General features: G+C 61.0%; 37 protein-coding genes and 1 tRNA gene (2 of these 38 cut by a window edge). 26 read left to right on the top strand and 12 right to left on the bottom strand.

The window, feature by feature from the left end; translation table 11 throughout:
* Positions 1-20, top strand: the 3' end of a protein-coding gene (locus PLH32_10785) for a M24 family metallopeptidase (protein HQJ65085.1). The gene continues 1,165 nt to the left of window position 1, outside the view; the window shows 20 of its 1,185 coding nt (coding positions 1,166-1,185); the start codon falls outside the window, past its left edge; it ends in the stop codon at positions 18-20.
* A gap of 176 nt (positions 21-196) precedes the next feature.
* Positions 197-1,147 (top strand): bifunctional methionine sulfoxide reductase B/A protein, encoded by a 951-nt coding sequence (locus tag PLH32_10780; protein HQJ65084.1) that lies wholly within the window; start codon positions 197-199, stop codon positions 1,145-1,147.
* 98 nt (positions 1,148-1,245) lie between these two features.
* Here PLH32_10780 and PLH32_10775 read toward each other — a convergent pair whose 3' ends face one another.
* The 3 genes from PLH32_10775 to rfbB are packed head-to-tail and all read right to left on the bottom strand — an operon-like array spanning position 1,246 to position 5,093.
* On the bottom strand, positions 1,246-2,961 hold the full coding sequence (locus PLH32_10775) for an SLBB domain-containing protein (protein ID HQJ65083.1): 1,716 nt from the start codon (positions 2,959-2,961) through the stop codon (positions 1,246-1,248).
* A 15-nt stretch (positions 2,962-2,976) separates the two neighbouring features.
* Positions 2,977-4,065, bottom strand: coding sequence for a UDP-N-acetylglucosamine 2-epimerase (non-hydrolyzing) (wecB, locus tag PLH32_10770; GenBank protein ID HQJ65082.1), 1,089 nt, complete (start codon positions 4,063-4,065; stop codon positions 2,977-2,979).
* Positions 4,066-4,085: 20 nt separating this feature from the next.
* Complete coding sequence (gene rfbB, locus PLH32_10765; protein HQJ65081.1) at positions 4,086-5,093, bottom strand: dTDP-glucose 4,6-dehydratase; 1,008 nt, start codon at positions 5,091-5,093, stop codon at positions 4,086-4,088.
* A gap of 169 nt (positions 5,094-5,262) precedes the next feature.
* Between rfbB and PLH32_10760 the strand changes: the two genes are divergently transcribed.
* Positions 5,263-7,005 (top strand): NAD+ synthase, encoded by a 1,743-nt coding sequence (locus PLH32_10760; GenBank protein ID HQJ65080.1) that lies wholly within the window; start codon positions 5,263-5,265, stop codon positions 7,003-7,005.
* On the opposite strand, the gene PLH32_10755 is transcribed toward PLH32_10760, so the two are convergent.
* Entirely contained in the window at positions 6,990-7,895 is a 906-nt protein-coding gene (locus tag PLH32_10755) for a glycosyltransferase (protein ID HQJ65079.1), read from the bottom strand. The genes PLH32_10760 and PLH32_10755 overlap by 16 nt on opposite strands.
* Before the next feature lie 64 nt (positions 7,896-7,959).
* Positions 7,960-8,032, bottom strand: a tRNA-Lys gene (locus PLH32_10750).
* A gap of 118 nt (positions 8,033-8,150) precedes the next feature.
* On the opposite strand from PLH32_10750, the gene PLH32_10745 reads away from it, so the two are divergent.
* The 3 genes from PLH32_10745 to PLH32_10735 all read left to right on the top strand — a co-directional run bounded on the left by PLH32_10745 (position 8,151) and on the right by PLH32_10735 (position 10,637).
* The gene (locus PLH32_10745; protein ID HQJ65078.1) at positions 8,151-8,708 is read left to right on the top strand and encodes a nitroreductase family protein; all 558 of its coding nucleotides are present in this window, start codon (positions 8,151-8,153) and stop codon (positions 8,706-8,708) included.
* Positions 8,705-9,868, top strand: a complete 1,164-nt coding sequence (mutY, locus tag PLH32_10740; protein ID HQJ65077.1) for an A/G-specific adenine glycosylase — start codon at positions 8,705-8,707, stop codon at positions 9,866-9,868. The genes PLH32_10745 and mutY overlap by 4 nt, the downstream gene beginning before the upstream one ends.
* Before the next feature lie 97 nt (positions 9,869-9,965).
* Positions 9,966-10,637, top strand: coding sequence for a hypothetical protein (locus PLH32_10735; protein HQJ65076.1), 672 nt, complete (start codon positions 9,966-9,968; stop codon positions 10,635-10,637).
* 16 nt (positions 10,638-10,653) lie between these two features.
* Here the strand turns inward: PLH32_10735 and PLH32_10730 are convergent, their stop codons facing one another.
* Both PLH32_10730 and PLH32_10725 read right to left on the bottom strand, forming a co-directional pair.
* Entirely contained in the window at positions 10,654-11,730 is a 1,077-nt protein-coding gene (locus PLH32_10730) for an LptF/LptG family permease (protein ID HQJ65075.1), read from the bottom strand.
* Between the two features lie 25 nt (positions 11,731-11,755).
* Positions 11,756-13,168, bottom strand: coding sequence for an LptF/LptG family permease (locus PLH32_10725; protein HQJ65074.1), 1,413 nt, complete (start codon positions 13,166-13,168; stop codon positions 11,756-11,758).
* Positions 13,169-13,503: 335 nt separating this feature from the next.
* Here PLH32_10725 and sprA point away from each other — a divergent pair, with 335 nt between their 5' ends.
* The 5 genes from sprA to PLH32_10700 all read left to right on the top strand — a co-directional run bounded on the left by sprA (position 13,504) and on the right by PLH32_10700 (position 26,322).
* The gene (gene sprA, locus PLH32_10720) at positions 13,504-19,701 is read left to right on the top strand and encodes a cell surface protein SprA (protein ID HQJ65073.1); all 6,198 of its coding nucleotides are present in this window, start codon (positions 13,504-13,506) and stop codon (positions 19,699-19,701) included.
* A gap of 23 nt (positions 19,702-19,724) precedes the next feature.
* Positions 19,725-20,633, top strand: a complete 909-nt coding sequence (locus PLH32_10715; GenBank protein ID HQJ65072.1) for a M28 family peptidase — start codon at positions 19,725-19,727, stop codon at positions 20,631-20,633.
* Positions 20,634-20,682: 49 nt separating this feature from the next.
* Entirely contained in the window at positions 20,683-21,537 is an 855-nt protein-coding gene (prmA, locus tag PLH32_10710) for a 50S ribosomal protein L11 methyltransferase (protein ID HQJ65071.1), read from the top strand.
* 232 nt (positions 21,538-21,769) lie between these two features.
* Positions 21,770-25,012 (top strand): FlgD immunoglobulin-like domain containing protein, encoded by a 3,243-nt coding sequence (locus PLH32_10705; protein HQJ65070.1) that lies wholly within the window; start codon positions 21,770-21,772, stop codon positions 25,010-25,012.
* 320 nt (positions 25,013-25,332) lie between these two features.
* On the top strand, positions 25,333-26,322 hold the full coding sequence (locus PLH32_10700) for a DUF1028 domain-containing protein (GenBank protein ID HQJ65069.1): 990 nt from the start codon (positions 25,333-25,335) through the stop codon (positions 26,320-26,322).
* 68 nt (positions 26,323-26,390) lie between these two features.
* Here PLH32_10700 and PLH32_10695 read toward each other — a convergent pair whose 3' ends face one another.
* From PLH32_10695 to PLH32_10685, 3 genes are read right to left on the bottom strand one after another with little or no spacing between them, the layout of a single operon-like run.
* Complete coding sequence (locus tag PLH32_10695) at positions 26,391-29,021, bottom strand: glycoside hydrolase family 3 C-terminal domain-containing protein (GenBank protein ID HQJ65068.1); 2,631 nt, start codon at positions 29,019-29,021, stop codon at positions 26,391-26,393.
* Between the two features lie 52 nt (positions 29,022-29,073).
* Complete coding sequence (locus PLH32_10690) at positions 29,074-29,943, bottom strand: metallophosphoesterase family protein (GenBank protein HQJ65067.1); 870 nt, start codon at positions 29,941-29,943, stop codon at positions 29,074-29,076.
* A gap of 34 nt (positions 29,944-29,977) precedes the next feature.
* Positions 29,978-30,394, bottom strand: a complete 417-nt coding sequence (locus tag PLH32_10685) for a hypothetical protein (GenBank protein HQJ65066.1) — start codon at positions 30,392-30,394, stop codon at positions 29,978-29,980.
* A gap of 271 nt (positions 30,395-30,665) precedes the next feature.
* On the opposite strand from PLH32_10685, the gene PLH32_10680 reads away from it, so the two are divergent.
* The 3 genes from PLH32_10680 to PLH32_10670 are packed head-to-tail and all read left to right on the top strand — an operon-like array spanning position 30,666 to position 35,143.
* Entirely contained in the window at positions 30,666-32,039 is a 1,374-nt protein-coding gene (locus PLH32_10680) for a hypothetical protein (GenBank protein HQJ65065.1), read from the top strand.
* A 6-nt stretch (positions 32,040-32,045) separates the two neighbouring features.
* On the top strand, positions 32,046-32,783 hold the full coding sequence (locus PLH32_10675) for an ABC transporter ATP-binding protein (protein HQJ65064.1): 738 nt from the start codon (positions 32,046-32,048) through the stop codon (positions 32,781-32,783).
* A gap of 47 nt (positions 32,784-32,830) precedes the next feature.
* Positions 32,831-35,143, top strand: a complete 2,313-nt coding sequence (locus tag PLH32_10670) for a M28 family metallopeptidase (GenBank protein ID HQJ65063.1) — start codon at positions 32,831-32,833, stop codon at positions 35,141-35,143.
* A gap of 37 nt (positions 35,144-35,180) precedes the next feature.
* On the opposite strand, the gene PLH32_10665 is transcribed toward PLH32_10670, so the two are convergent.
* Entirely contained in the window at positions 35,181-35,453 is a 273-nt protein-coding gene (locus PLH32_10665; GenBank protein ID HQJ65062.1) for a hypothetical protein, read from the bottom strand.
* Between the two features lie 45 nt (positions 35,454-35,498).
* On the opposite strand from PLH32_10665, the gene PLH32_10660 reads away from it, so the two are divergent.
* The 4 genes from PLH32_10660 to PLH32_10645 are packed head-to-tail and all read left to right on the top strand — an operon-like array spanning position 35,499 to position 43,056.
* Positions 35,499-40,088, top strand: coding sequence for a C25 family cysteine peptidase (locus tag PLH32_10660; protein ID HQJ65061.1), 4,590 nt, complete (start codon positions 35,499-35,501; stop codon positions 40,086-40,088).
* A complete protein-coding gene (locus PLH32_10655; protein ID HQJ65060.1) occupies positions 40,085-41,125 on the top strand; it encodes a hypothetical protein in 1,041 nt (346 codons plus the stop codon). Before PLH32_10660 ends, PLH32_10655 begins: the two co-directional genes overlap by 4 nt.
* 20 nt (positions 41,126-41,145) lie before the next feature.
* Complete coding sequence (locus tag PLH32_10650) at positions 41,146-41,841, top strand: hypothetical protein (GenBank protein ID HQJ65059.1); 696 nt, start codon at positions 41,146-41,148, stop codon at positions 41,839-41,841.
* 18 nt (positions 41,842-41,859) lie between these two features.
* Positions 41,860-43,056, top strand: coding sequence for a hypothetical protein (locus PLH32_10645; protein HQJ65058.1), 1,197 nt, complete (start codon positions 41,860-41,862; stop codon positions 43,054-43,056).
* A 262-nt stretch (positions 43,057-43,318) separates the two neighbouring features.
* On the opposite strand, the gene PLH32_10640 is transcribed toward PLH32_10645, so the two are convergent.
* Positions 43,319-50,830, bottom strand: coding sequence for an Ig-like domain-containing protein (locus tag PLH32_10640; GenBank protein ID HQJ65057.1), 7,512 nt, complete (start codon positions 50,828-50,830; stop codon positions 43,319-43,321).
* A 262-nt stretch (positions 50,831-51,092) separates the two neighbouring features.
* Here PLH32_10640 and folB point away from each other — a divergent pair, with 262 nt between their 5' ends.
* The 8 genes from folB to PLH32_10600 form a co-directional block, all read left to right on the top strand.
* Positions 51,093-51,485, top strand: coding sequence for a dihydroneopterin aldolase (gene folB, locus PLH32_10635; GenBank protein HQJ65056.1), 393 nt, complete (start codon positions 51,093-51,095; stop codon positions 51,483-51,485).
* Positions 51,433-52,002: a 2-amino-4-hydroxy-6-hydroxymethyldihydropteridine diphosphokinase gene (folK, locus tag PLH32_10630; protein ID HQJ65055.1), complete on the top strand. Its 570-nt coding sequence runs from the start codon at positions 51,433-51,435 to the stop codon at positions 52,000-52,002. Before folB ends, folK begins: the two co-directional genes overlap by 53 nt.
* A complete protein-coding gene (locus PLH32_10625; protein HQJ65054.1) occupies positions 51,999-52,634 on the top strand; it encodes a deoxynucleoside kinase in 636 nt (211 codons plus the stop codon). Before folK ends, PLH32_10625 begins: the two co-directional genes overlap by 4 nt.
* Positions 52,635-52,676: 42 nt before the next feature.
* Positions 52,677-52,865 (top strand): hypothetical protein, encoded by a 189-nt coding sequence (locus PLH32_10620; GenBank protein ID HQJ65053.1) that lies wholly within the window; start codon positions 52,677-52,679, stop codon positions 52,863-52,865.
* A 70-nt stretch (positions 52,866-52,935) separates the two neighbouring features.
* On the top strand, positions 52,936-54,834 hold the full coding sequence (locus PLH32_10615) for an ABC transporter ATP-binding protein (protein ID HQJ65052.1): 1,899 nt from the start codon (positions 52,936-52,938) through the stop codon (positions 54,832-54,834).
* Complete coding sequence (locus PLH32_10610; protein ID HQJ65051.1) at positions 54,831-55,991, top strand: O-antigen ligase family protein; 1,161 nt, start codon at positions 54,831-54,833, stop codon at positions 55,989-55,991. The genes PLH32_10615 and PLH32_10610 overlap by 4 nt, the downstream gene beginning before the upstream one ends.
* Complete coding sequence (locus PLH32_10605; GenBank protein HQJ65050.1) at positions 55,984-57,291, top strand: GAF domain-containing protein; 1,308 nt, start codon at positions 55,984-55,986, stop codon at positions 57,289-57,291. Before PLH32_10610 ends, PLH32_10605 begins: the two co-directional genes overlap by 8 nt.
* A 1-nt stretch (position 57,292) precedes the next feature.
* Positions 57,293-57,671, top strand: partial view of a RidA family protein gene (locus tag PLH32_10600; GenBank protein HQJ65049.1) — the 5' portion only. The gene runs 14 nt beyond the window's last position; only the first 379 of its 393 coding nucleotides appear in the window; its start codon is at positions 57,293-57,295; its stop codon lies off the right edge, out of view.

Here is a 57,671-nt window from a genome sequence, read left to right as displayed (position 1 = left end):
TCGTGCCGATCCTAGCCTGAGACCCGTTCATTCTCCTACCACCGATTCAGGCGTGCGCGGGCAGCTGCGCACGCTTTTTTCTTTTATACAGCTGCAATCCGGTGGGAATAGCCGTTTGCTATTCTGACGTTATGAGTATACACTTTTCAGGACAGGCGGGAGATACTTTATGGTTTCACAGAGAATTCTGATCATAATGCTGGCGGGCGGGCTTGCCATCAGCGCCTGCCAGGCGCAAACCGGAGAAATTAAGTATATGAAATACAATAAATTGACACCAGAAGAGGAGCGGATTATTTTGCACAAGGGGACCGAGCGCCCTTTCACCGGCTCCTACACGGATCTTGAAGCCGAAGGCACCTATCTGTGCAAACGCTGCAACGCTCCACTCTACCGCTCCACAGACAAATTTCATTCCGGCTGCGGTTGGCCGAGCTTTGACGACGAGATCGCGGATGCGGTCAAGCGCATCCCCGATAAGGACGGCCGGAGGACCGAGATCGTCTGCGCCAACTGCGGCGCTCATCTAGGTCATGTCTTCACCGGTGAGGGCTTTACGGAGAAAAACACCCGTCACTGCGTCAACTCCCTTTCGATGACCTTCGTGCCGGCGGGAGAGAAGCTGCCTGAGCCCATCATCGGGGAGCGGAGCCTGCCGGCCGGATCGCTGGCGAAAGCCTGGTTTGCCGGTGGCTGCTTCTGGGGCGTGGAGTACTATTTCGAACAAGCCAAGGGCGTGAAATCGGCGGTATCAGGCTTTATGGGCGGCCACGTCGACCATCCCACCTACCAGCAGGTCTGCAGCGGCACCACCGGCCATTACGAGACCGTCGAGGTGAGCTACGATCCAGCGCAAACCCGCTATGATACTTTGGCGCGGCTTTTTTTCGAGATCCATGATCCCACCCAGGCGGACGGCCAGGGACCGGATCTTGGCCAGCAGTATCATTCGGTGATCTTTTATTCCAACCCGGCCGAGAAGGCGACGGCCGAAAAGCTGATCGGCCTCCTCAAGGAGAAAGGCTACAAGGTGGTCACGGAGGTCAAACCGGCTGCGACCTTTTGGCCGGCCGAAGGCTACCATCAGGACTATTACGCTCACAAGGGCACGACCCCCTACTGCCACTTTTATACGCCGCGCTTCTGATCCCGCATCCCCGGCGTTCAGGGAATAAAAAACGGCGGACAGGTCCAATCCTGTCCGCCGTTCGCTTTTCCGATCTGCTCGGGAGGAGCCCCCCGCGATCAATTCCGCTGCGCGTTGTAGATGACCGAATAGATCATCGCCATCTGGGCGATGACGGTGATCAGGCTGCGCGCCTGTTCCCAGTAGTCGCGCTCCGGCTTTTCTGGGACGAAGACGGTGTCGCCGATTTCGACGATGGTATCATCCTTGGGCTTGGTCCATTCCCCGGTCTGGCTGCGGATGATGCGCACCCTGCTTTTACGAGCGTTCCAGTTAAACCCTCCCGCTTCGTTGAGATAGTGTTTGAGGGTTTTCCCCGGCTGATAGGGATAGAGTCCGGGATTGACCACCTGTCCTGAAACCTTGACGGTCTGCTCCTTGGCAGGGATATTGATGAGATCGCGATCGCGCAGGAGGACGTCCTGCGATTTGTCGCCCCTCTCAAAGAGGGCGGAAAAATCGACACCCATGCCGCCCACGCGCTCGCGTGATTTGATCTTGAAATAGGTCTTTTCGTTTTCGGTCATCTCTGCAACAGTCATCTTTTTAAGGCGCTCGAATTCGGGATCGGCTAGATCCTCCTGGGCACGGCGCTGGATGAAGGCGTTCTTGAGGGAGGCCTCCTTGGTCAGGCCGCCGGCGCGCTGGATCAGATCGGTCAGATGGGTCTCTCCATCGCTGATGGCATAGATGCCGGGATAATAGACCTCACCGGTCACCTCGACATTACGGGTCTCATGGAATTTGGGTTGAAACCGGACATAGAGTCGGTCGTCGGGCTGGAGGGGATAGTTCAGGGTTTGGGCACGCGCGGCCGGGTCGTCCGGCGGCAAACTGAGAACCTCCTTGAAGGTGCTCGATCCTGCACCGCGGAAGCGTACCAGCTCGATGGCGCTCGAATCGGCATCGGTGGTGAAACCGTGCGCCATATCGATGAGGTCGCAGACGCGGTCGCCGGGCGCGAATTCGAAGGCATCGGGGCTTTTGAGGGCGCCGAAGATGGAGATCCGTCCGGCAGTGCTCTCCTCGTTGGGAACGATGATGACATCACCGTCGCGAAGGCAGGGATTGACGCCAAGATCGCCGGTGAGGGTGTATTTTTGCAGATCGACATGGACCAGTTCGCCATTCCGGCGCCGGATGCTGATGTTGCGTTTGGAGCCGGCGGTATACTCGATCTGGATCACAGGATTCATCCTCGAGGTTCGTACTGAACTTTCCTGGGTCGCTGGCGTCTGGATCATGACCTGTTCGGTCTTGGACTGCACCTTAAGGGGCTGGATCAGGCCTCCGGCGAGATCGATGGCTTCTGCGGCCCGGCTGGCGCCGGTCACCTCGACCAAGCCGGGATTCTGGACGGCGCCGGCGACGGAAACCTTGAAGCTGCGCGGCATGGTTAAATGGACGGTGATGCCCCGGCTGGTATACTTGGTGGCCAGGCGTTCGAGGATTGCGCTTTTAGCGTCGCGAAGTGACCGGTTCGCCACCGGGATGGCCCCGATGGCAGGAAGGATCAGGTCACCTTCCGGCGAAACCACCGCCTCGAGATTATCATTGCCCGTGCCGCCGACGAGGATGAGAAACTGGTCCCCGGGGCCGACGTAGTATTCAGCCGCATCAATCTCCTTTTCGAGGGCAACAGCCGGCGCCAGGACCGGCGAGGTGGTCTTCTGCATTCTCTCGCGCAGGGAGTTGCCCAGCATATTCTGCAGTGCATCCTGGGCCTGGGCGTTCTGCAGCAAGGCAATGATACCAAAGATCAACCATTTTTTCATACCCACTCCATCAGATCATGAAAGCAGAATATCGACGATGCGCTCACTGGCGCGGCCGTCCCACAGTGGCGGGACGCTTTTGCGCACCAGCCGGCCGGAGCGCGCGAGCGCCGCGTGCTCGAGGATTGCCCTGGCCTCCAGCGGGACAAGGCGGTTACTGCCGAGCGTCACCGTGATCGGCCGCTCCGTGCTTTCGCGAAGGGTCAGGCAGGGCACATTGAGCCAGGTGGTCTCTTCCTGGATGCCACCGGAATCGGTGAGCACATAAGCCGCCGCGCTCATCAGCCGCAGAAAGGCGAGATAGCCGAGGGGTTCAACCCGGATTAGGTTTTTCATAGCCCGCAGGCGCGGATCAAGGCCAAAGCGGGCGATCATTTTTTCGGTCCGTGGATGGACCGGAAAAACGATGCGAAGATCCTTCTGCAGTTCCTCCAGGGCGGTGATGATGGTGCCGAGGAGGAGTGGGTTGTCAACGTTCGAGGGGCGATGCAGCGTCAGCAGCGCATATTTACCCGGCGCAACCTGCAGTTCCTCCAGGATGGGGTAGCGGCGGGACTTTTCGAGATGCTCGCTCAGTGAGTCGATCATGACGTTGCCGACAAAGTGCATCCGCTGCGCCGGCACCCCCTCTGCGCGCAGATGATCCCAGCCGCTTTGCTCGGTGATGAAGAGCCAACTGGCGATGGCGTCGGTGAGGATGCGGTTGATCTCCTCGGGCATGGTGCGGTCGCCGCTGCGCAGCCCCGCTTCGACATGGGCGATCGGTACGTGTAGTTTGGCAGCGGTAAGGGCCGCTGCCAGGGTGGAATTTACATCACCGACCACGACCAGGGCATCGGGTTTGATCTCCAGCAGCAGCTTTTCCAGGGCGATCATCACCGCGCCGGTTTGTTCGGCATGGCTGCCGGATCCGACCCCGAGGAACTGGTCGGGTTCGGGCATGCCCAACTCGGTGAAAAAGGCGTGCGACATTTTGGCGTCATAATGCTGGCCGGTATGCACCAGAATCGGGTGCACCCCGCCGTGTTCCAGCATGCGGCGGTGAATCGGGGCCATCTTTATGAAATTTGGCCGGGCGCCGACAACGTTGAGAATGGTCCGCATGAAAGGAGAGGGCCCCCGGCTTAGAGATCGCGCTTGTAATTTTGTCTGTAGAAGGCGAGGTATTCGCCGGTCTTGAGCTTGCTCCACCACCAGGGATTGGTTTTGTACCACTGGATGGTATGGACCATTGCCTCCTCGAAGGTATATTTCGGCTGCCAGCCCAGGCTGCGGATCCGGGCGGTATCGACTGAATAGCGGCGGTCGTGACCGAGGCGGTCGGCGACATAGGTCTTCAGACTCTCCGGTTTGCCCAGTTCACGCAGAATGATGTCGGTGATATCGAGATTGGTGCGCTCGTTGCCGGAGCCGACGTTGTAGACTTGACCGTTTTCACCATTATTGATGAGAAAATCGATGGCGTCGCAGTGGTCCATCACGTAGATCCAGTCGCGGACGTTCAGGCCGTCCCCGTAGATCGGCAGGTTTTTATCCTCCAGGGCGTTGGTGACGAAGAGGGGGATGAGCTTTTCCGGGTATTGATAGGGGCCGTAGTTGTTGGAACAGCGGGTGATCACCACTGGCAGGCCATAAGTGACAAAATAGGAAAAGGCGAGGCGGTCGGCGCCTGCCTTGGAGGCGGAGTAGGGGCTCGAGGGCTCGAGCCGGTCGGTCTCCCTGAAGGAGCCGGAGAGAATGCTGCCATAGACCTCGTCGGTGCTGATCTGGATGAATTTCCGGACGCCGGACTTGCGCGCCGCCTCGAGCAGGACAAAGGCGCCGTAGATGTCGGTCTTGATAAAGTCGTCGGGGGCGCCGATGGAGCGGTCGACGTGGCTCTCCGCTGCGAAATTGACGACGACATCGGCCTGCGGCATCAGCTCCTCCACCAGCCGGGCATCACAGATATCGCCGTGGACGAAGCGGTGGTTGGGGGTCTGGGCGATGTCCTTGAGATTGTCAAGGTTGCCCGCGTAGGTCAGTTTGTCGATGTTGATGATCTCCACCTCCGGCCCGTATTTGGCGAGGAGATAGTGAACGAAATTGCTGCCGATGAAACCGGCGCCGCCGGTGACGAGATAACGTGTCATGCAGGTACCTGTCCGATAAAGAGGGTTGCTGATTTGATATTTTTTTCCTAATTTTTCAATGTACAAACCCGGCTGGTAAAAGTCAATCCATTATTTTCCATGCAGCCGCGACAGGGATGTAACATAGTACCGCAAGGCGGAAACCTTTGCGGAAAAAGGAAGCTTGCGCATGGCTGAATCGCTCTTCCGCTTGGCACTGGCGCAGATCAATCCGGTGGTCGGAGATCTGCAGGGTAATGGCCGCCAGATTGCCGAAAAAATGGCCGAGGCGGCACGGGCCGGCTGCGATCTTGTCGCCTTTCCCGAGCTGGCGCTGACCGGCTATCCGCCAGAGGATTTGCTGCTGCGCCGCCAGTTCATCGCCGATCAGCGCGAGCAGTTGCAGATCCTCGCCGCCGAAAGCGGCGAATGCCTGAGCGTCGTCGGTGTTGTCGATGAAGTGCAGGGGCGGCTCTTCAATGCCGCCGCTGTGCTTCATCGCGGCGGGATCCTTGGCGTCTACCACAAGGTGAACCTGCCCAACTACAGCGTCTTCGACGAGGAACGTTATTTCGAGGCCGGGCGGCAGCCCCTGGTCCTCGATCTCGGCACGCTGCGTATCGGCCTGAGCATTTGCGAGGATATCTGGATCGAGGAGAGCGTTGTGGAGGCCGAAGCCCTGGAGGCTGGCGCTGACCTCCTGCTCAATATCTCCGCCTCACCCTTTTACAGCAACAAGGGGGAGGAGCGGCTGGCGCTGATGCAGGCACGGGCGCGCCGCTGCGGCAGCATCGTCGCCTACGTCAATCTGGTCGGCGGTCAGGATGAGCTGGTCTTCGACGGCCGCAGCCTGGTCGTGGCCGCAGACGGCCGGCTCCTCGCCGCGGGCGGCGGCTTCCAGGAGGATTTCCTTTTCATCGACTGGCCGGTACGCGAGTTCGCTGAGCTGCGACGCGCCCGCACCCGGCTGGGTGCGGCGCCCATCACCGGTCTCGCGACCGCTCTGCTCCTCCCGCTCGAGTGGAATCCCGGCAGCAAACCGGAGCTTCGGACCGCACCGCGCAACATCGCCCCGGTCAAAAATGAGGTCGAAGAGATCTATCAGGCGCTCTTGCTGGGCATCCGCGACTATACCCGCAAGAATGGTTTCGACAAGGTGACTCTGGGCCTGAGCGGCGGCATCGATTCCGCCCTCGTGGCGGTTCTGGCCGCGGACGCCCTCGGCCCGGACCGGGTCGTGGCGGTCACCATGCCCTCGCAGTATTCCTCGGGCGGCAGCGTTACCGATTCGGAGGAACTGGCGAGGAACCTCGGGATCGATCTGCTCACTCTGCCGGTTGCGCCGACCTTCCAGTCCTACCTCGAGACCCTCAAAACGACCTTCGCCGGCAAATCGCCCGACCTCACCGAGGAGAATTTGCAGGCGCGCATCCGTGGCAATCTGCTGATGGCCCTTTCGAATAAATTCGGCTGGATGGTCCTGGTGACCGGCAACAAGAGCGAGGTGAGTGTCGGTTATTGCACGATCTATGGCGATATGGCCGGAGGTTTTTCTCCCCTCAAGGATGTCTACAAGACGATGGTCTATGCCTTGTCGGAGTATCGCAACAAGCTGGCGGGCCGCGATCTGATCCCGCGGGCGATCATTGACAAGGCCCCCTCCGCTGAGCTGCGGCCCAATCAAACCGATCAGCAAAGTCTGCCGCCTTATGACCTCCTCGATGCCGTTCTCGAGATGTATGTGGAAAAGGAGATGGGCGCCGCGGAGATCATCGCCCAGGGCTTTGATGCGGCGACGGTGCGCAAGGTGGCGCGGTTGGTCGATCTGGCGGAATACAAACGCCGCCAGGCAGCGCCGGGCATCAAGATCACGCCGCGTGCTTTCGGCAAGGACCGGCGCATGCCCATCACCAACCGCTACCGTGGAGTCTGATCGAGAGGCGAGCGGCAGCCGCGCCAGAAACCAACGGTGTACCATATCAGGCAGAGCAACACCAGAGGCAGCAGGAGCAGAAACTTGAGGAAATTGAGGGGACTGTAGCGCAGCAAGCGCTCTCCGATCAGGCCGGTGCGCACCAGGGGCATCAAGGGCAGGAGCAGGGGATAGCGGATGAAAATCCGGCCCCGCAGTGGATTCTTACGGCGATTTTGCGCTGCGCCGATGCCGAGTTCGTACTGGTTGCGCAGGATCTTGCGCAGCCGGGTGCGGTTGCGATGCCAGATGACCGCCTTCGGTTCCCAGTAGAGTGTCAGGCCGGCGCCATGGATCTTGCGAAAGTACATATTGTCGCTCCCCTTGATCTGGCTGGCGAAGGGGCCGAATTCGTCATAGATCCCGCGGGAGAAGGAGACGTTGCCGGTGCCGAAATGGTCCTTGTCGGTGCTGGCATGAGGAGTCATCAGGTCGCTGCATTCCAGCAGGTAATCGAGGGTGCCGAAGAGACTGTACGGGGTGCCGTTGCGCACCAGGCCGCCGACAACGGGGTAGCCCTGGTGATGGGCGGCGACCAGGAAGTGCAGCCAGCGGCGGTCGACCACGCAGTCGGTGTCGGTGAAGGCGAAGAACTGGCCGCGAGCGATCTCGAGGCCGGCGTTGCGGGCGCTGCCGGGGAAGGCGCGCTGCGGCAGCGCGAGGACGCGGGTCTTCGGGAAGCGTTCCTGCACCAGGGTGGCGGTATCATCTCCGCTCGAATCGACGACGATGACTTCAAAGGGAAACTGGCATTCCTGGTCAAACACCGAAGCGAGGGCATCGAAAATGTAGTGCTGCTGCTTGTAGGAGGCGATGATCACCGAGACCAGGGGCTGATTTTCTCCGGACATCCTTAACCTGCTGGATTGGGGTTACAAAAAAAGAGGGTATTCGGCAGAATACCCTCAAGTCGAGTGCACCCACAAGGAATCGAACCTTGAACCTACTGATTAAGAGTCAGTTGCTCTGCCAGTTGAGCTATGGGTGCTATTACCGCGATTGCAGGCCATAATTTATCACTTATTTCGCTTTTTATCAAGGAAAAAAATGAGGCAGGTGGGATATTTTATGGTGATTTCGGGAGTAAGGCCAGGGAGGGATACCGGGTGCAGACGCTGATGGAACTCATCCGGGCTCGGCGGAGCGTACGCCGTTTCACGGAGCAGCCGGTGGAGCGTGCAGTGTTGCAGCAGTGTGTCGAGGCGGCGCGGCTGGCGCCCTCGGCGGAGAACGTCCAGCCCTGGCGCTTTCTGATCGTCGATGATCCGGCGGTCAAGGCACAACTGGCGGCGGGGGCGTTCACAGGCCTCTACCGGGCGACGCGCTGGGCCGAAAAGGCCCCGGTGCTGGTAGTCCTGTTTGCCGAGCTCGATATTCTGGCCAACCGCCTTGGCAAAGGGATGACCGGCATCCCCTATTATCTCATCGATACCGGGATAGCGGGCGAGCATTTCTGTCTGCAGGCGGCGGAGCTTGGCCTAGGCACCTGCTGGATCGGCTGGTTCAGCCCGGATGGATTGCGCCGGGCACTCGGCGTGCCGCGCCGGCTGCGGCCAGTGGCGATCTTTGCCGTGGGCTATTCCGCGCATACCAACACGCCGGAGAAAAAACGGCGTCTGGCTGCAGAGATTTGCTGGTTCAATGCGATCGGGCGCTCCGCATGAGCGGCCGAACCGCGCGCACCAGGGCGCGCGCTGACGCTGGCGCCAGCACGGCAGGGCCGGATTGGCCGGATGCAGCTTGGCTGCAGCGGTGCCGGGCTGCGCTGCTCGCCTGGTTCGGCTCTTCGGCGCGGCGTCTTCCCTGGCGCGAAAACCGCGATCCCTACCGGGTGTGGATCTCGGAGATCATGCTGCAGCAAACCCAGGTCAAGCAGGTGATGCCCTATTTTGAGCGATTTTTGGTGCGCTTCCCGGACGTGGCGGCCCTCGCCGTTGCGCCCCTGGATGAGGTGCTCAAGGCCTGGGAGGGGATGGGCTATTATGCCCGGGCGCGTAATCTCCATCGCGCAGCCGGCCGGATCATGGGCGAACACAGCGGCGTTTTTCCGCAGGAGCCTGAGGCTGTGCGCGCCCTGCCGGGCGTCGGCGTCTATACGGCGGCGGCGATCCTCAGCATCGCTTTCGGTCGGCCAGAGGTGGTGGTCGATGGCAATGTCGCCCGGGTGATCGCGCGGCTGGCCGCCCTCCCCGAGGAGGCCCGGTCGGCGGCGGGCCGGCAAAAAATCGCGGCCCTGGCGGCCGATTTTTTCGATCCAGGACATCCGGGTGATTTCAATGAGGCGATGATGGAACTTGGGGCGCTGATCTGCACGCCGCGCTCGCCCGCCTGCGCGGCGTGTCCGGTCGCGGAGTGCTGCGCTGCGCAGCGCGAAGGCGATCCGGAACGCTATCCCGTCAGGCGTCCGTCCAGAGCCAAACCCCATCACCAGATTGCAGCGGCCTTGATCTGGCGCGGCCGGGAACTGCTGATCGCCCGGCGGCGTGAAGAAGGGCTGCTCGGGGGATTGTGGGAGTTTCCCGGGGGCAAGCAGGCGCCGGGGGAAAGTCTCGAGGAGACCGCGGTGCGTGAAACCGCCGAAGAGGTGGGGCTCTCGATCCGGGTGGTGGCGAAATTCATGAGCGTGGAGCACGCCTATACCCACTTCTCCATCACCTTGCACGTGTTTCAGAGTCTCTGGCTCAGTGGCGAGCCGGCCTGCAGGGCATGCAGCGACTGGCGCTGGATTACTCTGGAGCAACTGCGGGATTTTGCCTTCCCGCGGGCCAACGGCCGAGTCATTGAGGCGCTGCTGACAAAAAACGCCGGGCCACCGGCGATTTGATTTGCCGCGCACCGCAAATTGTTTTATATTTAATCAGCCGCAACCTGGATAGCCTGGGGAGCGCCATCTGCTTGGAGGCATCAAAGGGGAGAAGCAAATGGTTCGACAGAGAGCGGACGATGGGCGGGTGGAGGTGGTTAAAATTGCGGGCCAGGGAAGCCGGGAACTGCTTCCGGGTCTGTATCAAGCGCTGGCTCGTGAAGCCCCGGCCTGGCTGGAGATGACAGGGGAGATCGCGCTGCTGCAAAGCTGCAAACTGGTGCTCTTTTCTTCCGTGCGCTGCCCGGGGAGTATCCTCAGTAAATCCTTCGATCTGGTCAACGGCCTACGACAGAACCTGGTGACGGTGATGTGCGGATTCCATTCGCCGGTTGAGAAGGAGTGGTTCACCCTGCTGCACCGCAGCGCTACGCCGATGATTCACTGCCCGGCACGCTCCCTGAAAAACCGGCGGTTGAGCCCGGCAGAGCGCTCGCTGCTGGCCCAGAATCGCTACCTCCTGCTCAATTTCGGCATTGAGGAGTCACGCATTACCCGCGAAACAGCATTCACGCGCAATCTCTGTATGGCCGCCGCCGCCGATCTGGTTTTCATCGCCTATGCCGCACCGGGGAGCCGCACCGAAGAACTCTGCAGCAGGGTGCGGCAGTGGGGCAAGCCGGTCTGGACTTTCGCGGATGCCGCAACCGTCCACCTTCAGGCTCTCGGAGTGCGCAGTATTCGTGTCGGTGCTTTCATCAGCGGCCTGGCGGGTATTGGCGAAGGATGAGCGCAACCACGCTGGCCTATTTCGGCGCCTTGAGCAGCACCCAGATCCCGGCGACGAAGAAAATGAGATTGGCCGACCAGGCCGCGATCAGCGGAGAGAGCAGGCCGTTCTGGCCCATCGATTGCGCGGTCTTGACAATGCCGAAATAGATAAAGCATACCGCCAGACTGATGCCGAACCCGGTGGCGGTGCCGCTGCGCCGCTTGGGGGAGGAGAGCGGGGCGCCGAAGAGGACAATTATGAAATTGGCGAAGGGGATGGCGATCTTGTGGTAGAGATCGACCAGCCAGTGGTTCGGATCACCGCCATTGCGCTCCACCTCGACGATAAAACTGCTCAGCTCGCGATAGGACATCTCCTCCGGCTTCTTTAGAATCTTGGCGAAATCGGCGGGCCGCAGGTTCTCCCCCTCCAGCACCATCTTATCGAAGGTGCGGACCTGTTCGGCTCCCTGTGTAAAAAGACGTTCCACCCCCTCGAACAAAACCCACGTGCTGTCCTGCCATTCCATCCGGCTGGCATAGATATGGAGTTCGAGTTCCAGACCCGCAAAACGGCGGATGTTGATCATGTGCCCGGTGTTGCTGACGGTATCGAACCAGCGCATGTTGATGCGCCGCTCCTGATCATCGCGGGCATAGACATTGTTCACCCGTTTGCGCCAAATCTCCCGCTGTTTTTCCACGTACTGGTCGATGAGCTGGGCGCGGCTGGCGCTGGCACGTGGTACTACAGCTTCGCCGAACCAGATCGCGCCGAGGCTGATGATCAAAGCCAGGAGGAAGACCGGCGTGAGGATGCGATAGAGGGAGCGGCCTGAAGCGATCTGGGCGACGATCTCGTTTTGTTTGGCCATGGTCCCGACGCTGAAGAGGCTGGAGAGGAGCATCGCCACCGGCAGGGTCAAAGTGATGATATAGGGGGTATAGTAGAGGTAGAGCTTGAAGATGATGCTGTACGGTACCTGCTTGTCGAGAAAGGTGTCGAGTTTTTCGATGCCGTCGACGATGATAAAGATGCAGATGAACGCGAAGAGGGCAAAGACAAGCACTCCGATAAACTTGCGCAGCAGGTAACGATCGAGAAGATTCATTGCGGCAGCGGCTCCTGATGGTAGACTAGTACGCGTCTTCTGCGGCCGATGCGCGCAGGCCGCGCCGGGATTTACGCCGGAAGCGTTCGAAGAAGGTCCGTACCGCCGCGGGATTGAAGAGCGTCGATTCGCGCACTGCAGAGAGGAGCAGGTAAAGGCCCACAGCGCCGACCAGCAGGTCGGCCAGCCACATGGCCACGAAGGGCGAGATGATCTGGTTGTCGGCGAGTTCTTCGCCACCAATCAGCGAGGCCCAGTAGAGCAGGAAAAAGCCAAAGCTTAAACCGGCGGCCATCGTCATCGAGCCGCGGCGGGCCATCATCCCCAGCGGGGCGCCGATCAGGACGAAGACCAGGCAGGCGACCGGGATCGAGTATTTTTTATGGATCTCCACCAGCAGCTGGTAGTTCTTGCGGTCCAGACCATCGATAAAATTGTTGTCGGCGCTCAGCTCCTGCCGGAGACGCTGATTTTCAGCCAGCAGGGGGGCGAGCTGCAGCGGCAAGGTGATCGGACGCTCCCGGCCCTTGCTGCCAACGGGGTCCAGCTCCAGGTCAGGCAGATAACGGGAAAAATAGCCTTCAGTCTTGGCCTGCATCCGCGCGACCGCGGCAGCGATCTCCTTGCGATTCTGACCGACCTCCTCGCGCATCATGGCGGCGCTCTTTTCGCGGTCGCCGCGGTACTCCGAATCGCTGCGTTCCATCACCATATCCGGAACGCTGATCGAAATGACCTGTTTTGGGAAACGCAGCTGCTGATACTGCTCCATCTCCTCCAGATTAAGCTTGTACATGACCCCATCAAAGAGGATGAGGCTCAGCTGGCCATTGCGGCGGTTGAGGTAGATCTTGCCGCGATCGGCGGTGATGAAGGTGCTCGAGTTGGGATTAGAGTTGTCATCGATATAGACTGAATCCACATAGGCGGTATCCGGGGTCTCGACGATGTTCTGCACGAGCAGGGTATAGTTCGGCAGGTCGCGGTAGAGCACCCCGGCTTCAAGGGAAAGGGTTGGGCGTTTGCGCGCGATGTCGGAGGCGAGCAGGCGGGCGCGGTGGTTAAAGTCGGGCAGGACGGAATTGTTGAACCAGACCAGGAAAAGAGCGAGGCCCGCCGCGCAGAGCAGCACCGGGAAAATCATGCGCAGCACACTGACGCCGTTGGCTTTCATGGCGACGATTTCGTTGTCACCGGAGAGACGGCCGAAGGCCATCAGGGCGGCAACCAGCACGGCCATAGGCACCGCGAGGGCGACGATCCAGGCCATGTTAAGCATAAAGAACTCGAGGATCAAGCTGAATTCCAGGCCGCGGCTGAGAATGCGCGGCAGCTCGCGGAAGACCAGGTTCAGAATGAAGACCAGCGTGATCACGCAGATGGCGAAGACGAAAGGTCCGATGTGTTCCTTGATGATGTAGCGCCAGAGCACGAACATGATGCAATCTCAGCGAGCCTCGGAAGATCCATGGTACATATTTTGCAAGAATAACAGTTCCATTGCAAGGATGGATTTAGATAAAGTATTAAAAAAAAACGAGACATGCCAGAAAATTCAGGAACTTTTTACCCGGGGCCGGGTATTTTTTATTGATATTGAACGAGAATAGTTGTACATTTCTAGTTGATAAATCACCGCAGGCATATCCCGTTTATACGGGAACAACTTGTTAACAAAAAAGTTAGGAGGGTTGTGTTATCGAGCGTTCGCTACCGACGTAACACCTAAAAAGAGCCGGATTCGGCCGATTTTCTCTCTTATTCTACGAGCGCATGGCCAAACGTCGATTCCATGCATCGAACGTCACGCTGCTGCCTGCGGTGGTGCTTTCGATGGTCATTATCGTCAGTCTGATGGGACAGGTATGGGCAGTTGAACCGCAGCCCAAACCCTACATCGGACTGCGCCCTCCTGCGCCCGTTTCCCCGCTGGTTTCCATCACCGAGGAACAGCCTTTCCGCGGTTTGAGCCTGCAAGGATTCACCTCGCCGCCCTTGAAACGGTCCGTGCCCGGCATCCGCCGCGAAATCAAGGTGGATAGCACCGGCCATAATATCAATTTTTATGAAAATTACGACAAGATCCCCGTCGCGTTGCCGCAGTATTTGCCCCTGAACCGGTATGCCGCGATGCGCCAGGAATACAGTCTGGCGCGCATGTGGCAGCGCAATACACTTGCCCGGTTGGGCGAAAGTGCGGCCGGCGGGGGCAGCGGCGCCCTGCGCATCGACATCCCGGTCGAGATCAAGAGCAAGGCTTTCCAAAAGATCTTCGGCGGCGGCACGGTGGGCCTCGATGTGACTGGCGATATCAGCATCAAGGGCGGCCTGCGCCATGAGAAACGCAGCGAGGTCAAGACCACGCTGAACCAGGCCAATGATACCAATTTCAAGATGGAGCAGACCCAGCGCTTCAAGGTGCAGGGACATATCGGCGACAAGGTGACCATCGGCGTCGACCAGGATTCCGACCGCACCTTCGACTTCGAGAATAGCCTCCAGCTCAAATACACCGGTTACGAGGATGAGATCATCCAGAGCATCGAAGCCGGCAATATCGCCCTCTCTTTGCCGGGGACGCGCTATGTCACCTTCGGCGGCCAGAGCGCCGGTCTTTTTGGCGTCAAGACCGCCATGCGCTTGGGAAATCTCTCCCTGACCGCCATTGCCAGCCAGGAAAAGGGCGAGAAGAAGCAGCTCTCGCTCAAGGGTGGCGCCTCCGAAGGGGTCAAGGAGATTCAGGATTACGACTATCTTGAAGGCTATTACTACTTCATCGATGAGTACTACCGCAAGCAGTTCCCGGTACGCGGCTCCAACGGCGAGTTTCTCGTCGATCCCGCCCGCCGTATCACCCGCATCGAAGTCTACAAATCCCGTTACGATTATAACCGCACCAGCGGCGAATCGGTCATCAACGGCTGGGCCTGGGTGCCTGCCCCGGGCGATTCCAGCAAGCTGGTCATTACCCAGGGCGACACCAGCTACCAGAGCTCGGAGAATTACCGCGGTCCCTTTATCCGGCAGGAAAAGACCGAGTACTATTTCGATCCGGAGCTGGGGTATCTGCGTATGAACCAGCCGCTCGACGATTCCGAGGTGCTGGCTGTGGCCTTTCGCGACACCTCCGGCTACACCCGCGGCAGCATCGATTTCAATCCGGACAAGGACAAGGTGGTGCAGCTGCGGCTGCTCAAGCCGATGAGTCCGCGGCCGAGCAACAAGACCTGGAACCTGGCCTGGCGTAATGTCTATATGATCGGCCCAAGGAACATGTCAGAGGATGGTTTCCAGCTGCGCATTCTCTTCAAACCGGCCTCAGGCGACCCGCAGGAGACCATCACAGTCAACGGCAAGACGATGACCTATCTGCAGGTTTTCGGTCTCGACCGGGTCAACAGCAACGGCGATCCCACTCCGGACAATATCATTGACCGCAACGACAACATCCTCCGGCTCGGTCAAGGAGAACTGTGGCTGCCCAGCCTGCGGCCTTTCGACCCGAAGGAGGCCGAATTTCAGGCGAAATTGCCGCCGGAAAAACGCTCGCCTGCGATCTATGATACCACGGTGCAGCAGGTGATCAACGGTCAGAGCAAATTTTACTTCGAGGTCAAGTCCAAGACCCGCAGCGCCGAGTATTCCCTGGGTATGAACGTCATCGAGAACTCGGAGGAAGTCATCCTCAACGGTCGCCGGCTAACGCGCGGCACCGACTATATCATCGAATACTTCACCGGCAGCCTCAAGATGCTCAACCAGGAGGCGCTGCAGCCCTCGGCCAACGTCGAGATCAGCTACGAGAGCAACCAGATCTTCCAGATCGACAAAAAGACGGTGATGGGGGCGCGGGCTTCCTATGACCTATGGGACGACAGTTTCATCGGCGCTACCATGCTCTATCTCAACGAGAGCACACTGGACCAGAAGGTGCGGGTGGGCAAGGGGCCGATGCGCAACCTGGTCTGGGATGTCAACACAGCGATGACCTTCAAACCCTATTTCATGACCCGTTTTGCCAATATCCTTCCCTTCGTCGATACCCGCGATGCCACCAATATCAAATTTGAGGGCGAGGTGGCGCAGGTTATTCCGAATCCGAATACGCGCAACAATGATAATACGGGGGATCACGACGGGGTGGCGTATATCGACGATTTCGAGGCGGCCAAGCGCAACACGGGTCTGGGGATCAGCCGCAAGAGCTGGCGGCCCGCCTCGCCGCCCGTGGGCAAGGTCGATCCGCGCCAGCTCTATCCCACCCTCGAGGCCCGCGGCGATCTGAAATGGTACGAGCCTTATGGACAGGTCTCGATCAAGGAGATTTGGCCGAACCGCGACATCAATGCCAATGTCGCCCAGACCGTCAGTGTGCTGATCATGGAGTTCCACCCGGCCGACAGCCTGGCGGACACCCGTCAGTCCTGGGGCGGTTTGCAGAAGGGCCTTTCGAGCGGCTACTACGATCAGAGCGAATCCAAGTTCATCGAGGTCTGGGTCAAGGCGAACAGTGGCACAATGCATATCGATATGGGCCAGATTTCCGAGGATTACATTCCCAACGGCAAATACGATTCGGAAGACAAGATGCGCAACGGCTTCCGCAATAACCTCCTCGATGATGGCGAAGACATAGGCGTCGACGGCATGTCCAACTCTGATCCGCGCGCCATCGCCGCAGGCGGTGATTTTTGGGATGTGAATGGCAACGGGGTGCGCGATTTCGGCGAGCCCTACAGCAATGATGACTGGTCCTATTCCGCCGGCAGCAGCAATTATGACAAGATCAACGGCACCGAAGGAAACCGCAACGATTACGGCGGCGGCACCCCGGATTCGGAGGATATGAATTCCAATCTGGCGCTGGATGTCAATAATGAATATTTTTCCTACTCTTTCTCCCTCGAGCGCGACAGTCCCGACACGATGTGGATCGCCGGCGCCTCGATCAACAAGGAGACCGGCCAGGACAACGGCTGGCGCCTCTACCGCATTCCGCTGGATGCCCCCTCGCCGACCCTGACCAAGGTGGGCAATCCCGACATCACCCGCATCGAATTCATTCGCCTCTGGGTGGACGGATTCAAGCAAGCCACGCCGCATTACATCTGGATCGCCGAGCTTGACCTGGTCGGCAGCGAGTGGAAGGAGTTGGGTACCGCGTCGGCGCTTGATCCCGAGACCTATAATTCGGCCGCCGATACAGTGGTGACGATCTCCGTGGTCAATACCCACGACAACCCTGACTACATCGCACCTCCAGGCGTGACCGGGGAACAGGACCGGATTACCGGGGTCATCGCGCGCGAACAGTCGCTGGTCATGAATGTCAACAACCTCCAGCCTGGCGAAACCGGCGTCATCCAGAAGGTGCTCTACGAGAAACAGGATTACATCCACTACAATACGCTCAAGATGTTCACCTACGGCTATGATCCCGGCGGGATCCATATCCGTGAGGACTCTTCCAAGGTGGAATTCTTTCTGCGTTTCGGCGCAGACGCCAACAACTATTATGAGGTGCGCCAGCCGGTCTTTGACGGCTGGGATACGCGCAACAACGTCGAGGTCAACCTGGTCGATCTCTCCGCGATCAAACTGATCGCCGAGCACTATGATTCGACCGCCAACCGCAAGGGCTACTATCTGGACGTCGGTGGTGGCAAGAGCTGGTTTATCAAGGGTATACCGGCCCTGACCAATATCAAGGTCTTGACCGCCGGTGTGCGCAACCTCGATCCGGTTCACCCCTTCACCGGCCAGGTTTACATGAATGAGCTTCGTCTCTCCAACGTCAAAAAGGACAAGGGGATGGCCTACCGCGCCCGTCTCGAAATGAACTGGGCCGGGCTGGTCAATTTCAACGGGGAGCTGGAAAAACAGGACGCCGATTTCCATAACGTCGCCACACAGTACGGCGAGGGCAATAACAGCATCAGCGGCAGCTTCAGCACCAGCATGCAGGTGGATAAATTTCTCCCCGCCCGCCTTGGACTTTCGATTCCGGTCAGCTACAACTACAGCCGCAGCGAATCGACCCCCAAATACAAGCCGGGCACCGATGTCGAGGTGACCGACACTCTGCCCGACTCGATCCTGGAGGCCATCCGAACGGTGAGCCAGCGCCAGGGCTACAGCGTCAGCCTTGGCGTCAACTCGCGCTCCAAGAACTTTTTTGTTAAAAACCTCCTCAACCGCCTGCGCACCAGCTACAGCGAGTCCCGCGACCAGGGCAGCAACTCGACGATGGCATCGACCTCCAATCGCACGCAGAACGCCGACCTCAGCTGGGATGTCTCCTTCAGCCCCAATAATTATTTCCGGCCGTTCAAATGGCTCGGGGATGCTAAATGGCTGATCAAGCTGGCGGATATGAAGCTCTTTTTCACCCCGCAGAATTTCAACAGCCGCATCTCCGGCACCAAGACCAAAAGCCTCTCGCTCACCCGCACCGGCGTCGAAACCAATACCGGCTCCTATGCAGTGAACTCGTCGATCGGCGGATCGATGAAGATCTTCGAATCCCTCTCCTTCGATCTGAACCGGACCTACGCCAACGACCTCTATGGCATTTCGGCCGACTCACTGCGGATGATGTGGAAACGGGGCGAGCTCGGTTACCTGACCAGCATGAACCAGAATTTCAAGATCGGCTACAATCCCAAGCTCTTCAACTGGCTGACCAACAATTTTTCCTACAGCGCTGGATTCCGCTACGGCTTCAACCGCCAGCAAAAGTTGCAGGCGCGCAACGCCCAACTCTCGAAAACCCTGGGCTTGAACGGCTCGATCGATCTGGAAAACCTCTGGAATTCGATCTACAAGCCCAAGAACGGGGCCATGGCCGGCGGCCGCCGGCCGACAGCGCCGCAGACGCGGCGTCCGGTTCCGGGGAAGGATCAGAACGCCGGCCAGGGCGAGAAGAAGGATAAAGAAAAAGAAAAGAAACCCCCCAAGGAGGGCGGCTCCGGATTCTCGGTGATGGGCCTCTTCGGCCACTTTTTCGGCTTTTTTGAGCCCTTCAGCGTGACCCTCAACAAGCGCGAGAACCTGACCACCTATGGCATCACCCGCATGCCGGGGATGCGGTTCATGCTCGGCTTGCAGGACAGTCTGGGAGTGCCGATGGAAGCCTCCACCGGCACATCGAGCAGCAGCGTCAACCGCAACTCTTCGAGCACTAACGACAATATGCATATCTCCTCAGGATTCGGCATTTCGCGCAATATCAAGGTCACCCTGAACTACGACAATACCACCTCGCTCAATCGCAGCACCACCACCACCGGACAGCGCTCCCACAGCCGGCTGGTTTATGGCGACAAGCTCGACATGCCCTTCCCGCAGTGGTCCTTGCGGATCAGCGGACTCGAAAAACTGCCTTTGATTAAAAAGTACATTCAGACCGTCAGCCTCGATCACGGCTACTCCGGCCAGTTCGATCAGACCTATAATTTCGAGAATGGAAAGGAGGTCATCACCAAAGAAGACCGCAGCGCCAAATTCTCGCCGCTGGCAGGCATGAGTTTGAGCTTCAAGAACGGTATGACCATGTCCGTGCGCTATACCCAGTCGGAGAACACCTCGCTGTCGTCGGGCTATAGTGTCGGCGGGACCAGGACCAACCTGAAGGATCTTTCGGTCTCAGCGCAATACCGCAAGCAGAGTAACTTCCGCATCCCGATCCCGGTCTGGCCCTTCAAGAACATGCGGCTCAAGAACAGCGTCAACCTACAGGTCACGATCTCCTCGAGCAGCAATACCACGCGCAAGAGCCGCGCCCGTGGGGATTATGAAATCACCGCCGAAACCAGTAAGTGGCTCTTCAAGCCCGATCTGCAGTACAGTTTCTCCGAACGCGTCAATGGCGGGGCGTTTCTCGAACTGGGCAAGACCCACAACAAGCTGATCGGCGATACGTCCTATTATGAATTCGGCATCAATGTCAATATTTCCATCCGCGGCCGTTAGCGGGCGTGGAGAGAGGAGCGCAAATGCTTCGATACAGGCTTCCGGTGGTGATGGGCCTTCTCAGCCTCGGAGTGACCCTCTCCTGCAGCGCGCAGGAGCCGCCCCTCTTTGACAGCGCCCGCGCATTCGCCCAGCTCAAGCAACAATGCGAGTTCGGACCGCGGGTGCCGGGGAGCCTGGCTCATCAGCGCTGTCGCAACTGGCTGGTGACTACCCTGCGCGGCTATGCTGATCAGCTGGCAACCCAGGATTTCATTCATACCTTTGGCTCACCGCGCCAGTCCGCCCAGGCCAGCAACATCATCGCCAATTTTCAACCGCAGAAGGGCGAACGTATTCTTTTATGCGCGCACTGGGACAGCCGCCCCTGGGCCGATCAGGATCCGGATCCCAAGAACCACAACAAGCCCATCCTCGGCGCCAATGACGGCGCTTCGGGCGTCGCTGTGCTGCTTGAGATCGCCCGGCTGCTCAAACAAAAGCCGCCTCGCGTTGGGGTTGATATCGTCCTGTTCGACGCCGAGGACCAGGGGATGGCAGGCGATGAGCGCAGCTATGCGAAGGGGGCGCAGTATTTTGCACGCGCTGTGGTGCCTTCGTTTCACCCGCGTTTCGGCATCCTGCTGGACATGATTGGCGATGCCGATCTCACGATTTATCAGGAGCAGTATTCGCTTCATTATGCCCGCCCGGTCGTCGACAAGGTCTGGGAAGCCGCGGGGAGGAGCGGGGTGACCGAATTTGTCGCCCGGCCCGGCTATGCGGTTTACGATGATCATCTGCCGCTGCTCGAGCGTGGCATCCCTTGCATCGATCTCATCGACTTTGACTATCCCTATTGGCATACCCTGGCCGATACCCCCGATAAATGTAGTCCGGCCTCGCTCGAGAAGGTGGGATGGGTCCTGCTGCAGGTGCTTTATTCAGAATGAGTCAACCACCGGTGCGCCATCTCGGCCCCGGCCCGAAAGGAATCCTGCCATGCCCAACTGGGAGATCTATCTTGCCGTTACCGTGCCCTGCACGCCGGAGTGCAGCGAGGCTCTTGCCAGCTTTCTCTTTGATCTCGACGCCACAGGCGTGGTGGAGAACAACGGCAGTCTGACCGCTTCCTTTAAGGGGGTGCGGCATGAGGTGCTCTCCCCCATTCGCAATTTTGTGGCGGCACTGCAGTCCATGGGGCATCCCGTCCAACCCGAGGCGGTCTTCAGCGAGGAGATCGAGAATCGCGACTGGAATGCTGAATGGAAGAAGGGCTACACCGGTTTTAAGATCAGCGCCAGGATCTATATCAAGCCGACCTGGGAGGCACCGCCGGCGCGGCCCTATCCCTGCCTGATCGCGATCGATCCAGAGATGGCCTTTGGCACCGGCACCCATGCGACCACCCGGCTTTGCCTGCGAATGCTGGATCATCATCTGCAGCCGGGGGCGCGCGTACTCGATATCGGCACCGGTACTGGGATTCTGGCCATCGCCGCGGCTAGGCTGGGCGCCGGCGCCATCGTCGCCTTCGATGTCGATCCCGTGGCCGCCGAGACCGCCCGGCGCAACGCCGCCGCCAACGGCGTGCACACCGGCCTGGAGATTTTCGCCGGCGAACTCGCCGATCTGCCGCCGCTGCCCTTCGATCTCGTCCTCGCCAACATCCAGCGCAACGTCATCGTCGGGATGCTGCCGGTACTGCGGCAGCGTTTCTCCTCCGGGACGGATTTCATCTTTTCCGGGATCCTGCGCGAGGAAGAAACGTTTTTCCGCGATGCCCTCACCACGCACCATTTTGCCTGCATCGAGATGCAATACGATGAAGAGTGGCTCGGGTGCCTGGCGCGCTGACCGGCCGCGGGTCCCTCATCTTTTTTTTCTTTCCCTTCAAAACGAAAAACGTGATCTGGCGCAACTTTTTTACGGGGTTGGTGGCGTTACATTAAGGCCATTCAACCGCGCAGATGCCGATTATCTCCCGCCCCTTTTCTATCTCCGGGAAATGGAAAGGCTTGTTTGTCGTGTTATAGCAGTACGTCCGGAACAGGACGATGGATGGGATCATTAATGAAGGAATGACAAGATGAAAACAAGGTTACGAATGATTTTCGCCGCAACTCTGCTGCTGGGCTGCGCCATCACGCTGATCCAGGCGGCGGAAAAACCGCAGGAAGCCGCTCTGGCTCTGAGAACGGCGCAGACGCTGCAGGAAGTTCAGGCCGCGGGAACGGCGATGGCCAGGGCCGAGGGCGCTTTCGCCCGGGTCATGGAACGCGGTCTGAAGGAAGCGGTTGTTCAGCATCAGATGATGACGCGTATGCAGGCGGTGAAGCAGCCGGAAATCCTGATTCCGAAATTCATGCAAGCCTGGCGAGCCTCCACCCGACCGAACCGCCGTCCGGCTGCATTGGCCAAAAGCTCGGACGTTGCCGCAACCACCGGGATTTCCGGCAAGGTGACCCTCGAGGGGGAGATCCCCGAATATCCCGTCAGTGTGGTCGCCTTTGATCTCTATGGCTATTATCGCGGCGATGCCAGCATTGATGGCAATGAAGGAACGTATACCATCCGCGACCTGCCCGCCGGCGACTATTATGTGCTGACGGCGAGCGACGCCTACGTCGACGAGATCTATAACGATCAGATCCTGCGCCTCGATGCGCGTGATACCTGGCGCCAGGCGGAGAAAGTCAAGGTGATCGATGGGCAGATCACAGCGGCGATCGATTTCGATCTGCGCAGCGGCGCCGAGATCACCGGTACCGTCTCCCGGGATGACGGTTCTCCGGTGCAGGGCCTGACCCTCTCCTTTATTTTCACGGCCAAGGGATCACCCACGCCCCTCTATTCGGTGGAAAAATCCACCGATGACGGCTGGTACAGCATTCATGTCCCCCTTGTGGGCGAATTCAAGCTCTCCGTGGAAGCAGCCGAGAGCGGCGACATGCAGACCTGGTACCCCAACCACGCCACCTGGGAGGTGGGTGAGACGGTCACCATCTCCGCGTATGATGCCCAGCTGAGCGAAGTGAACTTTTCTCTGGCCCCCTATCCGCCGGGGAGCAAACCCGGCACCATTTCCGGTACCTACCGCTGGAGTGACACCGCCCAACTGATCAGCATCGCCACCGCTTTTCTCTTCGATGCCCGCGACTCTTCGCTGGTCGATTTCACATTCGGCTTGCTCGGTTCCTATACCTTCTCGAGCGTGCCGGCCGGAGAGTATATCCTCTACCTTGATGACCAGCTTGGCAATATGATTGGCGGGGTTAATTACCTCGGGCAATACTACTCGGGCGCAAACACCCCGGGGGAGGCGAAAAAGATCGTCCTGCATGAGGGTGAGGATCTGGTTCTCGAGGATTTCGTCCTCGAACCGGGCGGTCAGCTTTCCGGCACTATCAAGTCATCGGAGGGCAAGAGCCTTAATGGCGTCTGGGTCCTGGCGATCGACGCCACCCTGATGGATCTGGAGCTCAAGCCCTGGTTGAGCAACCTGCATCTCTTCATCGGTCAGGCGGATGCCGCTGGTGCTTATCGGATCGCTGGCCTGCCAAGCGGCCGCTATGTCGTGCGCACCTTATCGGACACCCTGATCAATCAGAACCTCCTCGACCTGATCAAGATCACCTCAGGCGCCCACGCCGGCGAGGTGGTTGATGCTTGGTATGGCGGATCGGCCAATCTCTTCAGCCCGGGCACAGCGACACCGGTGGAGGTGGTCGCGCCGCGGGAGACCAAAAATATCAATTTTGTCCTCGAAAAGGGGAAATGGATCCGCGGCCGGGTGTCGGATTCGGGCACGGATGTCGGCAAGAGTTTTTATCGCCTTTTCGCCCTGCAGGACTCCTCTGCGCTGCCCTACCTCTCTCTTGGCATGTTGATTCACAATAATCAGATGGACAGCGCCGGACACTACCGGCTCGGCCCGCTGCCTTCCGGTCGGTATAAAATCTTGGCCCTGGCGCCCTTTTCCGGATTCAACAACTACCTCAGCGAGATGTACGGCGGGGCGCGCGATTTCAACAACGCGGCGGTGGTCACAGTCGGCAGCTCGGATGTGAACGGCATCGATTTCAAGGTGGAGCGCGGCGGGACGATTCAGGGGTATATCGATCTGCCGCAGGAGGGAGGCGGAACGATTCGTGCCGGAGCGGATATCCTGGACGGATTTCCGGTGATTGTCTATGAGGCGGCAAGCGGCCAACTGGCGAGCATGGATTTTGTCCAGTTCAATGGCGGCTATCGCGTTGACCATCTCCTGCCCGGCACCTACAAGATCCTGGCCCTGCCGGCCGTCGCCCCCTATGCCGCAACCTGGTATGGCGGAGGCGGCACCTTCGCCGCCGCGGGCGGCTCGGTGACCATCGGCTATGGCGAGACCGTGCAGTGCGATATCACGCTCGAAAAGGGAAGCGGCGCCATCGCCGGGAATCTGCGCGATTTCGACACCACGCTGCCGCTGTCGCGGGCCATGGTGATCGCCTATGATGCGACCGGCCACCCGGTAGGATTGAGCATGAGCGACATGGATCTCGCAACAGGAGCCATCATCAGCCAGACGGGCCAGTTCACCATCTCTGGCCTGCGGCCCGGTGCCTATTATTTGCGCACTTATGCGATCAGCTCCATCCTTGGATTGGCTGACCAGCTGCTCGGATTCTACAATACCCTGGCGCCCGGCGACGGTTCGGAGATCGATTACATGGGCCTGCTTTTCGGCAGCGGTCTGGGCGATCTGACCCGTCTTTTCGATTTGCGGATGGCGGTTTATGCGGATCAATGGTATACTGCGGCGCCGGCCAAGCTCGTGTTCGATGTCAACGCCTTTGCCTTACAGCTGCTCGCCTATGGCGTGCCTAGTGGCTATGACAATGCCCTGTTACCCATCTACCTGCCCATGCCGCTTGCGGAAACGATACCGGCCGCAGCGATGCCGGTCACAGTGGCCGATGGATCGACCAGTTCGGGCATCGAGTTCAAACTGATTGAGGGCTCTCTCGAGGACGTGATGGTCAATGTGGAGATCAAACCGGCCGCGCTGCCGGAGCGCTTCGCAGTCCATCCAAATTATCCCAATCCCTTCAATCCCTCGACGACCCTGACCTTCGACCTCCCAGTCTCGGGCAAGGTGGAGGTGGTCATCTACGACGGGATCGGGCGGCAGGTGCGGGTGCTGCAGGATGGAATTTTGCAGGCCGGCCAGCACGGGCTGCAGTGGGATGGCCGCAGCGATCGCGGCGAGATGGCCCCATCGGGCCTCTACTTCGCCCGTTTCAGAACCGGAGCGACCCATCGTACCATCAAGATGGTGATGCTCAAGTAGAAATTCCCCCAGCTCGCTCCCACCCGGTTACCGGGTGGGAGCGAGTGCGCGGGAGCTCGCCCCGCCCGGGATCTCGTAACCGCGCGGCATCTCGTCCCCACCCTGGATCTCGTCCCCATCCACGATCTCGTCCTCATCCGGAATCACGCACCTGGCCGGAATCTCCCACCAGCCCGTTGAGTGGGCGCGCTTCTCAGTCGACGCATTTTAGCCCCGCCAGCCGGTCCTGCAACCGGTCATCCTGTTTTCTCCTTGATTTTTACCCGGAGTTTGGCTAGAATATCCAAAGAAGGTGATCTCACTTTTTGTTGGGAGGCTTTATGATGGATAGGCTGCGCACACTCATCTGTGTTATTTGCGTGCTGTCAGTAGAGCTGCTGGTTGCTGCAGCTGCGCAAGGTTCAGGCGGGCAGCCGATTGCCACCTTCTCCATCGTCGCGCGGGATTCGCTCAGCGGCGAGTGCGGCGTGGCGGTCGCTTCACGCTTTTTCGCGGTCGGGAGTGTGGTGCCGTGGGCCCGCGCCGGCGCAGGAGCGGTGGCGACGCAGTCCTTTTGCAACACCACCTTCGGCTGGCGAGGGCTGGATCTGATGCAGCAGGGATTAACGCCGCAGGAAGCTCTTACGGTGTTACTGCGCGGGGATAGCGATCCCGAACACCGGCAAGTGGGCATGGTCGCAGCAGATGGTCAGTCGGTCACCTACACCGGCAAGGCGTGCATCCCCTGGGCAGGCGGACGCAGCGGCCGCAACTATGCCCTGCAAGGCAACATCCTCACCGGTGAGCAGGTGGTGATCGATATGGAGCGCGTTTTTCTGACAACATCAGGCACGCTGGCGGACCGTCTCTATGCGGCGCTGAAGGCGGGAGATGCTGCGGGCGGAGATTCGCGTGGCCGGCAGTCGGCAGCGCTGCTGGTCGTCAAGGAGGGCGCCGGCTATGGCGGCTTCACCGATCGCGCCATCGACATTCGCGTCGATGACCATCCCGAGCCTTTCCTCGAACTGAAACGGCTGCTCGATTATGCCCAGATGAACTATGCCTGGAACGAGGGCTGGACGCTCTTTACCAAAAAACAGTTCGCAGCCGCCCTGCCCAAGATCGAACACGCGGCACTCCTGGCGCCACAGAATCCCGAGCTGCTCTATGACCTGGCGGTGATCCGCCTCGCCGGCGGGCGGCGAGAAGAATCCCTTGCGGCGCTGCGTCAAGCCGTTACTCTTAACGAAAAGCTTAAGAAACAGGCGTCGCAGGACGCCGATCTGACCTTATTGCGGACGGATCCCCGTTTCCAGCAACTGGTCAAGTAGCCTGAGTGGGCGCGAGCGTTGCACGGTGCGAGAGTTCACTGGCGCGAGAGCAGTGGTGGGCGCCGGTGCTAAAGTACCGGCGCACTCTCCCCGGTCATCTCCACCCGTGCCTGCAGCACCACCGTGCCGGGATTGTCGGCATGGCCCGAAAATCCCGGCTGCTTGCCGCCGATGCTCAGCGTAAACCAGCCTGGTTCAACCACCCGCTTGCCCTTGCTGTCGATCAGGCTGAAGGGGCGTGGGGTCAGCAAAAACGAGATGACCCGGCTCTCACCCGGCTGCAAGTGCACCCGCCGGAAGCCCGCCAATGTGCGAATCGCCACCGGGACCGAAGCCTGCTCGTCGCGCACATAGAGCTGCACCACTTCATCCCCCTCTCGCGCGCCGGTGTTTTTGACCGTCACTTGCACGCTCATGCCCTCCCCCGCACGCGCCTTCTTCGGCACCCTGAAATCACTATAGTCGAAGGTGGTATAGGATAGTCCGTGGCCGAAGGGGTAGAGCGGCTCGCCGGCGAAATAGCGGTAGGTACGCCCGGCCATGGTATATTCGGTAAACGGCGGCAGCTGGTCGGCGGAGCGGTAGACCGTGACCGGCAGACGGCCGCCGGGATTGTAATCCCCGAAAAGCGCATCCGCGATGGCGGTGCCAGCGCGCTGCCCGGGATACCAGGCTTCGAGAATGGCCGGAATGTTCTGGTCGGCCCAGTTTACGGCCAGGGCGCTGCCGTTGAGCAGCAGCACCACCACCGGCTTGCCAAGAGCGGCGATCTCCTCCATCAGTTCCTGCTGGGGTTTGGGCAGATCCAAGCTGGTGCGGTCGCCACCGTAGAATCCCGGCACCTGTATGCTCATCTCTTCCCCCTCCAGCCGCGGTGAGATTCCGAGACATAGGAGCACGGCGTTAGCCTTGCGGGCGGTCTCCAGGGCTTCCTTACGCTGATCGGTCCCGGGAAGCTGCCAGACGAGCCGAGCGATGGCACTCCAGCGGTTCTGGAAATATTCCACCCTCAGGCGGTAGTCGCGGCCGGCCTTGAGATCGATGGGCGCCGTCCGGGTGCTGAGGCTGTGGCGCGTCCAGTCTTCCACAACCAGCTTGCCATCGATGTAGAGTCGGAAGCCGTCGTCGCTGCTCACGCCGAGCTGATAGGTCCCGGTACGAGGCGGCCGCAGCAAGCCGCTCCAGCGCACCGAAAACTCGTCCTTGGGCATTCCCGGACCCGGCGCCTTCTGCTCCCACGAAAAGTCGAGAGCCGGATCGTCGCGGATCAGGGCCGGCTGGCCCTGGAGGTTCATGTTGGCGAAATAGGCCCCCTGAAGGCCGTTGCGGCGGCCCTTCCCGGGCAGGAACAGCGCTGCGGCCGGGACGGTTTCAACCGCGGTCATGCCTTCGGCCAGGACGCACCCCGGGGCATAGAGGACCTCTGTCTGCGCCCCGAGCTTGTCGCGGATCCCCTGAAGCGGTGTGACCGGATGCGAGGGCGTGCCGTTATAGTTGCCGAGGAGGAGTTCGACATTGTCGGCGTTGGGGCCGATGACAGCGATCTTGTTCAGGGTTTTCGGCCACGGCAGGGCGTTGTGGTCGTTTTTGAGCAGCACCAGCGAGGCGCGGGCGGCCTCGAGCGCCAGCTGATCGTGCTCCGGCCGGTCGTTCATCGCATAGGGGATTTGAGCGTACGGAACCCGCTCCGGCGGATCGAATTCGCCGAGGCGGAAGCGGGCGGTGAATAGCCGCTCCACGGCCGTATCAATTTCTTCCACGCCGATCAATCCCTGGTGGACCGCCTCCGCCAGGGTGGCGTATTCATCCCCGCAGCTCAGATCGCAGCCGGCCTTGACGGCGCGCGCCGCCGCCTCCGCGAGGCTGGACGTCGTTTTATGGCCATAAAAGATATCCGAGATCGCTCCACAATCCGAAACGATGTAGCCGTCAAATCCCCATTCCCGGCGCAGGATGTCGGTCATCAGCAGGATGCTGCTGCAGCAGGGCTCACCCTCATAGCGGTTATAGGCGCACATGATCGACTGGGCGCCGGCCTCGCGCACGCACTGTTCGAAGGCGGGCAGGTAGGTCTCGCGCAGGTCGCGCTCCGCAGCGAGGGCGTCGAAGCCGTGGCGTTCAGGCTCCGGACCGCTGTGCACGGCGTAATGCTTCGGTGTGGCCACGGTCTTGAGATAACGGGGATGGTCACCCTGTAGGCCGCGGACGAAGGCCACGCCGAGGCTGCCGGTGAGAAAGGGATCCTCCCCGTAGGTCTCCTGGCCGCGGCCCCAGCGCGGATCGCGGAAGATATTGATATTGGGCGACCAGAAAGTGAGTCCCTGATAGATCCCGCGCTGTCCGTTGCGGATACATTCATGGTGTTTGGCGCGAGCCTCGTCGCTGATCACCGTGGCGACGCGGTGGAGGAGATCCTCATCCCAGGTGGCGCCGAGGCCGATCGCCTGGGGAAAGACCGTGGCGATGCCGGCGCGGGCGACGCCGTGCAGCGCCTCGCTCCACCAGTCGTAGGCCGGGATCCCGAGGCGGGGGATGGCCGGGGCGCTGTTTTGCATCTGGGAGATCTTTTCGGCGAGCGTCATGTGGCTGACGAGAGCCCGGGCACGATTCCCGGCGGGAAGATCGGTATTTTTCCAGTCTGTTTGCGCCTGGCAAAAGGCAGTGACCAGAAGGATGGAGCAGATCAGGCGTGATTTCATCAGTTGCCTCCGAGGGTACCGTACGGCGAAACCGGGTGAAGCGGTACAGGCTTCACTCCGATTCAAGGGAGTGGATGGTGATGGATGCGTTTTCGATTTCGATCAGATGCCAGCGACCGAAACCGCCGCTATTGACGACCGGGATGGCGGCCCCGATCTGATAGACCTCGTGCTCATGATAATGGCCATGCAGCACCAGATCGATCCGGAATGACCCGAGCAATTCGACCAGCTCCGCCCGGTTGACGATCCGGGTCATGGTGGCGAAGCGCCGGCCCTTGCGCTGCGCCACCAGCCGTTCCGGCACGAGATGATGGTGCAGCAGAAGGATCCGTGTCCGGTTCTGCAAGGCTGGGTGGCCGAGGATGTGCGCCGTGCTCTCGAGATCGACCCACCCCTTCGAGCAGGCGGTGTTAGAGCGGAGCTGCGGCAGCAGCCGGTTCGATTCGATCGCGATCAGCGCAATGTTCTCCTGCATCAGTTTGATGAAGGGGAAGGGGGCCGCGCCGGTCTCCTGCAGGGTCAGGTGGTCCCGGGAGGATCCGGCGAAAGCCTGGTGAAAGCGTTCCAGATCCTGATGGTACTCCTCCCGGCCGTAGCGGTATATGCCGCGGGCGGTGCGCGGCAGCCGGCGCCACTGGGCATAGAGGTCGCTGCCGGAGTGAAAATCCTCGAAGAAAAAGGAGAAGAGGTCGTGGTTGCCCGGGATGACCGTCAACCGGGCCGGATCAAACCAGCCATTCTGATGAAGAAGAGTGCGCAAAGTGCTCCATTCCGACTCCCGGCCGTGCTGGCTCAGGTCGCCGCTGATCACCAGATGATCGGGACGGAGCGCAGCGAGCTCTTCAATACGCCGGACGATGAGGGCATCGCGTCCCGGTGAGAGGCCGAGATGAAGGTCGGAGAGATGGGCAAGGCGCATGTGGGATTCCGGGTCAAGGGCTCTTATCGGCGGCTCACTGGAAGAGGGCCTGATGGACAAAGTAAATGGCGATGGCGCCCACGGCGAAGAAGAGGGCATCCTGCAGCCGGTCCCAGATCATCGGGATTTTCAGGTCCAGTTCCTTCCATTGTTCCCATTCGCGGATGATCCCGAGGAGGAGGCCGCCCAGGCCGGCCGTATACCAGGCGGGCCAGAGGAAGGCCGGCAGGAAGACGATCGCCGCATAAGCGAAATGGAGGAGCTGGTCGAGAACATTGACCCAGCCGGTATGCCGGGGCCGCCAGGGGCGGCGCAGGGCGAGGATGTGCAGCACGGTCTGGTACTGGGGATCGTCAAGCTGGTTCACCAGCTTTTCGACCGAGTCGGCGAGTTTTTCCAGATCCTCGGGCGGAGCCACGTAGTACTGGTGATAGTGAAGGTCGGTTTTCATTCCCTCTCCTTTCGGGCGCCGAATCGCTGGGATGCCCGGCATTGGCTACCTAATTGATACACATTTTTGGCGCCGGATGCAACAAAAAAGTGTGGATTCGGGTATAATTGAAGAGGTTTTTCATCGGCATGAAAGGGGGGCATTGTGCTGGGTAACAGAAATTGCGAAACCTGACCGGCTTGTAGCCGTAAACATGCCAAACCGTGGTGCTGCGCGGGCGGACAGCCTGTGGGCGCGGCAAACGGGTGGATGGGAATGGAGGCCTGCGGGATTGATCACGGGACTGATCTTATGCCGCCGCTCGAGGCGGACGCGCGGAATCCGCCTTGCTGCTGCGGCGGGATTTGTTTTGGGTGTCCTGGTGCTGGCCGCCGTCGGCGGCAGCGGTGCCGCGCTGGCTGCCCGGCCCCGCGGCGATGCCCATCTCGAGTTTTTCAAGGAAGCCTTCCTGGTCTTTTGCGTGGTCTGCGCGGGCTGGTATACGACCGCCCTGCGCCGGAATCCGCAGCGCCGGGAGGAGTATCTCTATCTGTTCAGTCTGCCGCTGCAGGGCCCCGGTCTCTATCGCTATTTTCTTCTGCGCGAGTGGAGCGCTTCGCTCTGGGTACCGACCTGCTGCGGGGTGCTATTCGCTGGCTTGGCCGGCCTGGCCCCGGTGCCGTTTCTTTGCCGGCTTACGCTGGTGGCCCTGCTCCTGCATGCAGCCGTGCTGGTCGCGGTGCATGCCGCGCATCTCCTGCTGATGGTGCAGAGCCGCCGCGCCAATCTGCTATACAAAACCGAGGCGTGGATTCTGCTGCCGGCGCTCGTACTTTTCATGATCGCGGTCATGGCTGCTGTCGCCGAGCCAGGACTCGTTACCGGCCTCCGCTTCTGGCTGGTGCTGCTCTCCGGACTGGGTGGCATTGCTGCCAGCATCTGGCTGAACGGCTGCCTCTTTGAGCGCTGGCACCACGCGCATGGCCTCTGGCATGCGCCACAGAATCAGACGCGGCGGGTTGCCGCAGCCGCAGCTTCCCCCTGGCCGTCATGGTCGAGTCCCTGGCTCTGGAAAAATCTGCTGCGCATCCGGCGCCAGACCGGCAAGGGGATCATTTGCCTGACCGGCATCTTTATCGCGCTCGCCTATCTGGCCGCGATGAACAATCCCTTGCCCGAGGATCGCGCCGCGGTTCTCCTGGCCCTGACCCTGCTCTATACGGCGGTCTTTGTCTATCTCTCGATGCAAAGCCTGGCGAGCGGAGAAGAACCGCCGGGGATCGTTTACGCGCTGCCGGTGCGGACGTTGCCCTGGCTTGCGGCGGTTCTCCTTCCGGCTGCGCTCTGGCTCGCCGCCGTATTTCTGGTCACCGGCACCCTCGTCGCCATCTGGTCGCTGCCGCTGGCGGCCAGGTTCTGGTTCCGGGCCGTTCTTGCCGGCGGCGCGATGCTGCTTTGCGGCGCGCAGCTGGCGCCCGGCTTTTATCCCGATCTGAAAGGGGCGCAAACACGCTATACCTGGTATATGCTGGGTGCACTGGTGCTGTCAGCGCTCTTTTTTGTGCTCTATCCGCTCTTCCTCGCGCTCCTGGTGCTGCTGCCGGCGCGCCGCCTGGCCGCCATGCGCTACTTCCGGATTTCGGCCGATCCAACAGCCAAAGGATAATCCCCTATGACTACATCGCAACTGGAGGCCCGGGCCATCGCGGTTGGGTACGATTCCTCACCTGTACTGACGGATTTGTCGCTGACCCTCCCCGCAGGCGCGCTGATCGGATTGATCGGCCCGAACGGTGCCGGCAAGACCACGCTGATGCTGGCTCTTTCCGGGCAGTTCCAGCCCGCACGTGGCTTCGTCCGCTTCGGCGGGAGGGATATTTACCAGGAGAATCTCGCCTATAAATTCCGCATCGGCTACGTCCATGAACAGCCTTTTTTCTATCCATGGCTCACGGCCGGGGAATTTCTCGCCTTCGTTGCTCATGTCAAAAAGGTCGATCCCGGCCGGATCACGGAAGAGAGCGCCCGCCTGCTGCAGCGGGTGGGACTGGAGGGAGAACAGGACAAACGGACCAGCGACCTTTCCCTGGGAATGAAAAAGAAACTGGCCATCGCCGCCGCGTTCATGGGCGAGCCCGCCGTGCTCTTTCTCGACGAGGCCCTGAACGGCGTGGACATCGAGAGCGCTTACGGGATCAAGCAGATGCTCCGGGAATATGTCCAGGGGGGCGGCCTGGTGATTCTTTCGACCCATGTGCTCGAGGTGATCGAAAAGATCTGCGACCGTTACGTGGTGCTGCAGTCCGGCCGCATCCTGGCCGATGTGGAGGCCGCGGCCTGGCGCTCCGGCGCGGGCGCAGCAAGTCTCGAGGAGCATATCATCGCCCTGCTGCATCAGCATAGCCATTGACAGGTACACGGGATTTCCTGCACCCGCACTCTGAAATGAGGTGACTCTTGAGGTACTGCAAGCTTGGTGTAATTCTCTTCCTGATCTGGGTTCCGGCGGCATTCGCTCAAAGCGGTTTCAGCGCCGACAGTGTCTATGCCCACATCCGCTATCTGTGCGAGGAGATCGGCCCGCGGCCGATGGGCTCGCCGCAGGAGCAGCAGGCTTTGGCCTGGGTGGCCGGCACCTACCGGCGCTATGGCGCCGACAGCGCCTGGGTGATGCCTTTCACCCGGGTTGCGAGAGACAAGTTTCCTCTGAATACCAGCAGCGGCATTGCGGTGGGCCTTTTCAAGGGCGCGTCGGATACCTGCCTGGCCGTCGGCGGCCACGCCGATTCGGCACCCGGCAACTCCCCGGGTGCCAACGACAACGCCTCGGGGACAGCGACCGCACTTGAGCTGGCGCGCTTGTGGAGTCAGCGTCCCCGCCGTTATACCATGATCTTTCTGTGCTTCGGCGGCGAAGAGTCGGGGCTTTATGGTTCGCAATACTTCGTCGACCAGTTCAGCCGGATCGACAGCATCGGCTTGATGATTTCGGCTGATATGACCGGCGGAGCGGGTCCGATCTATACGCTCCTCGAGAACCGCAAAGCCCAGGCCCCGCGCTGGCTGGTGCGGGATGCCTTCCGCATCAACCGAACGCTAGATGTCAGCCCCCTGACCTATCCGGTTCATTTTTCGACCTTCAACAGCCTGACCGGGGGGGCCGGCTCCGACCACGACCCCTTTCTTGCCGCAGGCATTCCGGCGATCGATTTTACCACCGGGCTCAACAACTCACCCATTCATAGCGGTCTCGATACGCCAGCCAACCTCGATCGGGCGCAGCTCGGCGCGTGCGGCCGCTTCATCGACGCCCTGCTCAGCCACTATCAGGAGCAGGGCTTGCCGGGGCGACAACTGGACCACTATACCCTGTATACCCTCGGCCGGCATCCCCTCTTCATTCCACACATAGTCATTCTGCTGCTCCTGGCGGCCGCGGTCGCGGTCGGCACTGCGGCATTCATCTCCAGCCGCCGGCGGTGCATGATCGTGGAAAAAGCCTTGCGTATCCGCTTCTCACCGTTCAAACTGGCGTTGCTCTTCCTGGTCATCGCCGTCGTCGCGCAGGGCGGCGAAGCGCTGATCCAGCTCATCAAGGGGGTACGCTATCCCTGGCTGGCCCATCCCGTCCCCTATCTGTTGCTGATGCTGTGCTGGGCGGTTGGCGGGCTCTGGCTGGCACTACAGATCTCCCGGCGCTGGCACTGGAACCCGGAACCGCATCTCTATGCGAGCCGCGCCCTGCTGGTCCTCGCCTTCCTCACCGCCGCTGCGGCCGTTGCGAGCGCGAGGCTGGCGCTTTATCCCGGCCTCAGCTTGCTCTTTTTCTCGCTGGCTTTGCTGGTGCGGCCGGAGTGGCTGCAGAGCCTATTCGGACTGCTCGCACCGCTGCCGCTGCTGCGGCTGGTTTTCTCGGAGGTGACCGCCTTTATAGGCCGCAACCTGGCCCAGGGCGGCATCGGGATCGACGCCTTCTGGAAGGCGGCCCTGGTCACTGTGACCCTCACTCTGCTGTTGCTGGCGCTCTTTCTGCCTTTTATCTATGCCTGGGCCGCTCTGGTGCTGCAAATCCCCCGCTGGAAAAGAGCCCTGACCGCTTTTCGGCGGCTTCCGGGAGGCGCGTTTGCCGGCCTGCTGTTGACGGTGGCGACCAGTTACGCCTGCCGCCTGCCGGCGTATGATGACCGCTGGCAGCCTGAAGTTTTGCTGGAATCCAAAAACAGGCTCCCGCAAGGAGAGACGACACTGACCCTCCGGGGGAACGACTACTTTCATAACGTTCAGGTCCGGGGCGATTCGCTGGACCTGCATTTCAGCGGCCGAACCCACAAGGAGGAGCTACCGCTCCACTTCAAGGCGGATTGGATGGCCATCGCGGGCGCTGAAAGCCGCAGCAGGGGCGAGCAGGATACGGTCGTCGTGGATTGGCTGCTGCGCAGCCGGGTGCCCTGGGAGGCGCTGACTGTCGCGATCCGGGTGGATACCCTGGGGATTTCCGGGGTGGAAAGTCTCTGGAAATACCGCCTGAAAAAGGGCGAGCTGACCTTCACTTGGCGCAACACCCCGCCGGATTCGTTGTGCTTGCATGCTCGTTTTCTGGTCCATCCCAGGGCGCGGGTGATACGCGATGTCATGGCCTCCTATGACCGCCCACCGGTCCCGCTGGCGGTGACTGCCGAGCAGGCGGTGGTGCGCTATCGGACCACAATCAGCGTGATCGACACCCTTACGTCTGGCGGCGGAAACGCCAGAGGGGGTGCCGGCATGTAAAGAGTTTTCCGCAATCCGGGAACGGTATAGGTACTTGTTAATACGGGCTGAACGTTGGTACCGTGCGAAAGGCGTTGGAATTTTGGCCCGGTTTGGATATATTGTTTGGGACCGAAACACTGTCTCGCAGCTGCTGGCCTGAAGCCGCCCGGTGATGCAACTCTTGGTAAATATGGCTCATTTTTCTCATACATCCCGCTTTTTCCTTCTCATCCAGCTGCTCACCGGGTGCGGAGCGCTCCCGGCTGCAACGGGGGAGTGGTACCGCATTATTGAAAAAGACCCAGAACGGCTGCTGCTTGAAATCCATCCGTCTCCTGTTCCTCTCGATACCTTGGAGTCTGCGTCCGGCCGCATGGCCCGCTTTCGCCCCGGGACAGCCCTCCTGGATGACGCGAAGCTGCCGGCCGTCCCTGTCCAGACCCTGCTGATCGACTGGCCCGCCGCTGCCGTCTCCGTACATCTCCTCTCGGTAACGCCGGGCGAGACTGCAGCCATCGCGCCTCTTGGTGGCTCTGCCGATGGGCCCATCGCTGAGGCCCTCTCAACCGCGCCGCAGTGGCAGCGCGAAAGCCGATCCGGACCGGATGTTGCGGCAGATATTGTCGCTCTCGGTCAAAGCGGACGACAAACCCTCTGGGCCCTGCGCATTTTCCCATGCCGCTACGATGCCGCTGCCGCCCGGCTCACCTGGATCAGTGCACTCCGGGTGGAGCTCACCGGCTCAGGAGCGCTGCCGCCGACCGCGCTTGCAGCGGTAGGGGCCGGTGCGAGCGATCTCACCCTCACGCGTGCGACTTCGCCGCTGCTGAACAAAGCCGCAGCGGCCGATGACCGTTTTTGCGCCCCCGGACGCATCAAACTGTCGGTTGAGGAAGACGGCTGGTACAAGGTCACGGGCGCCGATCTGCGCAAAGCCGGCCTCGACTTGCTCCGGATCGATATCCGGCACCTGCGCCTCAGCTGCGGCGGTATCCCGGTCCCCTTTTATTTTCATGGAGACGGGGACAGCAAGATGGAGGCCGGCGAGAGCATCGAATTCTACGGCACCGGCCTGCGTCTGAACGCTACCGCCACGACACCCGATCTCTATCAGGATCCTTACAGCAGCACCAATGTATACTGGCTTGGCTGGGAGGGCGAAGCCGGTCCCCGCATGGAGGATGAGTACAGCGAGAGCGCCACGGCCGCTGGCCAGACAGCACAAATTCCCTACTCCTTCTATCAGACCATCCATGTCGAGCAGAATAACTTTTTTGAGCATTTCAACGGCATCGCCTTCCCCGACTCCTTGCGCGACCACTGGCTCTATGACAGCGGCATTCCGGCCGGCAGCAAACGCAGTTATCCCTTTTCACTTTACGCGCCCGACGCCGCCTCGCTTCTGCCAGTGAAGGTCCGGGTAATGTTGACAGGGCGGACGCTGACGAACAAGGAACTGCACCAGGTCTCGATCTATCTCAACGACCGGTTCGTCGCGCGGGGTACTGGGGAACGCCAGGGCCTCATCGATCTCCACAGCCGCGATGACAATGGGCTGCTCGCCGCCGCTCTCTCTCCGACTGCCAATGACTTGACCGTGGTCAATGCATTCGATCCGGCGCGGACCGATTACATCGCTCTCAACTGGTTTGAGGTGACCTATCCGCGGCTCTACCGTGCGCTGGGGGGTTGGCTCGAATTCACCATCCCGGCCGATAAACCACCCGGTCTATTCCGCTTCACCCTCGAGGGCTTTGCCGACGAGTCGGTGGAGATCTACAAGCTGGGGGTGAGCCGGATCATCGGTGCAGCCATGGCCGAGGCGACCGGCAGTGACAACCGCCGTTCGGTGCGCGCCGAGTTCTACGACACGGTCCCTTCCTGCGCGGTGCGGTACGTCGCCGTGACCGCCGCCGCGAAAAAGAGCCCGGTGCAGATCGAAATGGTGCAGCCGCAGTGGCAGCCCGCTGCGCGCAGCGACATCGACTGGGTGGTCCTCGCGCCGCGCACCTTCCTCGCTGCGCCGGCTCTGACGGCCCTGATGCAGCACCGTCAGGGCCAGGGTTTGCATCCCCTGGGCGTGGCCGTGGAAGATATTTTCACCTACCTTAACCAGGGGCGCCGCTCACCGCTGGCTGTCAAGGCCTTTCTGCAATGGGCGGCGCAACGCTGGCCGCTCAGGTGGGTGCTCCTTGCGGGGGATGGCTCGTATCAGCGAACGCCGGTGCAGGGCGACACCCTCGATCTAGTCCCTGTCTACATGCGTCAAACCCTGAACTACGGCGCGGCCTCCAGCGATCATTGGTATAGCCTGCTGGCTGGGGCGGACGAGATCCCCGATCTCTGCATCGGCCGGCTGCCGGCGCGCACGCCGGAACAGCTGGAGGTCGTCGTCGACAAGATCATCGCCCATGAGACCAACGCCGAGGATGGAGACTGGCATAACCGTTTGCTCTTCATCGGCGGCAACGGCAGTGAATTCCGTGAGAAAAGCAAGGCGCTGGTGCTGAATGTACCGCCCGCGTGGTCGCCTGCGATGCTCTTCACCCTGCGCGATCCCGCCCTCGCCGTGGACCCTTTTTACGGCGGCACCCCGGAACTGCTCGATTTTATAGACCAGGGCTGCGGGATCGTCAATTTTCATGGCCATGGCGGTGGAGCGATCTGGTCGGACGACGGCCTCATGGGACTGGAGGATGTCTCCGCCCTGCGCAACAAGGGCCGCTATCCGGTCATCCTGAGCATGACCTGTTTCACCGGGGCGTTTGAGGAGCCCACCGGGTCGAATCTGGCCGAGACTATGCTTTTCACCGCGGACAAGGGCACCATGGCCTTCTTCGGGGCCAGCGGATTCGGCTGGCGCGACAACGACGACGAACTGCAGTCGGCGATCATGGGATACCTTTATGAACATCCCGAGGCCACCCTTGGGGAACTGGTGACGGCCGGCAAGATCCGTTATTACGCCGGCGCCTTGGGCAGCGCCATTGCGCATGCCGAAGTGAATCAATACACCCTATTCGGCGATCCGGCGATGCGGTTGCGCCTGCCTTCGACCCAGGCGCCGGTCGATGTGGTCAATCCCCTGGTCGCCCCTGGCGACACCCTCAAAGCGCGGGTACAGTGGCCATTCGCCGCCGGCAGCGGCACGGTGCAGATCGAGATGGAAAAAGGGCGGGCAGCCGGCGTGAGCCAACTGACCATCAGCGGCGGCGAGAGCCGGTTCAACCTGGCCATCCCCGCGGCGGGCACGGACGGCCGTGGCGTGGTACGATTCTATGGCGTGGATGCTCTCGGCCTGCAGCAAAGCCATGGCGCGGCGACTTTTTCGTTGGGCCGCGGCTATTTCGATTCGCTCAAAGTGCTGCCGGGGACGGCGGATGAACTCATCTTCCGGGTGCAACTCCGCAGCCGTGATCTGCCCCGCTCCGTCCTTTGCATCTTCCGTGGCGATACCCTGGCTATGCAGTACGCTGGTGTGGGCTGGTACGCCCTCACCGTTAAAGGCTGGGGAACCCCCCGGCTATCCTGCGAATTCCTTGCCCGGTTTGCCGACGGTGCAGCGCTGCTTTCGCCAACCTATTCCTATGAGCCTGCCGGGCAGATCAATGTCGAGGCCCTGACCAACCGGTTGAGCTGGGGCGGCGGCGAGCGTCCGCTCCTCTACCTGCCGCTGATGAATTGGGGTAACGGCACGGGCAAGGTGATCGTTGCGCTGGACTTATGGGAGTATGGCAGCGCCAGTTGGCGCCGTCTGGTTGCGGACACGCTCATGGTGGCGGCCTTCGCCGGTGCCACGGCCGCTTTTCCACTGCCGGCAGCCCCCGGTGAATGGACGATCCGCTTTCTCATCGACTCGGGGAAGGCGAGTCAACAGGAAACCCGGGCTCAGATCATCGCACCGGTTTTTGCTTTGGATCCCGATGCGGGATTTCATTTTTACGCGAGTGCCGCGGACACCCTTCCTCTCGATAACCGGGCAGTCTGCATCGCCTCCAGCCGTTCGGTCCGCAAGCCGACGACCCTCCATGTGGAGCGTCGCGCCGCGGCCCGGCTTGCCGACCAACCTGATTTTACCGCCAGTGATGCCATCCCGGTCTATGCCCTCGAATTCGGCCTCGCCGATGCGGTCGATCAGGGAATCCTCTTCTCCTGCCGGCTGGACGCAACCGACAGTCTGCCCGGCCCCCTCGAAAAGGCCGACCTGTATTATTACGCCCCCGTCACACGGAAATGGGTTCGCCTGGGATCCTCCAGGGAGGGGTATCGCTTGACCACATCGATTCATCAGTCAGGATTCTACACGGTGCTCTGGAGCAGTGACACCCGGCCACCGGAGATGGAAGCCGCCTTTGACGGCCGGCCCTTCGCAGCGGACGCTTGGGTCGATGGTGACGCCGTCATCGCTCTGAGGTTGCGCGATGCCAACGGCATTGATCTCTCCGCCGGCAAGACGGAGATCCTTCTCGATGGCCAAGCCGTGGAGCAGGCGGGCTGGTCGCTGCCCGATTCGATCGCCGACGGCAACCTTATCCCCCTGACGCTCCATCCCGCCCTCCAGCCCGGCCGCCACACCCTGCTGGTAACGGCCACCGACTGCAGCGGGAATGGCGCGCCGCCGCGCGAATTTGTTTTTCAGGTCGCGGAACACTTCCGACTGACGCTGGTCGGCACCTATCCCAATCCCTTCACCGTCCGTACCACCTTCGTCTATTTGCTTACCAGCAGCGCCGACAAACTTTCACTGCGAATCTATACGGCCGCCGGGCGGCTGATCCGCCAGTTTGATGGCCGCGGCACCGAGGATCCAGATCCCCTGAGCGCCGATTATCACGAGATCACCTGGGACGGGAAGGATGAGGAGGGATTTACAGTGGCTAACGGGGTCTATTTCTTTCGTCTCACCGCCCGCAGCGGAGATAAGACCGAGGAGAAGGTTGGCAAAATTGCGAGGTTGCAATGAAGGCCCGGCACCCGGTTCGCCTTGTGCTCTTCTGCGGTGAGCTTTTCGCCCTGCTGGCGGGCCTGTCGGAGTGCGCCACCGCCCAGGGCCTGCGCTATGTTGCGGCCTCGCTTGAACTGGGCGTCGGCGCGCGGCCGCTGGCACTCGGAGGAGCGGCCGCGGCGATGACTGGCGGGCCGGAATTGTTCCGTTACAACCCGGCCAGCCTGGGATTGTGCAGCCGGCGGGAGATCGGCTTGATGTATGCCCCGACCTTCGGATCGATTACGGAACCCATGGCCATGTTTCACTATGCCGGCGGGATTATTCCCCTCCACGGCGGCGGCAGCATCGCCCTGCATTGGACCCGCTTCAGCGTCGACGATATCCCGCTTTACCCCAAACTGGTGGGGGATTCCTTCCTCGACCGGCTCCAGGATCCGGCGCTCCGACCCGACGGCATTCCGCAGGGCTATTTCAAGGACACTGAAGATGCCTTTTACCTTTCCTTTGCGCGCATCTTCCGTTTCGCCGTACCGCTGGGCTGGCTCTATACCGACCTGGCTATGGAAGTGCCGGTGGGGTTGAATATCAAGCTATTACATCAGTCCCTTTACGAACGCAGCGCCAGCGGGCTCGGCTTCGATCTCGGTGCCATGGCGCGTTTCAATCTCGGGCAGTTGCTGCAGAACCGCCGGCTCGGCGACATCGGCATCGGTCTTTCGGCGATCGATCTCACCCGGACCACCCTGATTTGGGATAACCAGCGCGAAGAGAAGATGGCGATGGCCCTGCTCTGGGGGATCGCCTACAGTCAGCCGGTCGCCTTCCAGCAAAGCCGGATTGATTTTTTCTGGAGCCTGCGCAAAAGGGAGGTGCGGAATTCGCTGTACGGCATGGAGTATACACTCAAAGGGATCGCCTTGCGGCTGGGGCGGAATGAATCGGGATTGACCGCGGGGGCCGGTGTGCGCTGGCGGCGCATGCGCGTCGATTACGCCTTCACTGCGCTCGATTTCGGAGGCGTGCACCGCATCGGTTGCGGCTTTATTTTTTAATGGCGATAAGGAGAACGAAAGTGAAGTGGAGGGTATGGTTGTTCGCGGTGGGATTGGGACTCTGGACGGCGTGCAGTGACCAGTCCACCAATCCGGAAACGCGCCCCCCGGTACCGCGTTTTGTCCAGGCCGTTCCGGACACCGCCGAGGATGAGGCGGGCATCGATGCGGTCCCCGAAGAGGATGCCATTTTTCTGCAATGGCGCCGGGAGGAAGCCCTTTCGGCATTTGAATTGTTCCGCGGTCGCGCCGGGGAGAAGAATTTCGCTCGGATCGCCCAGCTCACAGCGCGGGATACCACTTTTTTAGACCGGGTCGGTCCCAACAACCGCTGCTGGTATTATCTGCGCGGCGCTGACGCTGACGGACATCTCTCCGCGCCCTCGGATACGATCGATTATATGCTGCTGGACAAGGCCACCGATCTGCAGGTTGCCGACGGGGATACCCTGCGCTTCTCCTGGAGCATCGGCCTGCGGCGTCCGGCCTCCTATGTGCTTCGCCTAAAGGAGGAGGAAAGCGGCGTCTGGATCTGGATGGGAACAGTAGAACCCGGATTTCAGGGAACCCGCGAGAGCGTCCGCTACAACTACGACGGCCGTGCCCGGCAACCGCGTTTGCTGAAAGGGGTGCGTTATCTCTGGCGGCTCGACTGCGTCGGTGCCGCACCCCATAGCGGCAGTGAATCGGCATGGCAGCGTTTCATCTTGTTTTGAACTTGGGAGTATAATGCAATGTGGCTAACAGGTTTTAACAAACCGGCGCGGACCAGCTCGATCCTTCTGGCCGTCGCCCTTTTGGTTAGTCTTCCGGCGGCCGGCCAAAGCCTCAACAGCGGAGCGCTGCTGCCCCAGTGCCGACCGGCCTGGGTGCTGGAGCGCGGCCATCTGACCGCGCATCTTCACTCCGGTTTCTGGGGCCGAGCGGCGCAGCAAAGCTATCCCCCCTATGGCGCTCCCGGCACGCGCAACATATGGGATCTGCAGAGCACCTTCGCGTTGAATTACGGCCTGGGCGCCCATCTCGAGGTCCAGATTTTGCCGGTACTCTATCAGTCGCTGCAGGCGGAGGGCGGCCGTTTCGGCCATGACATCACCCTCGCTTTAACACTGGGCTCCTTCCAGAAACCCGGCAAGTCGTGGTTTCTCGGCCTTCAGACAGCGGTGCTCATGCCTTCCGGGCTGGGCCATAACCTGCTTTTTGAGCCCTACAGTCCCAGCCGGCATGCATTCACCCTTACCGCTCTGGCGAGCTGGGCCGCCGATTCCGAATTCCCTGCCGAGTCCGTCAGTGCGCACCTGAACCTTGGCTGCACGCTTTACGACGATGTCGGTCTCCGGTTCGCCGACCGCATTCTGCGGACGGAGAGCTATGCCCTCAAGCGCAGCCAGAACCTGGCCTGGAGCGCAGGGCTATCCCTGCCCCGCGACTATTTCGACTGGGGCCTGGAGACCTATGGGCTGACCTGGATACAAAAACCGCCGGCGGGGGCCGAGGGGAGGGAGGATTATCTCTATGCATGCCTCTCCATGCGGTACAAACCGTGGCACTGGCTCCATCTTTCTCTTGCGCTGGACCGCCGGCTCTCTTCCGGCACCGATGAAACCATCCCGTCCTTGGCGGCGCGCGGACTGGGGGCCTTGCCCAACTATCCGGCCTGGCGACTCGAGCTGGGTCTGCACTTCAAACTGCTGCCGGTGACCTTGATCCTGTCGGATGACCGGGAGATCCTTCTCAAACGCGGAGAAGAACGATCGCCGGTGGTTGAGCAGATCCTTGACAACAGCACCCGGGGTGCGGAGAGCAAGGATGACCTCGAACGCCTGCGCGCCGAACGGGAACGGGCGGAGAAGGAGCTGGAGCGGCTGCGGCGAGTCATCGAGACCCGGCAGCAGGAGGAGAAGAAGCCGGCTCCGGATCAGAACTTGTGACCGTCGCGGCGCTTCTGGCTGTATCGTGCCAGGGTGTCATGGATGATTCGATAGCCCTCTTCAGCGGGCGGAACCTCGTCCATTGCCACTACATTGTTGATGCTATAGCCGTAAGGTATTTTGGTGATGGCGTTAGAGATGAGGGCGATTCCAGATCACGGATGACCCCATGCCATGGATGGATCATGATACCCACCCTCTGTGGCTGGTTCTTTTTCTATAAGCGCCCGCCTGGTACCGTTATGTTCACGTTCCCGCCCTTTCATCTGACCAGCACCAGCTTGCGGCTGAGCGTCTGCTTTCCCGCAACCACCCTACAGTAATAGATCCCGCTTGCCGCCGTCTTGCCCAGATCGTCGCGACCATCCCAATGCAGATCGAGATAGCCTTCCCGGGCTTCGCCCTGATAGAGGCGTCGGACACACCGTCCCAGCAAATCGGTGACCTCCACTTGGAGCGGACCCCGCTGCGGCAGGGAGAGAATCATCCGGGTTTCGTTATTAAAAGGATTGGGATAGTTGGGCGACAGCATCATTTCGGCGGGTAGAGGCAGCAGGGCCTGAACAACCGGCGGCGTCTGGGTGCCGCCGTCGCGGCTCAAGGCCTGCAAGCGGTAAAAACAGCGCTCGCCTGCCGGGGCACTGGTGTCCAGGAAGGCATAGCGGCCGTCCGCGGCGGGCGGGATCAGGGTGCTGATGGCGCTCCAGGGACCGGTCTCGAGGGGCGCGCGTTGGATCATGAAGCCGAGGGGATCGGTTTCGAGCAGAGTCTGCCAGACCAAACGGATGCCATGGCCCGGCTCAGCCTCGGCCCGGAAGCTCGCAAGCCACACCGCCGAGACGAGCTTGAGCGACCAGCTGCGGCTGACCGTGCTGGTCTGATCACTGATCACCACCTTGACCTGGGCATCGCCGGAGGGGATCAATTCGGACTGCAGCCGCCATGCGGATTTGCCGTATGAGCAGAAGGCGCCGTTGAGATACCAGGTGTAGGTGAGGGGATCGCCATCCGGATCGGAGACGGCCACACTGAAATCGACGGCCTCCGGCTTGTTCAACTGGACAACCGCCTGCTGCGGCTGGCATTTCGCGGCATCGACCAGCGGCGGCCGGTTGACATTGCGGACGATCAGGGGTAATTCAGAACGGCTCGAGGCCCCGAAGGGATCCGCAACCTCGAAGGAGAGGGTATACTCGCCCGCCTGATCGTAGGTGGGCTGCCAGGAGATCGTCCCGTCCGGACCGAGGGCCGCTCCGGGAGGGGCTATCAGCAGGGCGATGCGTATCGAGTCGCCCTCGAGGTCACGCGCGGTTACGGCGTAGCGCCAGACCTCATTTTCATGGATCACGATGCTGTCGGGGAGGGTGAGTTGCGGCGGCTGGTTAGCCAGCGCGGTCGCGGAGAAGATAGAGGGGGCAACGCCAAGTCCCGTGCTTGCGGCTTGGGCGATCTGGGGGCCGATTTGCCCGCCCAGGCGCCAGAGCACCGAGGCCACGCCGGACGAGTCGGTAACCTGCAGGGCGCCGGGTATGAAAGCGCCGCCGGTCGCAGCGGTGGAAAAGAAGATGGTCTGCCCCGGCACGCCGTTGGCCCAGGCATCGCGGAGCTGCACGATGAGGGGCTGGCTGAGTCGGTGCCACGCGACGCCGCTTTGATTATTTCCATTCAGGACGGCCAGTTCGGCCGCCGAGCCCGGCAGGGCCGTGATGAGGAAGCGGACAAATCGTTCTGGTGTATCCGCCAAGGCGGCCGCGATGGCGATCCGGCCACTGCGCGTCCCCGCGCGCACCTGGATGGCGCTGGTTCCTGTCGTGTCGGTATAGAGGGTGATCTGGGCCGCACCGGAGGGGGAGGCGTCGCCGGCTTGGGCCTTCAGGCTGGCCGAGGGATCCAGAAGATCGGCGTTGCCCTCCACGAGCGAGAAACGGACGGCTGTATGGGCCACACCGCGGCCGTTGGCGTCAAGAACGCGGACGGCGAGCGGAGCGCCAAAGATCGTGGTGACCTGAGCACTCTGAGCGTTGCCGCCGACTGGTTCAAGCTGCGCCGCCTTGGGATGGACGAAAAAGATCGATTTGGCCGCGGTGAGCCACTGGCTGCTCGTGGCGACCCGGGCCTGAACGGTGAGCGTCCCGGCCTCTTTGGAACATACCCTGGCTTGCAGGACGCCGGCACTGTTGCTGTAGCCCTGGACGGGCTTGATTTCCGCGGCGAGACCGCTGCTAACCAGCACGATGCCCTGGCTGGGGATGGGATTGCCCCAGGCATCGCGAATGGTGGCGGTGATCATGCCCTCGCTCACGCCGTCAGCAGGAAGTGGCGAATCGGCGTTCAGGATGGAACGACTGATGTCCGGTGCTCCGGGCAGGGCGGTGGCAAAGATCAGCCGGTGCGATCCATTGACAGGAAGGCCGTTTTTATCGAGACCAATCATCTGCACCGCCTGTGTGCTGTCACCGGCGAGGGTGCCCAGACGCCAGGTCGTCTCCGCTACGCCGCTGCGATCTGTGGTCAGGACGGTCAGTGTGTCCTGCGCGCTGCCGAGCACCCCGTTGCCACGCGCAATCCGGAAGCGGATCGTTTTGCCGGCCAGGGGATTCCCGAGACCATCGAGAGCCCGGGCGCGAAGAGGACCGGAAAGCCACTGCTGCACCGGGCCGCTCTGACCGGCGCCGGCGAGCAGTTCGATACTCTGTATGTCGCCCGCCTGGGGAGCGACGCCCCGGGCGTAAAAGCAGACCGGAGAACCCTCGAGCGGCGTGGTGCCGTTTTTTAGGCTGCTCGAAGCCTCGGCGCGATGCGTCGAATCACCCAGGCTCCCGCCGAGAGTCAACCAGGCTGCAGCCAGGCCGTTCTCATCGCTGGTGGTGCTGAGCGTATTCGCACCTGCAAATTGGCCGTTTCCTGCGGTCACGGTGAATCGCACGGGGTGGTTGGGCGCAGGATTACTGAAGCGGTCCGTAACCCGAACCATCAAGGGCTCAGGCAGCGGTGAGTTGACCAGTCCGCTCTGGCCACTGCCGGAAAAATAACTGATCCGGGCGGCGGCATCAGCCACAGCGGAGGCACTGAAGAGCGTGCTTTCGGTGGTCAATCCTTCCGCCCGCGCCGTCACCTGATGGAGATCATTTCCGGCCTGGCTGCCCAGCTGGAACTGTACGCGGGCATGGCCATGGGCATCGGTTTGGGTTAGCACCTGGGAGACACCGTTGACCCTGCCATTGCCGCTGGTCACGCTGAAGCGAACGGGATGGTTGATGATGGTGTTCTGGTAAAAATCCTTGAGGGCGACCACCAGGGAGTCGGGTAGCACTGTGCCGGCGACGCCGGATTGATGATTGCCGGAGAGCGCGAAGAGGAAGGCGGGGGGACCGGCGGTGGCGCTTGCGTAAAAAACCAGCGGCGCTCCATTGAGAGCGCGGCCGTTGGCGGAGGATGCCGCTTCGATCTGGTTGTTGCGCGTGCCCGCGATCGTGCCTAGGGTGAGCGGGACCGCCGCGGTGCCGGCGGCATCGGTTGTGGCGTTGTAGAGGGTCTGTCCGGCGCCGTTGAGCGAGCCACCGCCGGCGAGAATGCGGAACTGGACGTTGTGACCCGCGACGGGATTGCCGTAGCGGTCCGCGACCCGCACCGTCAGGGGTGTCGCGAGTCGGACGGCTACGGTCCCGGTCTGGTCATCACCGGCGATGGCGAGGAGGCGGTTGGGCGGTGCGGGCACGGCGGTGGCTTTGAGCAGCCGCGGCGAGCCCTGCAGCCCGGCTGCCTCAATCCTGAGGCTCTGCTCGCCGCTCTGCGAACCCAGCCGCCAGTACAGCGAGAGGATGCCATCGCTGCCGGTGGCAAGCTGCAGCGTCGAATCCGCGCCCACGGCCGCGGTTTTGGCAATGCGGCCGCCGGAGAGAGCGCTGCAGAGGACCGGCCAGGAGGCGATCGGCTGACCATCCGCCCGCGTGACTTTGAATCGGACCGGGAGGGCCAGAACAGCGTGGACGGTGTCGGTCTGCGCATCCCCCTGGAGATAGACCAGGTTGGTCGCGCCGTTCACGAGGGTGGCGGTAAAAAGGGCCTCGCAGCCGGCGATCGCCGGGGTGGTGGCGGCGACGGTCTGGATGCCGGCGGCGCCGCCGGGGATCAGGACCATCCGCGCCTGCCCGAGTGAATCGGTGATCGTCTTGCCGTCCGCTGGACTGAGAAGACCTCCGCCGGAACGGACGCTGAACCATACCGGTGCACCGGGAACCGGATTGCCGAACGCATCCCGGAGCGTGACGGCCAGCGGTTCGGCGAGCGGCACACCGGCCTGGACGGCCGTCTGGTTGTTGCCGCCGCTGATCGTCATCGTCGCGGCCGCGGCGGCTAGTGCCTTCGCGCGGAAACCAGCCGTAATCAGATCGCCCGTAGCGGTTGCGCGCGCTTGCACTGTGATCGCCCCGGCAGCGGTCCCGAGCTGGAGCGAGCGCTGCGCCAGTCCCTGGCTGTCGGTCGCAAAGGGGTCGCCGCTGCCGCTCTCTCCAGTTCCGCCAGGGACATACGCCAGATTGGCGGTTACCAGAAGGCGGTCGAGCTGGAGGGTGCCCTGAGGAACCTCCAGGAGCAAGCGGTGCGATCCGGCGGCGAGGTTCCACCCGCCGGCGGCGCCGATCCGGATCCATTGCCAGACCCCGCTGGTGCTGAGGCTTTGGGTCAGAGCTGTCCCGTCGACGGTCACACCCAGGGTGATGCCGGCGGCGCCGGTACGGGCGCGGACCCAGAGCGATGCGGAGGCGCCGGCCGGAAGTGAAAAAGTGAGGGTGTCGCGGCCGCCGCTGCGGCTCTGGGGCGGCATCAGGACCAGACCGCTGCCGGAAGCGGTGGCGTCATACGCCCATGCGAGACGGCCTCCGAGGCCACCGGATTCCGCTTCCAGCCATAAGCCGCTTGTACTGCCGGCAGCGGGCAGCAGCAAAGAGGCGTCGCCGGAGAGGACCGTGAAATCGACATGCACCCCCGCTACGGGTTTGCCGGTGGCATCCAGGGCCCGGACGGCGAGGGGGAGGGCGAGACGCTCGCTCACCACGCCGGACTGATCCTGGCCGGAGGCAATGGCAAGCTGTTTCGCCGCTGTCCCGGCGGCGGGGGCCTGCGGCGAGATGTGCAGGATTTGATCCGCCGCAACCTCGCGCAGCACCAGAAAAGTGTTGTCGGTGAACTGCGCCAGCAGGTCGCAGCTGGTGCGGTTGCCGAGGCCGAAATGCTGCAGGGCAGGATACTGCGCGAGGTGTCCGCCGCCGGAGACGATCTCGCGGTAGCCGAGGAGCGCCGCCGGATCGCCGGCCTTGCCCGCTTCATAGCACCAGAGTTTGGTGCCGAAGGCGCTGGCGTTGCCGCCGGGGCCGGCGGCGTCGATCTTGAGGTAATGGCCGGTCCGGGCGAGGGTATTTTCTCGGTAGACGTTGAAGATATCCGAACGGGTGAGGAAGAAATCGAGATCGCCATCGTCGTCGCCGTCGAAGGCGGCACCGCTGCGGACATCACCGGCGGCTGTTTCTGCGCCAGTGGAGCGGACCGGCGTGAAGCGCATGCCGCCCTCATTGCGGTAAAAGGCGCCGGTGGTGCTTTCGCCGGTAGTAATGAGGTCGAGGTCGCCGTCGAGATCAAAATCCCCGGCAAGGACGGAGAAGCCGCTCATCGGAATATTGAGGGTGGCCGATATATCCTGAAAGGAGCCGGCGCCATTGTTGCGATAGATGCGCAGTATGGGATTGGGATCGGCAGTGGAGGCGGAGACCGCAACGAGCAGATCGAGGTCGGCGTCGTTGTCGAGATCGGCCCAGAGGGCACCGCGGCAGTTGGCATTGAGAGCGAGTCCCGCGCCTGCGGCGCCCTCAGTGAAATAACCGGCGCCGTTGTTGATGAAGAGTTTGTTGGCCGCGCCGCGCTTGACGATATAGATATCGACGTCGCCGTCGTTGTCGAAATCGGCGGCTGCGGCGGCTTCGCTGGGGATCGCCGGTTCATCGACGTCGTTGGCACCATGATCCACGCGCTGAAACCGGCCGTCGCCGCGGTTGAGGTAGAAGGCGTTTTGGCTGCGGGAGTTGACGGCATAGAGGTCGAGGTCGCCATCGCCCTCGGCGTCGAAGGCCAGCAAGGCGGTGGTCGTGGCGCTGGCGGCCTCCAGGCCGGAGGCTGTGGTGATCTCCTGAAAGAAGCCGGCGCCGGTGTTTTCATAGAGCCGGATGCGTCCCGGCGAGTTGGCGTTGATCAGATCGAGATCGCCGTCGCTCTCGATGTCGGCGAAGAGGACACCGCGGCTGTCGCCGGCGTCCTTAATGCCCCGGCTCTCCGCCTGTTCGTTGTAGGACGCGGCTGTCCCCCTCTGCATAAGAAAGTCGCGGCGAAAGACGCTCTCCGCGGTTGTGCGCGTCACATAAAGGTCGAGCCGGCCGTCGCCGTCGGCGTCGGCGACAGCGAGCCCCTGGCTGCTGTATTCGGCATCGAAGCCGGCGGTATTGCTCTCCCAGGAGCGGTCGGTGAACCAGAGCGGCGTCCCGGAGAGTACCGGGATCATCACCGAAGCACAGGTCGTGCCGATCAGGCGGTGGCCGTCACTGTTGGGATGGAGCGTGTTGGTGGGGGCCAGGGCGGTCGCGAGATACGGGGTATAGTTCGTGTTCTTGTCGTTATTGAAGAGGGGATTCTCATAGAATGGGGTGAAGCAGTCGATGAGGTGAACGGGTTCGGGCTGTCCTGTGATGGCGCCGCTGGCATAATTTCGGACAACATGGGCGATCTCCATATTGTAGACCGCCACCAGACTGTCGGCGGATTTTATCGGCGAAATCAGGCAGACAAAGATATGCTGGAGATCGGTGCCGCGGGTGCCATCGCGCCATTTGAGCAGATAGCGGATCAGGCTGGCCATCTGGCCGGCGGGAGTGGTGTTGAAGGTGGTGGTGCCGTAAGGGCCGACTGGTGCGCCAGCGAGATCATTGAGGTTGTTGGTACCGAGAAAGATGCCGACGACGTTGGGCCTGTAGTTGTTCAAGTCTTCGGTGACATCCATCTTGGGCGCGCGGATGCCATTGTCGGGATAGAAATCGAAGGTCTTGCGGCCGCCTTGGAAATGGCCTTCGTAGGGGGCGGCGCCATAGGCGCCGACGAAATCGATGGCGAGGCCTGCGGCAACGAGCTGATCGTAGAGTACTTTGCGGTAGCCGAGGGTGTCGTCGGCGAATTTACCGGCGGTGATCGAATCGCCGAGCAGCATGATACGCGTGGCCGTGCCCAGGGCGATCTGCTCCAACTGCAACGTCGCGGCCGGCGCCGGCTCGCCCGCTGCTGCGGTGATTACCAGACGTACGGCATCGGATTCTTCGCCGGGGAAGGTGAAGGTGAGCGGGCCGGCGCCGGCCGCTGTGGCGGTGACCACGGTATGAAAGGGGGCATTTCCCTTTTTAAGCTGCAACAGGATGGTGCGCGCCGGGGCGCCGGCTGGAAGGTCAAGCTGAAGGGTGGCGCGGCCGACCAGCAGAGGGCTCTCCAGCAGCCAGGTCCTGGCCTGGCTGCCAGCGCTCCAGGCGGCATCGCCGGAAAGCCCGGCGGCCTCCGCTACTGAGAGCCGGGTGAGCGGCAAGGGGGCCAGATTTGTGACCGAGCGGTAGGTAATCAAGCTCTCGCTGCGCGGCAACGGCTTGCCGAACCACTCCTCTGCGGAGGAGGTCTCAAGGGCCGTGGCGGGATGCGAAAGCAGGAAAACCAGGCTGAGCAGCAGGGGCGGATGGAAACGATGCACGACAAAATTCCTCTAGCAGGTCTGGTCCTGTTTTCAGGGCGCTGGGGCATAGCTATTTAAATAGAAATACGGTAAACAGGGCGATTTGCGGAGGAAAAGAGAACCTGGAACCGTTTGCTGGAAAGGGTAAAAGAAACGGAGTCTGCGGTGCGTCAGGCACGAACCGGAATTCGGGCAGCCTCTAGATCGGGAAATTAGCTTGACAAAATGATGTTTCTTTAATAAATTAGGTTTAATTTAGATCTGGATTTTTCCCATCGCCATGAACCAAGATCTTTTACGCGTGCTCGGTATGACGTTCCATGCCTATCACGGCCTGGAACATCAAGAGATCAGAAACGGCCAGCGGTTCGAAGTGGACGTGGAACTCGGATTCAACGCCGCTCCCGCAGGTCGCAGCGACCATCTCCAGGATACCATCGATGTCCGCCAAGTATACAATCTGGTCCAGGGGGTGGTCCTGGAGCGACGGTTCTTTCTAATCGAGGCCGTGGCCGAACATATCGCCGCCGGTATCCTGGAGCGGTTTCCCGCCGAAGCCGTCAAGGTCCGGGTGCGCAAGCCCTTCGCGCCCTTGGGCGGACTGGCCAACGGCACGGAAATTGAGATCACCCGCCATCGCCATGACACAGATCACTCCTCCAACCGCTCCTGATATCTTTATCGGCCTGGGGTCCAATCTTGGCGACCGCGAGAAGAATCTCATCCGCGCCTTGAAGGCTCTCGAGGAAGAGGGCGTACAGATCCACCGCCTCTCCGGCCTCTATGAGACCGAACCGGTCGGCTTCGCACAGCAGCCCGATTTTCTCAATCTGGTTGCCGGGATCGCCACTTCGCTCTCCCCCCTGCAGCTTCTCTCCTGCCTGCTGGAGATCGAGCAACGGCTCGGCAGGATTCGTAAGATCCACTGGGGCGCGCGTACCATCGATCTCGACCTGCTCTGTTTTCAACACATCATCCGGCAGGAGGAACCCTTGATCTTGCCGCACCCGCGTCTGCATGAACGGCGTTTCGTTTTGATTCCCTTCGCCGAGATTGCCGCCGGATACCACGTTGCCGGGCTGAACGCCAGCGTGCGTGAACTACTGCAGGTTTGCGCGGATGCCCACACCGTGCGGCTCTACCGCAGCGCGCAGCACCTGCAACGACGCATGCGAAAGGCACAAGCATGAATCTGCCAAGATACATTTGTATTGAAGGAGTGATCGGGGCGGGCAAAACCAGTCTGACCCGCATGCTGTGCGAACGCTTGGACGCCAAGGCGATCTATGAAAAACCGGAGGAAAATCCCTTCCTGGCTGATTTTTACCGCGATCCGCGGCGCTACGCCTTTCAGGTACAGCTCTTCTTCCTCCTGAGTCGTTACCGCCAACAGCAGGAGAACGTGCAGTCGGACCTCTTTCACGAGACTGCTGTTTCCGACTACCTGTTCGCCAAGGACCGTATTTTTGCCCACCTCAACCTCGAGGACCGGGAGCTTTTCCTCTACGACAAGATCGCTTCGCTGCTGGAGCAGGATATTGTCAAGCCGGATCTGGTCGTCTACCTCCAATCCTCGGTTGAGCGGCTCATGGCCAACATCCACAAGCGCAGCCGGACCTACGAGAAGGAGATGTCCGAGGAATATATCTTCTCCCTGAACGAATCCTATAACCGTTTCTTTTTTCATTACCAAGAGACCCCGCTGCTGGTGGTCAACAGTGTCACCATCGATTTTGTCCATAACAAGGATGATTTTGAGGAACTGGTCCGCCAGATCATGCGGCCGCACGCCGGCATCGAATATTTCTCGCCGGCGCGTTGATTCCTCGCATGCTCATCTCTTTTGTCGAAAAGGCAGTTGCACATGGTATTTCGTCTTGTCATCCTGGCGATCCTTTTGTATGTGATCAGCAAGGTCCTCGGTCTTCTCTTCAGCGGAGCTGCACAGAAGCCGGAGACTAAAGTCCGCGGCACCTCCCAAAACAGCCCACTCGATCTCTCCCAGGAAGATGTGGAGGATGTAGACTATAAAGAGCTCCCACGCAACAAATGACGCGCCACTAATTCATGGAGCGGCCATATTCCCCGCGCCGACCAATCCCCTCCCCTAACGTGACTGTTGTATGGCTCTCTATTTTCGCATTCTGCGCTACCTCAAACCGTACTGGAAGAGTCTGCTGGGCTCTCTGGTTTGTATTTTTTTCTTCACCCTTTTCAGCAGCGCTTCCCTGGTTTCGATCATCCCCTTCCTGGGCACGATCTTTGATGCTCCGCACGCTGGACTGACGGCGGCACCGGCGCAGGCTCCGGCGGTGGGGGAAGAGATCGCCAAGGTGGCACCGGCCGGAGCGGCTGCGGGCTTGACCTCCTCGGTGCGCCATACCCTGACCCGGTACCGGGATCAAGCCATGGCCTTTCTCACCGGCGGGAGCCGGCGCGACGCGCTCAGGCGCCTTTGCCTCTTCATCATCCTGATGATCCTGTTGAAGGGATTCTTCGACTATTTTCAATCCTATCTCATGGCCGGTGTCGAGCAAGGGGTCATTCGCGATATTCGCAACGACCTCTACCGCCATATCAATCAGCTTTCGCTGGGCTATTTTACCCAGACCCGCACCGGGCAGATCATCTCCCGTATCACTAATGACGTCACCCTGGTCAATAGCGGCGTCTCGGCCAGTTTTGTCACCCTTATCAAAAATCCTCTGCTCATCATCACCTATCTGGGTATCGCCATATATCTGAGCTGGTCGTTGACCCTGGTCGCCCTGGTGGTGGCCCCCTTCACCATGGGGATTGTCGGCTGGATTGGCCTGAAGCTGAAACGGGAGAGCACCCTCTCGCAGGAACGCATGGCCAATCTCACCTCGGTGCTGCAGGAGACCGTCGCCGGACAGCGGGTCGTCAAGGCCTTTGCGATGGAGGAGTTCGAGATTAATAAATTCGCCGGGGAGGCCCATCGCTATTATGAGACCCTGTTGCGCATCACCCGCACCCGCAATCTGGCCTCTCCGCTGACCGAATTCCTGGGCACCTTGATCGCCGTAGGCATTCTCTGGTTCGGCGGGCAGCAGGTGTTGGCCGGCAAGATGCTCTCGCCCGAGGAGTTCATGGGCTTTCTCGTCATCGTCTTCTCCCTCATGCAGCCGGTCAAAGAGCTGTCGACCGTGCACAATCGTTTGCAGGAGGCGATGGCCGCCGCGGAGCGTATCTTTGCGGTGCTCGATTTAAAGCCCGCTGTCCAGAGTCTTCCCGCTGCCAAAAAGGTGAACGAGTTCCGTGAAGCGATCGAGCTGCGGGATGTGACCTTTTCGTACGGCAGCGGCGAGGAGGTCCTGCGCGATATCTCGCTCACTGTCCGCAAGGGGGAGATCCTCGCCATCGTCGGTCCGAGCGGGGCGGGCAAATCGACCCTGGTCGATCTGATCCCGCGTTTTTACGATCCCACCAGCGGGATGATCCTGCTCGATGGCATCGATTTGCGCGAGATTGAGGTCTCCCATTTGCGCCGGCTGATGGGGATCGTCACCCAAGAGACCATTCTCTTCAATGACAGCGTCCGCAACAACATCGCCTACGGCTTGACCAGCAAGCCCCTCGAGGAGATCGTCGAGGCGGCGCGGATCGCCAATGTCGATGATTTCATCCGGCAGCTTCCCCGAGGCTATGATACCGGCATCGGCGAGCGTGGCATTGCGCTCTCCGGCGGGCAGCGGCAGCGCCTGGCGATTGCCCGTGCGGTTCTGAAGAATCCCCCCATTCTGATCCTCGATGAGGCTACTTCGGCCCTGGATACCGAATCGGAGGCGCTGGTGCAGCAGGCTATCGAGCGGCTGATGCGCAACCGCACCTCCTTCGTCATCGCCCATCGGCTCTCGACCGTGCTCCATGCCGACCGCATCATCGTGCTTGAGAAGGGAAGGATCGTTCAGATGGGTGTCCATGCCGACCTGGTCGAACAGCCCGGGTTGTATCAAAAGCTCTACGCCATGCAGTTCCGCGCCGCGGAGGTTCCCGAATGAACACGCTCCGTATCGACGATGCTTTTCTCGAAAAGGTCACCCGCTGGAGTCTTTATCTTTTTGCGGCAGCTATGCCTTTTACCATCGCCCTAACCCAGATCGCTGTGGCGGTGGCTGCGATCGCCTGGCTGGCGCGGCTTTTCTACACGCGCACCATCCGTTGTCCGCGCCTCGGCGTCGAATGGGGATTTATGGCCTTCATCGCTGCCGAGCTGCTCGCCTGTCTTTTCTCCACCAATCTCGGCCAGAATCTTATTTATCTGAAACGCTTGCTGCTCATTCCCATTGTCTATATCGTCGCTGCCAACAGCGGAGGGGAGAAGGAACTGCGGCGGCTCGGGCTGATTTTCGCCGGCGCCATCGCCCTCTATTCCGCCTGGGGCATCGGCTCTTTCCTGGTTCATCCGGCCTTGCGGGTCCGTCACATCCAGAACTCGATGACCGCGGGCGGGATCACCATGGTGGGCGCGGTCATCGCCATGGTCTTCGCCCTCCGGGTGCGGACAAGTTGGGAACGCCTTTTCATGTCCGCTGCTGCGCTGCTCTCGTTGGGCTGCCTGTTGCTGACCTCAACCCGGGGATCGTGGGTGGGATTTTTCTTCGCTACCCTGGTGGTGCTGCTCCTGCAGCAGCGCCGGCTGCTGCTGATCCTGCCGGTCATCGCCTTGGCCTTCTACTTGCTCTCGCCGGCCAATTTTTCACAACGCCTGCGCCATATCTTCGATCCGGCATGGGGGACCAATGCGAAACGGATGCACTGGTGGGCGGTCGGCTGGGAGATCTACAAGGATCACCCGGTGGTGGGGATCGGGGATGTCGGCACCACACCGATGTACACGCGCTATGCCGCGCCGGGCGAGAAGGAACTGATCGGCCATTTCCATAGCAACTTTGTGCATATTGCGGTGACTCTGGGCGCCGTCGGCTTGACGGCCTTTCTCTTTATGATGGGATCGATTCTCGTACGGCTGGCGCAGCGATTCCGGGTTTTTGCTAACGGGCACGGCTGGAACAGCGCTTGGGCGCTGGCCGCCCTCGCGGTCTTCATCGCGTTCAATATCAATGGTTTTTTTGAGTGGAATTTCGGCGATCAGGAGATCATCACCATGATCTGGTTTGCCGCTGGAGTGGGACTCGGATTGAAACAGGATGGATGATCCCGCAACCGTGCATACTCGGCAGCGAGAACATGAGCGGCTGAAAATGCTGCTCAAGGTGGCCGGCTCGATCTCGCAGGAGATGCAGTTGGACAAGCTGCTGCGCCTGATCATGGATGAGGTCAAGCAGGTGCTGCAGTGCGACCGCTGCACGGTCTTTGTCCTCGATCGCGAGCGGGATGAACTCTGGTCGCGCGTGGCCCATGGGGAGGCGGAAATACGCTTTCCCGCTCATTTGGGGATCGCCGGGGCGGTGGTCAAAAGCGGTGAGGTGATCAATATCCCCGATGCTTATGCCGACCGCCGCTTTAATCCCAATATTGACAAGCAGACGGGTTACCATACCCGCAATTTACTCTCGGCGCCGATGCGCAACCGACCGGGCGAGATCATCGGCGTCTTCCAGACGCTCAACAAGAATGACGGGCCCTTCACCCGGGATGATGAGGAAATTCTGAACGCCATCTCGGTACTGGCAGCAACGCAGATCGAAAACGCCCAGTTGTACGAAGAGCAAAAAAAGACCTTCGACAGTCTGGTCGAGACCTTGGCCAGCACCATCGATGCCCGGGATCCGCTGACCGCCGGCCACTCGCAGCGGATCGCCCTCTATGCCGAAGAGATCGCCCGGGTGCTGCAGCTGTCGGCTCAGGAGCGCGAGGTGCTGCGCATCTCGGCGCTGCTCCATGATTATGGCAAGATCGCGGTGCGCGAGGCCGTGCTGACCAAGAGCGACCGGCTCACTGAGGAGGAGTACAGCCATATCCGCAACCATGCGGCGTTTACCCGCTCCATCCTGGAGAAGATCCATTTCAGCCGTGAACTCAAGCAGGTGCCGCTGATCGCGGCCTCGCATCATGAGCGCCTCGACGGCAGCGGCTATCCGGCGGGCTTGCGGGAGGACGAAATCCCCGGGCTGAGCAAGATCCTGGCGGTGGCGGATGTCTTCGATGCGCTCACCTCCAAGCGGCACTATCGCACGCGGATGGATTTCGCGGAGGTCATCCAGCTGCTGATCGATGGCTCCGGTTCGCAATTTGACGCAGAGGTCGTCGAGGCCTTCAGGCGGATCCGGCTCGACCGTCTGGTGCGCATTCTCGAGCAGGAGCATGCGGAGCAGCTCGATGCCGGCGATCTGGCCTTTCTCAGCGAATTCGACAGCCGCGATGTCATCGCGTCGGCTGGCGCAGACCCGCCCGATGCCATCGGCATGCGCCTGAGAGCAATTTTTCAAGCCTGTTATCAGCATCACTATCTCCAACGCAGCGAACCTATACAGATGCCACGGAAAGGAGAATGAAATGCGCAGGGTGATCGAAACTGAAGGGGCGCCCAAAGCGATCGGCCCCTACAGCCAGGGCGTGGTTGTGAACGGCATGCTTTTTACTGCCGGCCAGCTGGGCCTGGATCCGCTCACCGGGATCATGGTGGAGGGTGGGGTCAAGGCGCAAGCCCTCCAGGCCATGCAGAATTTGCAGGCGATCATCGAGGAGGCGGGATCTTCCATGGCCTTGGTCGTCAAAACGACCATCTATTTGCAGGATATCAACGATTTCTCGACGGTCAACGCGATCTATGCCGGTTTTTTTCCTGAAAATCCGCCGGCGCGTTCGACGGTTCAGGTCGCCAGGCTCCCCAAGAACGGCTATGTCGAGATCGAGGCGGTGGCGCTCGTGCCGG

The organism is bacterium (genome assembly GCA_035419245.1).
In the GTDB taxonomy this organism is placed as follows: Bacteria; Zhuqueibacterota; Zhuqueibacteria; order Residuimicrobiales; family Residuimicrobiaceae; genus JAKPUX01.
The sequence above is the reverse complement of the archived record's forward strand: the minus strand, read 5'-3'. Positions and strand labels throughout refer to the sequence as shown.

Excerpts from the sequence above, each read along its gene's own strand:
- prmA (HQJ65071.1), top strand. The coding sequence starts at position 20,683 with ATGCCCAACTGGGAGATCTATCTTGCCGTTACCGTGCCCTGCACGCCG.
- PLH32_10690 (HQJ65067.1), bottom strand. The coding sequence starts at position 29,943 with ATGCGCCTTGCCCATCTCTCCGACCTTCATCTCGGCCTCTCACCGGGA.
- PLH32_10715 (HQJ65072.1), top strand. The coding sequence starts at position 19,725 with ATGCTTCGATACAGGCTTCCGGTGGTGATGGGCCTTCTCAGCCTCGGA.
- folB (HQJ65056.1), top strand. The coding sequence starts at position 51,093 with ATGAACCAAGATCTTTTACGCGTGCTCGGTATGACGTTCCATGCCTAT.
- PLH32_10605 (HQJ65050.1), top strand. The coding sequence starts at position 55,984 with ATGGATGATCCCGCAACCGTGCATACTCGGCAGCGAGAACATGAGCGG.
- PLH32_10615 (HQJ65052.1), top strand. The coding sequence starts at position 52,936 with ATGGCTCTCTATTTTCGCATTCTGCGCTACCTCAAACCGTACTGGAAG.
- PLH32_10760 (HQJ65080.1), top strand. The coding sequence starts at position 5,263 with ATGGCTGAATCGCTCTTCCGCTTGGCACTGGCGCAGATCAATCCGGTG.
- PLH32_10705 (HQJ65070.1), top strand. The coding sequence starts at position 21,770 with ATGAAAACAAGGTTACGAATGATTTTCGCCGCAACTCTGCTGCTGGGC.
- PLH32_10735 (HQJ65076.1), top strand. The coding sequence starts at position 9,966 with ATGGTTCGACAGAGAGCGGACGATGGGCGGGTGGAGGTGGTTAAAATT.
- PLH32_10730 (HQJ65075.1), bottom strand. The coding sequence starts at position 11,730 with ATGAATCTTCTCGATCGTTACCTGCTGCGCAAGTTTATCGGAGTGCTT.
- PLH32_10665 (HQJ65062.1), bottom strand. The coding sequence starts at position 35,453 with ATGGATTTCAAGCAGCAGCCGTTCTGGGTCTTTTTCAATAATGCGGTA.
- PLH32_10610 (HQJ65051.1), top strand. The coding sequence starts at position 54,831 with ATGAACACGCTCCGTATCGACGATGCTTTTCTCGAAAAGGTCACCCGC.
- PLH32_10685 (HQJ65066.1), bottom strand. The coding sequence starts at position 30,394 with ATGAAAACCGACCTTCACTATCACCAGTACTACGTGGCTCCGCCCGAG.
- sprA (HQJ65073.1), top strand. The coding sequence starts at position 13,504 with ATGGCCAAACGTCGATTCCATGCATCGAACGTCACGCTGCTGCCTGCG.
- PLH32_10725 (HQJ65074.1), bottom strand. The coding sequence starts at position 13,168 with ATGTTCGTGCTCTGGCGCTACATCATCAAGGAACACATCGGACCTTTC.
- PLH32_10645 (HQJ65058.1), top strand. The coding sequence starts at position 41,860 with ATGTGGCTAACAGGTTTTAACAAACCGGCGCGGACCAGCTCGATCCTT.
- wecB (HQJ65082.1), bottom strand. The coding sequence starts at position 4,065 with ATGCGGACCATTCTCAACGTTGTCGGCGCCCGGCCAAATTTCATAAAG.
- rfbB (HQJ65081.1), bottom strand. The coding sequence starts at position 5,093 with ATGACACGTTATCTCGTCACCGGCGGCGCCGGTTTCATCGGCAGCAAT.
- PLH32_10655 (HQJ65060.1), top strand. The coding sequence starts at position 40,085 with ATGAAGGCCCGGCACCCGGTTCGCCTTGTGCTCTTCTGCGGTGAGCTT.
- PLH32_10700 (HQJ65069.1), top strand. The coding sequence starts at position 25,333 with ATGATGGATAGGCTGCGCACACTCATCTGTGTTATTTGCGTGCTGTCA.
- PLH32_10755 (HQJ65079.1), bottom strand. The coding sequence starts at position 7,895 with ATGTCCGGAGAAAATCAGCCCCTGGTCTCGGTGATCATCGCCTCCTAC.
- PLH32_10620 (HQJ65053.1), top strand. The coding sequence starts at position 52,677 with ATGGTATTTCGTCTTGTCATCCTGGCGATCCTTTTGTATGTGATCAGC.
- PLH32_10780 (HQJ65084.1), top strand. The coding sequence starts at position 197 with ATGCTGGCGGGCGGGCTTGCCATCAGCGCCTGCCAGGCGCAAACCGGA.
- mutY (HQJ65077.1), top strand. The coding sequence starts at position 8,705 with ATGAGCGGCCGAACCGCGCGCACCAGGGCGCGCGCTGACGCTGGCGCC.
- PLH32_10695 (HQJ65068.1), bottom strand. The coding sequence starts at position 29,021 with ATGAAATCACGCCTGATCTGCTCCATCCTTCTGGTCACTGCCTTTTGC.
- PLH32_10660 (HQJ65061.1), top strand. The coding sequence starts at position 35,499 with ATGGCCCGCTTTCGCCCCGGGACAGCCCTCCTGGATGACGCGAAGCTG.
- PLH32_10675 (HQJ65064.1), top strand. The coding sequence starts at position 32,046 with ATGACTACATCGCAACTGGAGGCCCGGGCCATCGCGGTTGGGTACGAT.
- PLH32_10775 (HQJ65083.1), bottom strand. The coding sequence starts at position 2,961 with ATGAAAAAATGGTTGATCTTTGGTATCATTGCCTTGCTGCAGAACGCC.
- PLH32_10625 (HQJ65054.1), top strand. The coding sequence starts at position 51,999 with ATGAATCTGCCAAGATACATTTGTATTGAAGGAGTGATCGGGGCGGGC.